Source organism: Microbacterium natoriense (assembly GCF_030816295.1).
GTDB classification, from domain to species: Bacteria; Actinomycetota; Actinomycetes; order Actinomycetales; family Microbacteriaceae; genus Microbacterium; species Microbacterium natoriense_A.
Map to the genome: position 1 here is coordinate 960,498 of NZ_JAUSXV010000001.1, position 55,820 is coordinate 1,016,317.

Annotated in this window: 53 protein-coding genes and 1 pseudogene (2 of these 54 cut by a window edge); 30 read left to right on the forward strand and 24 right to left on the reverse strand. The window is 68.5% G+C overall.

Annotated features, from left to right (window positions below):
- Both QFZ53_RS04565 and QFZ53_RS04570 read right to left on the reverse strand, forming a co-directional pair.
- Positions 1–951 carry the 5' portion of a LacI family DNA-binding transcriptional regulator gene (locus QFZ53_RS04565; RefSeq protein WP_307294037.1) on the reverse strand. Its footprint begins 57 nt before the window's first position, so the window shows 951 of its 1,008 coding nt (coding positions 1–951); the start codon lies at positions 949–951; its stop codon lies off the left edge, out of view.
- A gap of 135 nt (positions 952–1,086) precedes the next feature.
- Positions 1,087–2,748, reverse strand: a complete 1,662-nt coding sequence (locus tag QFZ53_RS04570; RefSeq protein WP_307294039.1) for a glycoside hydrolase family 13 protein — start codon at positions 2,746–2,748, stop codon at positions 1,087–1,089.
- Between the two features lie 194 nt (positions 2,749–2,942).
- On the opposite strand from QFZ53_RS04570, the gene QFZ53_RS04575 reads away from it, so the two are divergent.
- The gene (locus QFZ53_RS04575; RefSeq protein ID WP_292910717.1) at positions 2,943–3,371 is read left to right on the forward strand and encodes a DUF1761 domain-containing protein; all 429 of its coding nucleotides are present in this window, start codon (positions 2,943–2,945) and stop codon (positions 3,369–3,371) included.
- Here the strand turns inward: QFZ53_RS04575 and QFZ53_RS04580 are convergent.
- The 4 genes from QFZ53_RS04580 to QFZ53_RS04595 all read right to left on the reverse strand — a co-directional run bounded on the left by QFZ53_RS04580 (position 3,368) and on the right by QFZ53_RS04595 (position 5,650).
- Positions 3,368–3,814 carry a VOC family protein gene (locus QFZ53_RS04580; protein ID WP_307294042.1) on the reverse strand — a complete coding sequence of 149 codons (447 nt, stop codon included), beginning with the start codon at positions 3,812–3,814 and terminating at the stop codon, positions 3,368–3,370. The two genes, QFZ53_RS04575 and QFZ53_RS04580, sit on opposite strands and share 4 nt — an antisense overlap.
- Positions 3,815–3,983: 169 nt before the next feature.
- On the reverse strand, positions 3,984–4,691 hold the full coding sequence (gene purQ / locus QFZ53_RS04585; protein ID WP_292910721.1) for a phosphoribosylformylglycinamidine synthase subunit PurQ: 708 nt from the start codon (positions 4,689–4,691) through the stop codon (positions 3,984–3,986).
- Positions 4,688–4,936, reverse strand: a complete 249-nt coding sequence (purS, locus tag QFZ53_RS04590) for a phosphoribosylformylglycinamidine synthase subunit PurS (protein WP_292910723.1) — start codon at positions 4,934–4,936, stop codon at positions 4,688–4,690. Before purS ends, purQ begins: the two co-directional genes overlap by 4 nt.
- Before the next feature lie 180 nt (positions 4,937–5,116).
- Complete coding sequence (locus tag QFZ53_RS04595) at positions 5,117–5,650, reverse strand: adenine phosphoribosyltransferase (protein WP_292910725.1); 534 nt, start codon at positions 5,648–5,650, stop codon at positions 5,117–5,119.
- A 136-nt stretch (positions 5,651–5,786) separates the two neighbouring features.
- Between QFZ53_RS04595 and QFZ53_RS04600 the strand changes: the two genes are divergently transcribed.
- The 6 genes from QFZ53_RS04600 to QFZ53_RS04625 all read left to right on the forward strand — a co-directional run bounded on the left by QFZ53_RS04600 (position 5,787) and on the right by QFZ53_RS04625 (position 13,393).
- Positions 5,787–7,400, forward strand: a complete 1,614-nt coding sequence (locus QFZ53_RS04600; RefSeq protein WP_307294046.1) for a glycoside hydrolase family 6 protein — start codon at positions 5,787–5,789, stop codon at positions 7,398–7,400.
- A 147-nt stretch (positions 7,401–7,547) separates the two neighbouring features.
- Positions 7,548–8,864, forward strand: a complete 1,317-nt coding sequence (locus QFZ53_RS04605) for an ABC transporter substrate-binding protein (RefSeq protein WP_307294049.1) — start codon at positions 7,548–7,550, stop codon at positions 8,862–8,864.
- Positions 8,865–8,982: 118 nt separating this feature from the next.
- Complete coding sequence (locus QFZ53_RS04610) at positions 8,983–10,002, forward strand: carbohydrate ABC transporter permease (RefSeq protein ID WP_307294052.1); 1,020 nt, start codon at positions 8,983–8,985, stop codon at positions 10,000–10,002.
- The gene (locus QFZ53_RS04615) at positions 9,999–10,883 is read left to right on the forward strand and encodes a carbohydrate ABC transporter permease (protein ID WP_307294055.1); all 885 of its coding nucleotides are present in this window, start codon (positions 9,999–10,001) and stop codon (positions 10,881–10,883) included. The genes QFZ53_RS04610 and QFZ53_RS04615 overlap by 4 nt, the downstream gene beginning before the upstream one ends.
- Positions 10,884–10,888: 5 nt before the next feature.
- The gene (locus tag QFZ53_RS04620; RefSeq protein ID WP_307294058.1) at positions 10,889–12,310 is read left to right on the forward strand and encodes a glycoside hydrolase family 1 protein; all 1,422 of its coding nucleotides are present in this window, start codon (positions 10,889–10,891) and stop codon (positions 12,308–12,310) included.
- A gap of 90 nt (positions 12,311–12,400) precedes the next feature.
- Positions 12,401–13,393 carry a LacI family DNA-binding transcriptional regulator gene (locus QFZ53_RS04625; RefSeq protein WP_307294060.1) on the forward strand — a complete coding sequence of 331 codons (993 nt, stop codon included), beginning with the start codon at positions 12,401–12,403 and terminating at the stop codon, positions 13,391–13,393.
- A gap of 166 nt (positions 13,394–13,559) precedes the next feature.
- Here the strand turns inward: QFZ53_RS04625 and QFZ53_RS04630 are convergent, their stop codons facing one another.
- A complete protein-coding gene (locus tag QFZ53_RS04630; protein WP_292904279.1) occupies positions 13,560–14,375 on the reverse strand; it encodes a M57 family metalloprotease in 816 nt (271 codons plus the stop codon).
- A 347-nt stretch (positions 14,376–14,722) separates the two neighbouring features.
- Here QFZ53_RS04630 and QFZ53_RS04635 point away from each other — a divergent pair, with 347 nt between their 5' ends.
- From QFZ53_RS04635 to QFZ53_RS04645, 3 genes are all read left to right on the forward strand, one after another.
- Positions 14,723–15,448, forward strand: coding sequence for a DUF2510 domain-containing protein (locus QFZ53_RS04635; RefSeq protein ID WP_307294062.1), 726 nt, complete (start codon positions 14,723–14,725; stop codon positions 15,446–15,448).
- Between the two features lie 193 nt (positions 15,449–15,641).
- Positions 15,642–16,034, forward strand: a complete 393-nt coding sequence (locus tag QFZ53_RS04640) for a hypothetical protein (protein WP_307294064.1) — start codon at positions 15,642–15,644, stop codon at positions 16,032–16,034.
- Between the two features lie 11 nt (positions 16,035–16,045).
- Entirely contained in the window at positions 16,046–17,350 is a 1,305-nt protein-coding gene (locus tag QFZ53_RS04645) for a hypothetical protein (protein ID WP_307294065.1), read from the forward strand.
- 74 nt (positions 17,351–17,424) lie between these two features.
- Here QFZ53_RS04645 and QFZ53_RS04650 read toward each other — a convergent pair whose 3' ends face one another.
- Together QFZ53_RS04650 and QFZ53_RS04655 are read right to left on the reverse strand one after the other, a co-directional pair.
- A complete protein-coding gene (locus QFZ53_RS04650; RefSeq protein ID WP_307294067.1) occupies positions 17,425–18,474 on the reverse strand; it encodes a hypothetical protein in 1,050 nt (349 codons plus the stop codon).
- Complete coding sequence (locus QFZ53_RS04655) at positions 18,462–19,334, reverse strand: DUF1266 domain-containing protein (RefSeq protein WP_307294068.1); 873 nt, start codon at positions 19,332–19,334, stop codon at positions 18,462–18,464. Before QFZ53_RS04655 ends, QFZ53_RS04650 begins: the two co-directional genes overlap by 13 nt.
- 125 nt (positions 19,335–19,459) lie before the next feature.
- Between QFZ53_RS04655 and QFZ53_RS04660 the strand changes: the two genes are divergently transcribed.
- Positions 19,460–20,128, forward strand: coding sequence for a TetR/AcrR family transcriptional regulator (locus QFZ53_RS04660; protein ID WP_307294069.1), 669 nt, complete (start codon positions 19,460–19,462; stop codon positions 20,126–20,128).
- Between the two features lie 166 nt (positions 20,129–20,294).
- On the opposite strand, the gene QFZ53_RS04665 is transcribed toward QFZ53_RS04660, so the two are convergent.
- The 3 genes from QFZ53_RS04665 to QFZ53_RS04675 form a co-directional block, all read right to left on the reverse strand.
- The gene (locus tag QFZ53_RS04665; RefSeq protein ID WP_307294071.1) at positions 20,295–21,635 is read right to left on the reverse strand and encodes a uracil-xanthine permease family protein; all 1,341 of its coding nucleotides are present in this window, start codon (positions 21,633–21,635) and stop codon (positions 20,295–20,297) included.
- A 118-nt stretch (positions 21,636–21,753) separates the two neighbouring features.
- On the reverse strand, positions 21,754–22,617 hold the full coding sequence (locus QFZ53_RS04670; protein WP_292907448.1) for a phosphoribosylaminoimidazolesuccinocarboxamide synthase: 864 nt from the start codon (positions 22,615–22,617) through the stop codon (positions 21,754–21,756).
- A gap of 7 nt (positions 22,618–22,624) precedes the next feature.
- On the reverse strand, positions 22,625–24,016 hold the full coding sequence (locus QFZ53_RS04675; protein ID WP_307294073.1) for a hypothetical protein: 1,392 nt from the start codon (positions 24,014–24,016) through the stop codon (positions 22,625–22,627).
- Between the two features lie 100 nt (positions 24,017–24,116).
- On the opposite strand from QFZ53_RS04675, the gene QFZ53_RS04680 reads away from it, so the two are divergent.
- From QFZ53_RS04680 to QFZ53_RS04700, 5 genes and pseudogenes are all read left to right on the forward strand, one after another.
- Entirely contained in the window at positions 24,117–24,740 is a 624-nt protein-coding gene (locus QFZ53_RS04680; protein WP_307294075.1) for a PadR family transcriptional regulator, read from the forward strand.
- Positions 24,737–26,279, forward strand: a pseudogene (locus tag QFZ53_RS04685) (DHA2 family efflux MFS transporter permease subunit). Before QFZ53_RS04680 ends, QFZ53_RS04685 begins: the two are co-directional and overlap by 4 nt.
- Before the next feature lie 159 nt (positions 26,280–26,438).
- Entirely contained in the window at positions 26,439–26,969 is a 531-nt protein-coding gene (locus QFZ53_RS04690) for a GNAT family N-acetyltransferase (protein WP_307294077.1), read from the forward strand.
- A 129-nt stretch (positions 26,970–27,098) separates the two neighbouring features.
- Entirely contained in the window at positions 27,099–28,568 is a 1,470-nt protein-coding gene (locus QFZ53_RS04695; RefSeq protein ID WP_307294078.1) for an amino acid ABC transporter substrate-binding protein/permease, read from the forward strand.
- Positions 28,565–29,293, forward strand: a complete 729-nt coding sequence (locus QFZ53_RS04700) for an amino acid ABC transporter ATP-binding protein (protein WP_307294079.1) — start codon at positions 28,565–28,567, stop codon at positions 29,291–29,293. Before QFZ53_RS04695 ends, QFZ53_RS04700 begins: the two co-directional genes overlap by 4 nt.
- 132 nt (positions 29,294–29,425) lie before the next feature.
- Here the strand turns inward: QFZ53_RS04700 and purD are convergent, their stop codons facing one another.
- The gene (gene purD / locus QFZ53_RS04705; RefSeq protein ID WP_307294080.1) at positions 29,426–30,703 is read right to left on the reverse strand and encodes a phosphoribosylamine--glycine ligase; all 1,278 of its coding nucleotides are present in this window, start codon (positions 30,701–30,703) and stop codon (positions 29,426–29,428) included.
- A gap of 151 nt (positions 30,704–30,854) precedes the next feature.
- On the reverse strand, positions 30,855–31,532 hold the full coding sequence (locus tag QFZ53_RS04710; protein WP_307294082.1) for an NUDIX hydrolase: 678 nt from the start codon (positions 31,530–31,532) through the stop codon (positions 30,855–30,857).
- A 55-nt stretch (positions 31,533–31,587) separates the two neighbouring features.
- On the opposite strand from QFZ53_RS04710, the gene QFZ53_RS04715 reads away from it, so the two are divergent.
- Positions 31,588–31,959, forward strand: coding sequence for a sterol carrier family protein (locus QFZ53_RS04715; protein ID WP_307294084.1), 372 nt, complete (start codon positions 31,588–31,590; stop codon positions 31,957–31,959).
- Between the two features lie 33 nt (positions 31,960–31,992).
- Here QFZ53_RS04715 and QFZ53_RS04720 read toward each other — a convergent pair whose 3' ends face one another.
- The 3 genes from QFZ53_RS04720 to QFZ53_RS04730 are packed head-to-tail and all read right to left on the reverse strand — an operon-like array spanning position 31,993 to position 34,942.
- Positions 31,993–32,778 carry a heme ABC transporter ATP-binding protein gene (locus QFZ53_RS04720; RefSeq protein ID WP_373426233.1) on the reverse strand — a complete coding sequence of 262 codons (786 nt, stop codon included), beginning with the start codon at positions 32,776–32,778 and terminating at the stop codon, positions 31,993–31,995.
- Positions 32,769–33,842, reverse strand: coding sequence for a FecCD family ABC transporter permease (locus QFZ53_RS04725; protein WP_307294088.1), 1,074 nt, complete (start codon positions 33,840–33,842; stop codon positions 32,769–32,771). The genes QFZ53_RS04720 and QFZ53_RS04725 overlap by 10 nt, the downstream gene beginning before the upstream one ends.
- Positions 33,839–34,942, reverse strand: a complete 1,104-nt coding sequence (locus QFZ53_RS04730) for a heme/hemin ABC transporter substrate-binding protein (RefSeq protein ID WP_307294090.1) — start codon at positions 34,940–34,942, stop codon at positions 33,839–33,841. Before QFZ53_RS04730 ends, QFZ53_RS04725 begins: the two co-directional genes overlap by 4 nt.
- A gap of 162 nt (positions 34,943–35,104) precedes the next feature.
- On the opposite strand from QFZ53_RS04730, the gene QFZ53_RS04735 reads away from it, so the two are divergent.
- Complete coding sequence (locus QFZ53_RS04735) at positions 35,105–38,425, forward strand: HtaA domain-containing protein (protein ID WP_307294092.1); 3,321 nt, start codon at positions 35,105–35,107, stop codon at positions 38,423–38,425.
- Positions 38,426–38,549: 124 nt separating this feature from the next.
- Positions 38,550–38,864 (forward strand): potassium transporter Trk, encoded by a 315-nt coding sequence (locus QFZ53_RS04740; protein WP_292907477.1) that lies wholly within the window; start codon positions 38,550–38,552, stop codon positions 38,862–38,864.
- Positions 38,865–38,870: 6 nt separating this feature from the next.
- On the opposite strand, the gene QFZ53_RS04745 is transcribed toward QFZ53_RS04740, so the two are convergent.
- Positions 38,871–39,476, reverse strand: coding sequence for a zinc-binding alcohol dehydrogenase (locus tag QFZ53_RS04745; RefSeq protein ID WP_307294093.1), 606 nt, complete (start codon positions 39,474–39,476; stop codon positions 38,871–38,873).
- 154 nt (positions 39,477–39,630) lie between these two features.
- On the opposite strand from QFZ53_RS04745, the gene QFZ53_RS04750 reads away from it, so the two are divergent.
- The 4 genes from QFZ53_RS04750 to QFZ53_RS04765 are packed head-to-tail and all read left to right on the forward strand — an operon-like array spanning position 39,631 to position 43,826.
- On the forward strand, positions 39,631–39,873 hold the full coding sequence (locus QFZ53_RS04750) for a hypothetical protein (RefSeq protein WP_307294095.1): 243 nt from the start codon (positions 39,631–39,633) through the stop codon (positions 39,871–39,873).
- Positions 39,874–39,882: 9 nt separating this feature from the next.
- Positions 39,883–41,016: a phosphoribosylformylglycinamidine cyclo-ligase gene (gene purM / locus QFZ53_RS04755; protein WP_307294097.1), complete on the forward strand. Its 1,134-nt coding sequence runs from the start codon at positions 39,883–39,885 to the stop codon at positions 41,014–41,016.
- 24 nt (positions 41,017–41,040) lie between these two features.
- A complete protein-coding gene (gene purF / locus QFZ53_RS04760; RefSeq protein WP_307294098.1) occupies positions 41,041–42,507 on the forward strand; it encodes an amidophosphoribosyltransferase in 1,467 nt (488 codons plus the stop codon).
- Positions 42,507–43,826 (forward strand): MFS transporter, encoded by a 1,320-nt coding sequence (locus QFZ53_RS04765; protein ID WP_307294099.1) that lies wholly within the window; start codon positions 42,507–42,509, stop codon positions 43,824–43,826. The genes purF and QFZ53_RS04765 overlap by 1 nt, the downstream gene beginning before the upstream one ends.
- Before the next feature lie 135 nt (positions 43,827–43,961).
- Here the strand turns inward: QFZ53_RS04765 and erm are convergent, their stop codons facing one another.
- A complete protein-coding gene (gene erm / locus QFZ53_RS04770; protein ID WP_307294101.1) occupies positions 43,962–44,723 on the reverse strand; it encodes a 23S ribosomal RNA methyltransferase Erm in 762 nt (253 codons plus the stop codon).
- Between the two features lie 388 nt (positions 44,724–45,111).
- Positions 45,112–45,303, reverse strand: coding sequence for a DUF3073 domain-containing protein (locus QFZ53_RS04775; protein ID WP_045256918.1), 192 nt, complete (start codon positions 45,301–45,303; stop codon positions 45,112–45,114).
- Between the two features lie 148 nt (positions 45,304–45,451).
- Between QFZ53_RS04775 and QFZ53_RS04780 the strand changes: the two genes are divergently transcribed.
- Positions 45,452–45,994 carry a universal stress protein gene (locus QFZ53_RS04780; protein WP_307294102.1) on the forward strand — a complete coding sequence of 181 codons (543 nt, stop codon included), beginning with the start codon at positions 45,452–45,454 and terminating at the stop codon, positions 45,992–45,994.
- Positions 45,995–46,114: 120 nt separating this feature from the next.
- Here the strand turns inward: QFZ53_RS04780 and QFZ53_RS04785 are convergent, their stop codons facing one another.
- From QFZ53_RS04785 to QFZ53_RS04795, 3 genes are all read right to left on the reverse strand, one after another.
- A complete protein-coding gene (locus QFZ53_RS04785; protein WP_307294103.1) occupies positions 46,115–46,750 on the reverse strand; it encodes a PadR family transcriptional regulator in 636 nt (211 codons plus the stop codon).
- Entirely contained in the window at positions 46,747–47,586 is an 840-nt protein-coding gene (locus tag QFZ53_RS04790; RefSeq protein ID WP_307294105.1) for a DUF4097 family beta strand repeat-containing protein, read from the reverse strand. Before QFZ53_RS04790 ends, QFZ53_RS04785 begins: the two co-directional genes overlap by 4 nt.
- 216 nt (positions 47,587–47,802) lie before the next feature.
- Complete coding sequence (locus QFZ53_RS04795) at positions 47,803–50,280, reverse strand: glycogen/starch/alpha-glucan phosphorylase (protein ID WP_307294107.1); 2,478 nt, start codon at positions 50,278–50,280, stop codon at positions 47,803–47,805.
- A gap of 117 nt (positions 50,281–50,397) precedes the next feature.
- Between QFZ53_RS04795 and QFZ53_RS04800 the strand changes: the two genes are divergently transcribed.
- The 3 genes from QFZ53_RS04800 (at position 50,398) to QFZ53_RS04810 (ending at position 52,495) form a co-directional block, all read left to right on the forward strand.
- A complete protein-coding gene (locus QFZ53_RS04800) occupies positions 50,398–51,177 on the forward strand; it encodes a MerR family transcriptional regulator (protein WP_307294109.1) in 780 nt (259 codons plus the stop codon).
- A gap of 147 nt (positions 51,178–51,324) precedes the next feature.
- A complete protein-coding gene (locus QFZ53_RS04805; protein WP_292907515.1) occupies positions 51,325–51,690 on the forward strand; it encodes a hypothetical protein in 366 nt (121 codons plus the stop codon).
- Positions 51,691–51,694: 4 nt separating this feature from the next.
- A complete protein-coding gene (locus tag QFZ53_RS04810; protein ID WP_292907517.1) occupies positions 51,695–52,495 on the forward strand; it encodes a nitroreductase family protein in 801 nt (266 codons plus the stop codon).
- A 6-nt stretch (positions 52,496–52,501) separates the two neighbouring features.
- Here the strand turns inward: QFZ53_RS04810 and QFZ53_RS04815 are convergent, their stop codons facing one another.
- Positions 52,502–54,028: an FAD-dependent oxidoreductase gene (locus QFZ53_RS04815; protein ID WP_307294113.1), complete on the reverse strand. Its 1,527-nt coding sequence runs from the start codon at positions 54,026–54,028 to the stop codon at positions 52,502–52,504.
- 104 nt (positions 54,029–54,132) lie between these two features.
- Here QFZ53_RS04815 and QFZ53_RS04820 point away from each other — a divergent pair, with 104 nt between their 5' ends.
- The 3 genes from QFZ53_RS04820 to QFZ53_RS04830 form a co-directional block, all read left to right on the forward strand.
- A complete protein-coding gene (locus tag QFZ53_RS04820; RefSeq protein WP_307294115.1) occupies positions 54,133–54,534 on the forward strand; it encodes a CrcB family protein in 402 nt (133 codons plus the stop codon).
- Positions 54,531–54,890 (forward strand): fluoride efflux transporter FluC, encoded by a 360-nt coding sequence (locus QFZ53_RS04825; RefSeq protein ID WP_292907523.1) that lies wholly within the window; start codon positions 54,531–54,533, stop codon positions 54,888–54,890. The genes QFZ53_RS04820 and QFZ53_RS04825 overlap by 4 nt, the downstream gene beginning before the upstream one ends.
- 128 nt (positions 54,891–55,018) lie before the next feature.
- Positions 55,019–55,820, forward strand: the 5' portion of a protein-coding gene (locus QFZ53_RS04830; protein ID WP_307294118.1) for an ABC transporter substrate-binding protein. It continues 476 nt past the right edge of the window; 802 of the gene's 1,278 nt are visible here — the first part of the coding sequence; it begins with the start codon at positions 55,019–55,021; its stop codon lies off the right edge, out of view.

A 55,820-nucleotide genomic window follows, 5' to 3' on the forward strand; every position in this document is an offset into this window, starting at 1 on the left:
CGCCCGGCTGGTGCCGTCGTCCGCGAGCTTCGCGAGCACGGCATCCGCGGCCCTCTCGCCCTGCCCGAGCGGGAACTGATCGACCGTCGTCAGCTTGAAGAACTCTCCGAGCTCGTGGCCGTCGATGCCGACGATCGAGAGGTCCTCCGGCACTCCGAATCCCAGGTCGCGCGCGGCGAGGATCGCGCCGATAGCCATCTCGTCGGATGCCGCGAACACGGCGGTCGGACGGGGTCCTGGCCGCCCGAGAAGCTGCTTCGCGGCACGATAGCCGCCCTCGACCGTGAAGTCGGCCGGCTCGAGGAACGCCGGATTCAGTGGGATGCCGGCCTTGGCGAGCGCCTTCTCGAAGCCGAGGCGGCGGTTCGTCGGGATGTGGAAGTCGAGGTCGAACTCGGGGTTGGCGCCGATGTGCGCGATGTCGTGGTGGCCGAGGCCGATCAGATGCTCGGTCGCGAGCTGGGCCACGGCGACGTCGTCGACCGTGAGCGTGTCGAGCTTCGGGTTCGGTCCGCCGATCGCGATCACGGGCAGCCCCAGATCGAGCAGGTACTGCGTCTCGTCCTCGTCGAGTTCGATCGACACGGCGATCACGGCGTCCACGCGCTGGCGGCGCAGGAACGTGTCGAACACGTGCCGGCGCACGTCCTTGTCGGCGGTGATGTTGTAGAGGGTGATGTCGTAGCCCTCGCGCATCAGCGCGGCGGAGACCCCCGAGAGCACGGTGCTGAAGAACCAGCGGTCCAGGAACGGCACGATCACGCCGATGTTGCGCGTGCGGCCGGAGGCGAGGCTCGACGCGCGCGAAGAGACGACGTAGCCCAGCGACTTCGCGGCCGCCTGAACGCGCTCGCGGGCGGACTCGGACACGTGGCCCCGCCCGCTCAGCGCGCGCGAGACCGTCGCGGTCGAGACTCCGGCGAGCCGGGCGACTTCATCGATGCTCGCCATGTCTGTTCCTTCGATCGTGGGTGCTCCGGGTGTGCGTGAGATCCCCGGGTGTGCGTGAGATCCGGATTTTCTGCGCGAGACCCGCGTGCAGAACGGGGGTCTCGCGCAGAAACGAGGATCTCGCGGTCAGGAAGCTCAGGCCTTGGTGTACCAGACCGTCGTGTCGACCGGCACCGAAGCACCTTCGAAGGGCTGGCTCTTGAGCACGACGCTCGCACCGGCCGGCAGCGCCAGCGGTTTCGTGCCGAGGTTCGCGAGCACGTGGACGTCCCCGCGTCGGAACGCCACGGCATCCTTCCCCGCGTCCTCCCACACCAGGGAACCTGCGCCGAAGCCGTGCTCGCGGCGGGCGGCCAGCAGCTCCTTGTACAGCGAGAGCGTCGAGAGGGGGTCGCCCTCTTCGGTGTCGCGTGAGTACGCGGCCCAGTCGGCAGGCTGCGGCAGCCACGACAGGCCGGTCTCGTTGAAGCCGAAGGCCGGAGCATCCGCCTCCCACGGCAGCGGCACGCGGCATCCGTCGCGTCCGTAGCGCTCGCCGTTCGTGCGGAACCAGGTCGGGTCCTGACGGAACTCGTCGGGGATCTCCATCGCCTCGGGCAGTCCGAGCTCCTCGCCCTGGTACAGGTAGGCGGAGCCGGGGAGGGCGAGCATGAGCGTCGTCGCCGCACGGGCGCGCGCCAGACCGATCTTCGTGTCGGGCTTGTTCGGCGTGTTCGGGCCGATGCCCTCGCCCTGCGGGTTCTCGTCGGTGAGGGCGAGGCGGGTCGCGTGACGGACGACGTCGTGGTTCGACAGCACCCAGGTGCTGGGCGCGCCGACCGCACCGAACTCGTCGAGGGATTCGCGGATGACGTCGCCGAGAGCCTTCGCGTCCCACGGGGTCATCAGATACGGGAAGTTGAAGGTCTGGTGCATCTCGTCAGGGCGCACCCACAGAGCCGTCTTCTTGAGCGTGGGCAGCCAGGCCTCGCCGCACAGGGCGCGGTCTCCGTCGTACTCGGCGAGCACCTTGTGCCAGTCGCGGTAGATGTCGTGCACGGCGTCCTGTCCCCAGTACGGGACGTTCTCCTCGCCGCCGCCCATGGAATCGGCATCGGCCACGGGGGCGTAGTCGGGGAGACCGGCCTCCTTGACCATCCCGTGCGCCACATCGACGCGGAAGCCGTCGACGCCGCGGTCGAGCCAGAAGCGCAGGATGCTGCGGAACTCCTCCTTGACCTCTTCGTTGGTCCAGTCGAAGTCGGGCTGGGTGGCGTCGAAGATGTGCAGGTACCACTGGCCCGGGGTGCCGTCGGCTTCGGTGACGCGCTCCCACATGCCGCCGCCGAACACGGACTCCCAGTTGTTCGGGGGGAGCTCGCCGTTCTTGCCGCGGCCGTCGCGGAACACGTAGCGGGCGCGCTCGGGGCTGCCGGGCGCCGCCTTGAGCGCCTCCTGGAACCAGACGTGCTGGTCGGAGGAGTGGTTCGGGACGAGGTCGACGATGACGCGGATGCCGCGCGCGTGCGACTCTTCGAGCATGCGGTCGAAGTCCGCCAGCGTGCCGAACAGCGGGTCGACGTCGCGGTAGTCCGCCACGTCGTAGCCGGCGTCGCGCTGCGGCGAGGTCATGAACGGGCTCAGCCAGATCGCGTCGACGCCGAGCTCTTTGAGGGAATCGAGGCGGCTCGTGATGCCGGGCAGGTCGCCGATGCCGTCACCCGACGCGTCGGCGAAGGACCGGGGGTAGATCTGGTAGATGACCGCGCTGCGCCACCACTCGGAACCGGGGGCTGCGATCTGCTCAAGCTGTGCCATGCGATCAGATTAGTGCAAACGCTTACACTCGCGCCAGGGAGGGAATCGAATCGGTTCGGAATCGGTGCGGACAGTGTCGGTTGCGGGAGTTGTTGCATGGCCCTGCGCCACCATTTCGGGGATGTGCCGGTGCGGTCCCCGGCGCCGCCGTGCCGGGGAGTAGTGTGGCGGCATCCGATCCGATGGAGGCTGTCATGGTTCCCGAGATCAACTACTGGGCTGTTCTGCTCGCAACCGCGTCGAGCATGATCGTCGGTTCGATCTGGTACGCGCCGAAGGTTTTCGGCACGCGCTGGTCGAAGCTCGCGAACGTCGACATGGATCGCCCCGGTGCCAGCGCGACCATGGCGATCATCACGACGGTGATCGTGAGCTTCATCACGGCATGGGTGCTCGCCGGAGCATCCGCCATCGCCTGGCACTTCTACGGCGGGGGATTCTTCTGGAGCGCGGTCGTCACGGCCGTGACGCTGTGGGCGGGCTTCACCGCGGCCCGCTTCATCACCCACGATGCCTTCGAAGGGCGATCCACGAGGCTCACGACGCTGAACATCGCGCATGAACTCGTGACCGTCGTCGTGATGGCCGTGATCATCGGGGTCTGGCCCCCGGCGCTCGGCTAGGCGCTCGCGCCCTTTCTGAGATCCTGCGCGAGCATCACCAGGATGCCGCTGGGCCCGCGCAGGTAGGTGAGCTTGTAGACGTCCTCGTAGGTGGCGACTCCGCGAAGCGGGTGGAACCCGTGCCGGGCGGCGATCGCGAGCGACTCGTCGATGTCGTCGACCGAGAAAGCGACGCGGTGCATGCCGATCTCGTTCGGGAGCGTGGGCTCCGTCTCGATCGCCTCGGGGTGGATGTACTCGAAGAACTCGAGCTGCCCGCGACCGTCCGGCGTCTGCAGCACGGCGATCTTCGCGTGGTTGCCGTCGAGCCCGACCGCCGTGTCGGCCCATTCGCCGCTGATGGTGTCGCGACCGAGAACCGTGAGGCCCAGATCGGTGAAGAAGGCGATGGTCTCGTCGAGATCGCGCACGGCGATGCCGACATTCTCCAGTGTGATGGGCATGCACGGCATGCTACTCGTCGGTCCGCTTCCACGGTGGGTGTTCGCCTGGTACGTCTGCAGGAACGGGGCACGAATGCGGGACGAGAAGTCGGCGGATGCTCCTGCGGACGTGCCTGGGTCCTGCAGACGTCCCGAGGGTGAGGCGACCGGCGCGGACGCGGCGCGGTGTTTACGCCGCGACGCGTGCGACGGCGGCGATCGCGCTCGCGAAGAAGCCGAGGCCGTCGACACCCGAGCGCATGGCGGCCGATGTGTCAGGCCCGAAGCCGGGCTCGGTGGCGTGCTCGGGGTGCGGCATGAGTCCGACCACGTTGCCCGCCTCGTTCGTGAGGCCGGCGATGTCGCGCAGCGACCCGTTCGGGTTCACGCCCGCGTAGCGGAAGGCGACGAGTCCTTCGCCCTCGAGGCGGTCGAGCGTGTCCTCGTCGGCGATGTAGCCGCCGTCGGCGTTCTTCAGCGGGATGACGATCTCCTGGCCGCGGCGGAACGTGTTCGTCCAGGCGGTGTCGGAGTTCTCGACCGTGAGCCTCTGGTCACGGCGCACGAAGTGCTGGTGATCGTTGCGGATCAGTCCGCCTGGCAGCAGGTGCGCCTCGACGAGCATCTGGAATCCGTTGCAGATGCCGAGGATCGGCATGCCCTTGGCGGCCGCGTCCTTGACCTCGCTCATGATCGGCGAGAGCGCGGCGATCGCACCGGCGCGCAGGTAGTCGCCGTAGCTGAAGCCGCCGGGCAGGACGAGAGCGTCGACACCCTCGAGGTCGTGCGAACCGTGCCAGAGTGCGACGGGTTCGGCGCCGGCGATGCGCACCGCGCGCTGCGCGTCGCGATCGTCGAGCGAGCCCGGGAAGGTGATGACCCCGATGCGAGTGGTCACTCGGCGACCTCGATGCCGACGACGTCTTCGATCACGGAGTTGGAGAGCACCTCGTCTGCGATGCGACGGGCCTCGGCGAGGATCTCGTCGGTGACCTCGCCCTCGACGGTGAGCTCGAAGCGCTTGCCGATGCGGACATCGGTGAAGCCCTCGACGCCCAGACGCGCGAATGCGCCGGACACGGCCTTCCCCTGCGGGTCGAGCAGTTCGGGCTTGGGCATGACGTCGACGACGATGGTGGGCATGAACGCTCCAGGACTCACAGGCAGACGGGCGGCACCAGTCTACCGGCTTGCGCAAGTCGACTTACGCGAGCTCCACGGCCGCCGACCGCACGGCTTGTCGACGAGTGCACGGCGCTTTACCGGGCGGATGCCGTGCACTCGTCGAGTGCACGTGAACTCGACGAGCCCCGATGTGCGGCGTCAGGAGGCGTGGAAGACCGTGTGGAGGTCGCCGACGGCCTCGCGTCCGCCGAGGCCGTCGATCTCGAACAGCACGGAGATTCCGATCACGTGGCTGCCCAGTCGCTCGACGAGTTCGCGCCCTGCGGCGAGGGTGCCGCCGGTCGCGAGCACGTCGTCGATGAGCAGGACGCGGGAGCCCGCCGGCAGGTCGTCGTGCATCTCGATGGTGGCGGTGCCGTACTCGAGGGCGTAGTCGACGGATGCCGCCGGCCGCGGCAGCTTGCCCGCCTTGCGGATCGGGATGAGCCCCACGCCGGCAGCGATCGCGGCGGCTCCGGCGAGGATGAACCCGCGTGCTTCGATGCCGGCGACCACGTCGAACTGACCGGCGAACGGCGCGATGATCGCGTCGGTGGTCACCTTCAGCGCCTCGGCGTCCGCCAGCAGAGGCGTGATGTCGCGGAAGACGATGCCGGGCTCCGGGTAGTCCGGGATCGAGCGGATCAGCGATGCGGCGCGGACGAGGGCGGGGGACAGCTCAGTTTCGGGCACTGGTCAAGGCTACGCCCGCCGAGAGGCTTGACAGTCGGTGGACGGCTCCATATGGTTACTGACCAGTAAGTGAGAGCGCTCCCACGACCCGGGAGCGACTCTTGCTGCACAGGATGACATCGCACAAAGGAGTGACATGATCCACAGACGACCGCGCGCGGGCCTCATGGCCGTCGTCGCACTCATCGGAAGCGCGGCGGTACTCGCGCCATCGGCGGCGCACGCATCCGCAGCGCCCGTTCCGGCCGCCGAGCCGGACGCGATCGAGGGCCTCGAGCTGTACGTCGATCCGTTGAGCACGACGCTCGAGTCGGCGCAGGCGCTCACCGGGCAGGCTCGGGCGGATGCCCAGTTGCTCGCCAGCATCCCCTCCGCGACCTGGTTCACCGGGGGCACTCCCGAAGAGGTGCACGACGCCGTCGACCGGGTCGTGAGCGATGCCTCCGCAGAAGGAACGCTGCCGGTCCTGGTGGCCTACAACGTGCCCTACCGCGACTGCTCCCTGTACTCCGCGGGAGGCGCAGCCGACACCGAGGCGTACAACGCATGGATCGACGCCTTCGCGGACGCGATCGGCGATCGCAAAGCCGTCGTGATGATCGAACCAGACGGCCTCGGCGTGATCCCGCACTACACGACCCTCGACGGCAGCCTCGACTCGTGTCGGCCTGCAGAGGCCGATCCCGCGACGGCAGCGCCTGCGCGCTTCGCGCAGCTCAACCACGCGGTCGACGCCTTCGCTGCGCATCCCGGGGTGCGAAGCTACCTCGACGGCACCAACGCCGCGTGGCTGAACGTCGGCGAGGTCTCCTCACGGCTCGTGTCCGCCGGCGTCGAACGCGCGACGGGCTTCTTCCTCAACGTCTCCAACTACCTGTACACGGCGAACAATACGGCCTACGGCACCTGGATCTCATCGTGCATCGCGTATGCCACCCAGGTGGCGGAAGGCGCGTTCGGAGACTGCGGCAACCAGTACTGGAACGGCGGGCCGGCCAACGATTGGCAGGGCGTGACGATGTCGCAATACGGCGAATGGGCCTCGGATGCTTCGGACCCCGCCTTGAGCACAGCGGGTCTCGACTCCCGCTACGCCGAGCAGCTGGGATCGATCGAACCGAGCGCCCGCTTCATCGTCGACACGAGCCGCAACGGAATCGGCCCGTGGGGGTACCCGGCGAACACCTACCCCCAGCATGAAGACTGGTGCAACCCTCCTGGGCGCGGAGCCGGTGCCCGGCCGACGACCACCACAGGAGTTCCTCTCGCCGACGCATTCCTGTGGGTCAAGGTGCCAGGCGAGTCCGACGGCAAGTGCTATCGCGGAACGGGCGGGCCGCTCGATCCGGCACGCGGAATCGAAGACCCTGCGGCGGGTCAATGGTTCCCGGAGCAGGCGCGCGAACTCGTCTCCTTCGCCTCGCCTCTGATCGAGCCGCTCTCGTGCGACGTCACGATCTCGACCATCCAGCTCGGACGCGTGTTCATGTCGACGGTGTCGGTCACCAACGCCACTGCCCAGAAGATCGAACCCTGGTCGCTGACCTGGCGCTACGACCAGGGCCAGAAGGTGGTCACGGCCTTGGGTGGGCGATTCACGCAGCAGGGGACAGAAATCGCGGTGAGCGGCACGAAGCGCTCACCCGGCCTCGACACAGGTGAGACGGCCGGTGTGGTCGTGGTCGGCAAGGGCGAGGCGGCAGTGCCCTGGCAGTTCCGGCTCAATGGGCGGGTGTGCGCCTCGCGGTGACATCGCCGCTCCTCCGCCGAGCGGGCGGTGGGTGAGGGCTTGACATTCGTGGGAGCGCTCCCATAGAGTGCTCTGCAGTTCGTGGGAGCGCTCCCACGATGTCCCGAAAGCACCACCCACCGCACGACCTGCACAAAGGAGTGACCTGTGAACACACGTGCCCGCCGACGCCTCTTGGCGACTGCAGCCGCAGCATCCGTCTCCGCCATCGCCCTCGCCGGATGCGCCTCGCCCGGCGCCGACGACGGTGCCGACGGCGCCGACGAGAAGATCACGCTGACCGTGACCACCTTCGGCACGTTCGGCTACGACGACCTCTACGAGGAGTACGAGAAGCTCCACCCGAACGTGACCATCGAGGCCACGAACATCGACACCGGTGGCAACGCCCGCACCGACGCGTTCACGAAGATCGCCGCGGGATCCGGCCTCAGCGACGTCGTCGCGATCGAGGAGGGCTGGCTCGGCGCCATCATGGACGTGTCCGACACGTTCGTCGACCTGCGTGACTACGGCATCGAGGACCGCAAGAGCGACTGGCTCGACTGGAAGTACGACCAGGCGACCGATCCCGACGGCCGTGTGATCGGCTACGGCACGGATGTCGGCCCGTCCGGCATCTGCTACAACACCAAGGCGTTCGAGGCCGCAGGGCTCCCCAGCGACCGCGAGTCGGTCGCGACGCTGCTCGACGGCGACTGGGACAACTACTTCGCGGTCGGCGCCGACTACACCGCCAAGACCGGCAAGGCGTGGTTCGACCAGTCCGGCTTCGTGTGGAACTCGATGGTGAACCAGCTCGACGAGGGCTACTACACCGCCGACGGCGAGCTGAACGTGGAAGGCAACGCCGAGCTCAAGAAGCGGTTCGAACAGCTGGGCGCCGCAGCCGAGGGCGGATTGTCGGCCGCCGAGACGCAGTGGGACTGGAACGGCGGCAAGTCGTTCGTCGACGGCACCTTCGCCACGATGGTCTGCCCCGGATGGATGCTGGGAGTCGTGCAGGGCAAGCTGGAATCGGGTGGCGGCGACGCTGCGACCGGCTGGGACTTCGCCGACGCGTTCCCCGGTGGCCCCGTGAACTGGGGCGGCGCCTGGCTGTCCATCCCCGAGACCTCCGAGCACAAGAAGGCGGCGGCAGAGCTCGCCGACTGGCTGACCCAGCCCGAGCAGCAGGTGAAGCAGTCGGCTGCCGCAGGCAACTTCCCGTCGACGGTCAAGGCGCAGGAGACCCTCGCCGAGGAGGCGACCCCGAACGAGATCTTCAACGGAGCCCCCACCGGCGCAATCCTCGCCGAGCGGGCAAAGGGCGTGGTCGCGCAGTACAAGGGCGCTGACGACTCCGTGATCCAGGAGAACGTGTTCGGCCCGGCGATCACGGCGCTCGATCGCGGCGAGACCGACACCAAGGGCGCCTGGGAGCAGGCGATCGGGCTGCTGCACGAGCTCGTTCCCAACGACTGAGCAGTATCTCTTCTCTGCGTTTCGTCTCGCTTCGCTCGCTCAACGGCCGGGTCTCGTGCCTGGCCGTTGAGCGAGGAGCGCAGCGACGAGACGAAACGCCGCACACGAAGGACAGAACATGACTCTCACCGAAGAGCAGCAGGCGACGGCATCCGCTCTGCCGAAGAGCAGGAGCACGGATGCCGCCCCGAAGCCGTCCTGGCGGCATCGCCTCTCGCGCGTCGATCAGAAGGGGTCGCCCTACCTCTACATCTCACCCTTCTTCCTGCTGTTCGGGCTGATCGGGCTGTTCCCGCTGCTGTACACGGTGTGGGTGGCGCTGCACGACTGGGATCTGCTGAAGGGCGAAGGAGGCTTCGTCGGCTTCGCGAACTTCACCGAGATCCTCGGCGACGGCATGTTCTGGAACTCCATCGGCAACACGCTGAGCATCTTTCTGCTGTCGGCGATTCCGCAGCTGGCCGTCGCCCTGGTGATCGCCTACCTGCTCGACCAGGGGCTGCGCGCCCCCTCGTTCTGGCGCATGAGCGTGCTGATCCCATTCGTGGTGACGCCGGTGGCCACGGCGATCATCTTCTCCAGCATCTTCAACGAGGCCGACGGCCTCGCGAACAACCTGCTGAACCTCATCGGCATCGTCGACCAGGAGTGGAAGCACAACACCTTCCTGTCGCACTTCGCGATCGCGACGATGGTGAACTTCCGCTGGACCGGCTACAACGCCCTCATCCTGCTCGCCGCGATGCAGGCGGTTCCGCGCGACCTGTACGAGTCGGCGGCGATCGACGGGGCGGGAGCTGCGCGCCGGTTCTTCTCGATCACGATCCCCAGCATCCGTCCCACCCTCATCTTCGTGATCATCACGGCGACGATCGGCGGTCTGCAGATCTTCGCCGAGCCGCGGCTGTTCGACGTGTCGACGGCCGGCGGGATCGGCGGCAGCGAACGCCAGTTCCAGACGACCGTGCTGTTCCTGTGGGAGCTCGCGTTCTTCCGCCGCAACCTCGGCGAGGCCTCGGCCGTCGCGATCCTCCTGTTCGTGCTCATCGTGGGCATCGGACTCGTCAACTTCCTCATCTCGCGGAGCATCTCCACAGGAGATGCTCCGAAACGTCGCCGGAAGGAGCGCGTCCGATGACCGCCACCCAGGCCCTCAGCGTCCCCGAGCGCATCCGCCGCAACCGCCAGAGCGGCACGGCGGGCATCGGCAGTCGCCCCGGCTTCCTCACCTACGGCCTGCTCGCGGCCTTCCTGATCGGCAGCGCGTATCCGCTGTGGTGGTCGTTCGTGGTCGCGAGCGGAACGAACTCGACCCGGGGCGAGACGCTGCCCCTGATCCCGGGCGGCAACTTCTTCGCGAACGCGGTCAAGGTGCTCGATGCGATCCCGTTCTGGAAGGCGCTCGGCAACTCGGTCCTCATCTCCGCCATCATCACGATCTCGGTCGTGACCTTCTCGACCCTCGCCGGCTACGCGTTCGCGAAGCTGCGTTTCAAAGGGCGCGACGGGCTCATGGTGTTCGTGATCGTGACCATGGCGATCCCGACCCAGCTCGGCATCATCCCGCTGTTTATGCTGATGCGTCAGCTCGGCTGGACAGGCTCGATCGGAGCGGTGATCGTTCCGACCCTGGTCACGGCGTTCGGCGTTTTCTTCATGCGTCAGTACCTTGTCGACGTGATCCCCGACGAGCTCATCGAGGCGGCGCGAATGGACGGTGCGAACCAGTTCCGCACTTTCCTCACCGTCGGCGTCCCCGCAGCGCGCCCGGCGATGGCGATCCTCGGCCTGTTCACGTTCATGACGGCCTGGACCGACTACCTGTGGCCGCTCATCGTGCTCTCCCCGCAGAACCCCACACTGCAGACCGCGCTCAGCCAGCTGCAATCGGGCTTCTACGTGGACTACTCGATCGTGCTCGCAGGAGCCGTGCTCGCCACGCTTCCGCTGCTCGTGCTGTTCGTCGTCGCCGGCAAGCAGCTCGTCAGTGGAATCATGGCCGGTGCGGTGAAAGGATGACCCCTATGACCCGCCCCTTCCCGAAGGACTTCCTGTTCGGCGCCGCGACCGCGGCGTACCAGATCGAAGGTGCGGCCTTCGAAGACGGGCGCACGGCATCCATCTGGGACGCGTTCTCCCGTGTGCCGGGCGCCGTGATCGGCGGCGACAACGGCGACGTGGCGTGCGACCACTATCACCGGTACCCGCAGGACGTGGCGCTGATGAAGGAGCTGGGTCTCCAGACCTACCGCTTCTCGACCTCGTGGTCGCGGGTGCGCCCCGATGGCGGGGCCGTGAACAAGCAGGGCGTCGACTTCTACAAGCGGCTGGTCGACGAGCTGCTCGGCGCCGGCATCCTGCCCTGGCTGACCCTGTACCACTGGGACATGCCGCAGGCTCTGCAGGAGGTCGGCGGCTGGACCAACCGCGACACGGTCGAGCGCTTCCTCGAGTACGCGGGCACCATGCACGATGCCCTCGGCGACCGGGTGAACGTGTGGACGACGTTGAACGAGCCCTGGTGCGCATCCTTCCTCTCTTATACGGGCGGCGAGCACGCTCCCGGGCACACGAGCGTCGCCGAAGGACTGCTCGCATCGCATCACCTGCTGCTCGCGCACGGCGCGACGGTGCGTGAGCTGCGTTCGCGCGACTCGTCACTGAACCTCGGCATCACGCTGAATCACACGGTGGCCGACCCGGCCGACCCGCAGAACCCGGCCGACGTCGATGCTGCCCGCCGGGTCGACGGGCAGTTCAACCGCTGGTTCCTCGACCCGATCTACCGGGCCGAGTATCCGGCCGACATCGTCGAGGACGTCAGGGCGGTGGATGCCGCGGCGGTGCGCCGCTTCGAAGAGGCCGTGCACGACGGCGACCTCGCCACGATCGCGCAGCCCATCGACACACAGGGCGTGAACTACTACCACGGCGATCTCGTGGCGGGGGAGGCTCCCGCGTCGTCGCCGCCCTCCGGCGGACCGGCGACGACCCGACCAGGGCGCAGCCCCTACCCTTCGGATGCCGGAATCCACGCGGTCGAGCGGGGTCTGCCCCGCACCGCGCAGAACTGGGAGGTGCAGCCCGAGGGGCTCACCCGCCTGCTGCACCGGGTGTGGGACGAGTACGCGCAGCCGGCGGGCACCGTGCTGTACATGACCGAGAACGGCGCCGCCTACGACGATGTCGTGTCGGTCGACGGGCGGGTGCACGACGCCGATCGTGCCGAGTTCCTCCGGCTGCATCTCGGCGCGGTGCTCGACGCCGCAGAGGCGGGCGTCGACGTGCGCGGATACTTCTACTGGTCACTGTTCGACAACTACGAATGGGCCTGGGGCTACGACAAGCGCTTCGGCATCGTCCGGGTCGACTACGACACCCAGGAGCGCACGGTGAAGGATTCGGGCCGAGAGTACGCCCGCATCATCGCAGCACGCGCCCTCTGAGCATCCCGGTGTCTTTCGAATCGCGCGGATGACCGTATCCTGAGCCTGGATGCAGTCATTCACGCGATTCGAAAGACGACGGGAGACCCGATGAGCAGGCCGACCATCGAAGAGGTGGCAGCAGCCGCCGGGGTGTCGCGGTCGACCGTGTCCCGTGTCGTGAACGGCTCGACGGCCGTGAGTCCTGCGGCGCTCGCCGCCGTGCAGAAGACGATCGCCGAGATGAACTACGTGCCCAACCGTGCGGCGCGTTCGCTCGCGTCGAGGCAGACGCACGCGATCGCGCTGGTCGTGCCCGAGGACACGACGCGGTTCTTCGGCGACCCCTTCTTCGCGGCGATCGTCGCGGGCATCACGGGCGCGCTCGGGGCATCCGACTACCTGCTCAACCTGCTCATCGCGAGCGACGACCCCGGCGACAAGGTCTCGGGGTTCATGCGCAACGGCGGCGTCGACGGCGCGCTGATCGTGTCGCACCACACCAGCGACGCCTTCATCGAGAGGATCGCGGATGCCGTGCCGGTCGTGTACGGCGGCCGCCCCGTGCGGCGACGCGACGGGGACTACGTCGTCGACGTCGACAACGTCGCTGCTGCCCGCGTCGCCACCCGCCGGCTGATCGGCATCGGACGCACGCGCATCGCGACCATCTCGGGCCCGCTGACGATGGTCGCCTCGAACGATCGCGTGCAGGGGTATCGAGACGAGCTGGCCGATGCTGGACTCACCCCGTTCGCCGAGGAGGCGGGCGACTACTCCGAGGCCTCCGGCGCTGAGGCGGTGCGCCGCATCCTCGCCGCCGGGCGACCCGACGCGATCTTCGTCGCGAGCGACCTGATGGCGCGCGGCGCGATCATGGCGTTGCGCACCGCCGGCATCCGCGTTCCGGAGGACGTCGCGATCGTCGGCTTCGACGATTCCGCCGTCGCCCTCACGACCGAACCTCCGCTGACGACCATCCGCCAGCCCATGTACGCGCAGGGTGAGGCGATGGCCGGGGTGCTGCTCTCGCGGCTCGCGGGGAAGAGCCCCGAGCGGACCACGATCCTGCCGACCGAGCTCGTCGTGCGCGCCTCGGCCTGAGCGGACCCCGGGGCGCCGTGCCGTCCGTCGGCCGAGATCCCGTCTGCATGCCGAGAATGCCGATCTGCCCCTGCGGACGGAATCCGACCCTGCAGACGGGACTGGCCGGCCGCACGGACAGCAGGCCCGGTCGTGGTCGACCGGGCCTGCTGCCTTCTGGGGAACGTCAGTTGCCGTAGAGGGAGACGACACCCGCGACGTCGGTGCTCGTCATCGACAGGTCGTCGGACGAGCCGTTGCACTGCGGGTAGTGCATGATCGACGAGGAGTCGTAGGGCGTCAGGGGGCGCCAGTTGGTGTCTTCGAAGCAGGTGCCCGACTCGGGGCGGGTGTGCTCGTGACGGAATCCGAGGACGTGACCGAGCTCGTGGCCCAGGATGTTCGTCGGCGTCCAGGAGCCCGAGCTCCAGATCGAGTCGTCGATCAGCACGTTCTGCTGGCGATCCGGTGTGCTCGGGAAGAACGCCCGGGCGATGTACTGAGAGGTCTGTACGGGCTCGACCGAGAACAGGACCGACTTGTTGCGGGTCGTGCAGTTGCCGTCAGCGCTGCTGACGTACTGGAAGTCGATCTTCGACGACGCGGCCTCCCACAGCGCGGCGCCGCTGGCCATCGCGTTCACGACGTCGGCGTGACGAGCGCCGAACTTCGTGCTGACGCAGTAGGTGAGGTTGCTCACCTGCGCGTCGGACCACTTGTCGTCGATGCCGCTGACCGTGTTGACGATGAGTCCGTCGTTGCGCGTCTCGGGGCCGATGAGCACGTCGTAGAAGGCGCGCAGGTCGCTCCGGTTCGAGATCACCTCGTCACCGTTGACGATGTAGCTTCCGTCGACGTCCCGGTAGGTCGACGCCGCGAACTCCTGGAAGGAGGGAGCGGAGCCGTCGTCCACCGAGGTCGCAGCGGATGCGGGGATGACCGCGCCGATGCTGAGCGCCGCGGCCGCGGTGGCGGCGAACGCGAGGGTTCTGATGAGTCGCATGCAATGATCCTTTTCGATCTGAGCGATTCCGCCCGCCTGGTCGGCGAGCGGGCCACGGGCCGGCGAGGTGGGCGTCTTTGCTCCACCGATCGAGCCGAAGCCCGCTCACGGTAACCGCGGCGATTCGCGCCGGTCAAGAGATGCAACGGCGCGCCGGAGGATTTCTGTACTCAGGTGAGAAACTCGCGAGGGCTCGCCTGGACGAAGGTCTTTGCTCACCCTCGCCAGACGTCGAGGGTGAGCAGGGTGCCTCTCCTCGGGCGCTCGGGCAGCAGCGGTCGCGTGGGACTGTCACCGTAGGCTGGTGTTCGCGCGGTGTGAGCTGTGTCGATGAGGAGGGTGTGGTTATGCAGGCTGGGTGGTATGACGATGGTTCGGGTCGGCAGCGGTGGTGGGATGGGGAGCGGTGGACGGATGACTTCGCTCCCGCTCAGGGCGGTGCCCCTGCGTCGGCGGCTCCGGTGACGTCTGCGCCTGCTGCGAGCGGTTCTGTGTCGCCGGTTCTGGGGTTCGTGGGTCTGGGCCTGGCGGTGCTGGGTACGGTGCTGGCGTGCGTTCCTGCGGTGTTCGGCGTCGGGGTGGTCGTGCTGCTGGCCGGGTTCGTGGTGTCGTTGGTCGGGTTGTTCCGCAAGGGCGCGGTGAAGTGGCCGTCGATCGTCGGGATGATCGTCGCGGTCGTCGGCGGAGCCATCGGCACGGTCGTGCTCGTGGTCTCGCTGCTCGCGAACCTCGCCGGTCCGGTCGATCCGACCATCCCCACAGACACGCCATCCACGACCTCCACCGAGTCGCCTACGACGGGAACGAGCGAGGAGCGGCAGTTCACAGCGGAAGAGCTCGGCGAGCGATTCGCGGCCACGTTGCGTTCCGCGGGAAACACGAGCTACGACGACATGCCTGACTTCTATCCGTGTGTGGGGCAGTTCCTATACGACTCCGAGTTGTCCGACGAGACTCTTCGCCTGATCACATCCGCCCAGGATCCACTCGAGTCCGAGCGCGACGCCGCTGAGCAGGTGATCACAGACGCAACACTGACCTGTGACCCGAATGGCGAGGGTGCAGGGGGCTGACTCGAAGCGGTTCATGCGTCGGCCGAACGAGCGACGCATGACCGTGAGGAAGCTGATGCCGCCTCGAACTGATGTCTGACGGCGAGCGGTTGCTCGGTGTACGTACGGCCCACATGGGGAGTGCTACCCATGTGAGCTGTGCTACTGCGATGGGTAGGATCGCGGTGCGTAGGTTTGTCGGAGGGGGAACGCGATGATCATCATGCCGGTACCGGATGGATCGGTGGCGAAGCGGATGTTCCGGATGGATCGGGACATGGCCGAGCGTCAGGTGAAGCTGGTGGTGGACGCGTACAAGTCGTTGGCTGCGTCCAAGACCACGTTGCAAGCTGTCGCCGAGGGGCAGACCACGTCGGTCTGGACCGCGGACGGCAAGTCGGTGGAGCTGGCCTCGATGCTGACGGCCCGCTACAACGCGACGTTGGCGTGGAGGCAGGCACTGGAGTCCCAATTGGATCGCGCACGGGAGATCCTGCGCCTCGCGATCGACTCGACGACGCAGTTCGACGAAGAGACCCAGCAGCGTTACATCGCCATGCTCGACGGCGCCGACAAAGTGACAACCGACGGCGCGACCGCAGTCTGAAGGGGACGATCATGGGGCAGAACAAGGAACGTCTTGACCGTCTGAAGGTCAACCGGGGCAACTTCGCCAACACTGTCAACCGTGCAGCACAGTCGACGCAGCGCACTGTGGCGGCGGCTTCCGCGGATGAGGCCTCGGCGAGCGCGCTGAAGGCGGCTCGTACCGAGGGTTTCGAGGGTGACTACGGCGATGAGGCGGCATCCGCGCTGACCGAGCTGCACAAGCAGATCGACAAGTTCGCGGCGCATCAGGCGGCGTTGAGCAAGGCGATCGAGGCCGCGAATCAGGCGCTGCAGGCGGCGGCAGACGGCACGGGCGATCTTCCGGACTCCGGGCTGTCGTCGCAGCAGCAGAACACGATCGACATGGCCGCGCAGACGAACAGCCCGGTGCAGGTGTCACCCGGTGTGACGATGACCTCGGCCGAGGCGAAGCAGTACTACCTCGATCAGGCGGCGGCAGCGCAGGAGGAGGCGGCCGCGAAGGTGACGGCCGCCCTCGACGCGACGCTGCAGGACATCATGGACACGATCCCGGTATCGGACTACGACGAGCCCGAGCCCACGCCCGACCCCTCGGGGGACGACGGCACGGGCGGCAACCCGGGGGTCGACGACCCCGGGGTGAACGGCGGCGGCTCCGGCGGCGGCGTCACAGGCGGCGGCTCAGGATCGGGTGGTACGGGCGGCACCGGTGGCGGTGGCGGTGGCGGCGGTGGCACGATCGTGGGTCCGCCGCTCGTCCACTATCCGCCTCACGTCGACCCGCCCTATGTCGACCCGCCTTACGTGAAGGACCCCTGGTTCCCCGACACCGACGGCACCGACGACCCGCGCGTCGACGGCGGCACCGATGGCGTGGTTCCCGGCGGCGGCACTGGCGGTACGGTCGGCGTTCCCGGTGGCGGCACCGGTGGCGGAACCACAGGATCGGTCGGCGGCGGCCTGAGCGGCGTGCTCGGCGGAGCGTCTGGCGCCGCGGGGCTGGCCAACCGCCTCGGCGGCGGGGGCGGCCTGCTCGCCGGTGGCGGAGGCATGGTCGGCGGTGCTGGCGGAGTCGGATCGGCATCGGGCGCCGGAGCTTCCGGTGTCGTCGCCCAGCCCGGGGCGGCGAACGGCGGTCGTGGCGGAGCCATGGCGGGCGGCGGTATGGCCGGAGGCGGAGCCGGTGGACGCGGCGACAAGCGCAACCGTCGTCGCGGGCAGGATCTGATGGCGATCGAGCTCGAACCCGATGACGAGACCGAGCCCGACATCGGCGCTGCGGGCGCGGCCGGGCGCTCGGCATCCGAGGGCCGCGAAGAACTCTCCTGGTAACCGCTCGCGATCGGGTCTTCGAGGAACACGGGCACGGACCTGACGCCCCTCCAGGAAGGTCCGCACCCGTGAGTCTATGAGCCGCCGAAACCGCTGAGGATCTCGCCGCCGAACAGCGAGAGCGCGGTGACGCCGGCCGAGAGCAGCAGCACTCCTGCTGTCGCGGCGATAGCCATGATCGAGACGCCGCTGCCGCCGAGGCGCTGTCCGCGCAGGCCCACTGCGACGCCCGCACGCGCAGCGAGAGCGCCTGCGCTGTCGTCGCGGTACAGCTCGGTCCGCACCGAGAAGCGGCGGTGGAACTCCTCGGCGAGCACGACCGCTGCCGCCATCGTCGCCGGCCGGTCGAAGCGCGTTCCTCCGGGGAGATATACGTACAGGCGGTCGGAGACGAGCTCGATCTCGGCACCCGATCCGAGATCGAGCACGCGCGCCATGAGGTCGGGCGTGAAGATGTACAGCGCATCCTGCTGGTAGCCCTCTGGCACGATCAGCCGGAACACGGTCGCGAACTCGCCTTCGAGTTCCATGCGGGCCGCGCCGCGTCCGAGGCCGAGCGTCGGGATGATGCTGCGACGACGATTCGCCAGCACGATGTGCGGCACGGACGAGGGCAGCGGCAGCTCGATGAACGCGAACGGACGCTGGATCGTGGCACCCTCCTGTCCGCGCGCGACCGAGCGATGAACGCCCAGCTCGAACGGCATCCGCTCGTCGTCGCAGGCGACGACTGCGCGCTCCTGCCCACGGGCCACGCGGGCGAACGGCGCACCGGGCCGCCGTGTGTTCTCGAGAAGGTCGGCGTAGGCCCAGCCGTTCCGCCAGGCGAACGCGGCCACCTTCACCCGGCGCGCGAGACCCACCGCGTACCAGACGAAGCTCACGGCGGCGAGCACCGTGTAACCGACCACGAACACCCCGAGGATCGGCGCCACGGCCAGGATGTCGCTGCGCCCGAGGAACCACAGACCCGCCAGCATGGCGGCGGCGAACAGCAGGACGGCGATGAGGATGACGAGGAAGCGTCGGTGCGGCGGAGTTCGGCAGATCCGCTCGTACGCGAGGATGTCGCCGAAGCCCGCTGCATGCCGCAGCGGCTCGAGATCTACCTTCACAGGCTCCATGACAGCGTCGCCCACGGGCCGTTGCGCTTCGCGGTGGCCGCGGCCTGGAAGTCGACGCATCCGTCGCCGAACTTCTCGAACGACTTCTCATCGACGTTGCCGTCGCTCCAGTGCATCACGCGGCCCGTGACGTAGCTGAGGCCGAAGTCCGCCCACGACGAGAAGGCGGGGCGGCCCTCGACGTTGATGCGGTGGATGATCTGGCGGGCCTCGGCCACGTCGCCGTGGCCGAGCGCGACGCCCCAGGTCGTCATGCCGACGGCCTGTCCGAGCGCGTATCCGTCGAGAGTCTTCACGAAGAGGTCGGGCGTCACGATGTCCTTGCCGACCCGCTTGCGGATCAGGCCCTCGGTGTACTCGATCGAGGTGACGAACGTGCGGGCGTCGCGCTTGTCGCCGCCCTCGGCGACGATCGCGTTCAGCCATTCCTTGGCTTTGGGAACGCGGCCGAGCTGCTCCGCGAGCTGCGCGCGGACGGCGAGGTAGAGCGACCACATCTCGCGGCGGCGGCGCACGGTGAGCAGGCGCTCGATGTTGTCGAGCCAGTCCTGGCGCGTGTGAACGCCCCACTGGTCGATGAGGACCTTCTTCTGACGGTCGCCGAGGAGCGACGCAGTCGGGTCGTTCCAGTGTCCCGACGGCAGGTTCACGATCTGGAGGAAGCCGAGAGCGATCTCGTTCGCCTCGGTGTCGGCGGTCGAGTGCCTCTCATCGGCCTTCACCTTCGCCGCGGGCATGATCCAGACGACGAGGAAGAACACCACCACGACGCCCACGATGACCCACACCCACCATTGCGAGAGGAGCCACTCGATGATGGAGAAGACGTTGTTGAAGTCGACGCGAGCGGCGGGGCGCATGAGGGCTCCTGGAACTGGGGGACCCGGCGGATCCTCTTAGCTTGAATGGATGTTCAGTGAGTAATCTATACGGACGAAGCCCGTTCCGAGAAGACCGTCGTCCGCATCGCAGAGGAGGATGCCGCATGGCACGCTCCGATGAGCAGAACCGTCACGCGCGGGAGAAGGCACGCGAGAACATCCTTCAGGCGGCGATCGTCCTGTTCAGCGAGCGCGGTGTGGCCGGCGCCAGCATCGCAGAGATCACGAGCCGGGCCGGCGTCGCTCAGGGCCTGGTGAACTACCACTTCGGCGGCAAGGATCAGCTCGTCTCCGCCGTGATCGACCGCTGGTTCGAGACGGTGCTCTCGTTCGCGCGCGTCGACGGCGCACCCGACGAGGCTCTCGCCGCAGTGATCGACGGCGCGCTCATGGCCACCGCCTTCGCCGTGCCGCTGCAGCGCGCCGTGCTCGCCATGCAGCAGCAACCCGCGACGCATCGCCTGTTCGCCGAGTCCGAGCAGAGGCACGCCGCGGGCGTGACCGCCGCGGAGGACGCGGTCCGCGACCTGTTCCGCGCGCGGGGCGCTGCCGACCCGGCGCTCGAGGAGGTCATGCTCCGCAGCGTCCTCGAGGGCGTGTTCGTGAAGTTCGCCGTGTTCGGGGACACCTATCCGATCGAAGACGCCCGGCTCTGGGTGCATCGGCTGTACGGACTGCCTGAGCCGCAGCATCCGCTGCCGCTGCCCCTGCCGGCGCGCGAGGGCGAGCCGCGCCCACGGGCGTCGGGCACCGTCGTGTGTGCCCAGCCCTAGTCCCTCTCTTCTCCTTGCGGCTTCGTGTGGCACCCGGGGAAGGTTCGCGCGCGTGAAAGCGGCGCGGGGTGCCACATGAAGAGAGAGAAGGGGAAGAAGGCCAGGGGTCCGCAGACGCCGAGATCCCGGATGCTGCGGCTGCGGCATCCGGGATCTCCGTCGTGACTCAGGCGGGGTCGCCGCCCAGCGGTCCGACCGCGGGGATGGGGCCGCCGTCGTCTGCACCGGTCTTGCGCCAGCGCGCGATGGCGTTGCCCAGGTGGTAGATCAGCAGCGCGGCGACCGTTCCCACCACGATCGCTCCGAGCTGGAAGTCGCCCCAGCCCATCGCGAAGCCGGCGATCGCGATCACGAACGACACCGCGACCGTGTACTGGTTCACCGGGCGCGAGAAGTCGACGCGGTTGTCGACCCAGATCTTGATGCCGATCACGCCGATGAGGCCGTAGAGCGCGGTCGTGACCCCGCCGAGGACGCCGGCGGGGATCGTGTTGAACACGAAGCCGACCTTGGGCGAGAAGGCGAGGAGGATCGCCACGATTCCGGCCACCCAGTAGGCCGCGGTCGAGTACACGCGGGTCGCCGCCATGACGCCGATGTTCTCGCCGTACGTCGTGGTGCCCGAACCGCCGAAGGCGCCGGCGATCGTCGTCGCGACGCCGTCGGCGACGAGCGCGCGACCGGTGCTCTTGTTGATCGCCGGGTCGTTGGTCATGGTGGCGACGCCGCGCACGTGCCCCACGTTCTCGGCGATCAGCACGAGTACGACGGGCAGGAACATCGGCACGAGCTTCCACGCCGCAGGGTCGGTCACGGCCGCGAGGTGGAACTGCGGCAGGCCGATCCACGCGACGTCTTCGATGCCGTCGAACGCCAGCTGTCCTGTGAGCGCTGCCACGATGTAGCCGACGATCACGCCGAGGAAGATCGAGATGCGGCCGAGGAAGCCGCGGAACAGCACGCTGAACAGGATGACGGCGATCAGGGTGACCGTCGCGAGCTGGGGCTGCAGCTTGAAGTTGTTCCACGCGGCGGGTGCGAGGTTGAAGCCGATCAGCGCGACGATGGAGCCCGCGACGACCGGCGGCATCAGGCGGTCGATCCAGCCCGTGCCGACCGCCTGCACGAGGAAGCCGATCGCGGCGAGCAGCACGCCCACCGCGGCGACGCCGACGAGAGCCTGCGTGATCTGCTCGGGAGTCTCCAGGGTGTTGCCGCCGTTGAGCGCCGTGATCGGCGCGAGGAAGGCGAACGACGAGCCCAGGTAGCTGGGCAGGCGGTTGCGGGTCAGCAGCAGGAACAGCAGCGTGCCGACGCCCGAGAAGAGCAGCGTCGTCGTCACGGGGAATCCGGTGATGATCGGAACGAGGAACGTCGCACCGAACATGGCGACGACGTGCTGCGCGCCGATCGCGATGGTCGCCGGCCAGCTCAGACGTTCTTCGGGGCGCACGACGGCGCCGGGTTCGACGGTGCGGCCGTCTCCGTGGATCTTCCACAGGGGCATGCGGGCTCCTCAGGATCGGGGGTGGGGGAGTGCTTCCGCCACACTACCGATTCCTGAGTGTTGCCTGGGTGCTCTTCTGCCTCCGCCGTGCGTCACTCGGAGAGCGCAGGCCGTCGGCTCAGGCTCCGAGTCGCTCGATCAGCTCGCGGTAGCGGGCGGAGGTGCGCTCCACGATGTCCTTCGGGAGGGCGGGCGGTTCGCCCTGCTTGTCCCAGTTCGCCGCGAGCCAGTCGCGCACGATCTGCTTGTCGAAGCTCGCCATCCGCTGGCTCGGGGTGGTCCCGGTCTCCCAGGCCGCGGCATCCCAGTAGCGCGAGGAGTCGCTCGTGAGCACCTCGTCAGCCAGTCGCAGCACGCCCTCGGCATCCGTCCCGAACTCGAACTTGGTGTCCGCGAGGATCAACCCGTTCGCCTCGGCGACCTCGGCGGCGCGTGCGTAGAGGGCCAGAGAGGCGTCGCGCAATTCGGCGGCGCGCTCGGCGCCGACCAGCTCGGCGGTCTTCTCGAACGTGATGTTCTCGTCGTGCTCGCCCATCGGCGCCTTGTACGCAGGGGTGAACAGCGGCTCGGGAAGGCGATCGCCGTTGTTCAGGCCGGCGGGCAGCGGGATGCCGCAGACGGTTCCGCTCTCCTGGTACTCGATCCAGCCGGAGCCGGTGATGTAGCCGCGCACGACGCACTCGATCGGAAGCATCTCGAGGGACTGTGCGAGCATGGCGCGATCGGCGACGGATGCCGGCAGCTCACCTTCCGCGAGGTGGTTCGGCACGTCGGAGAGCTGAGCGAACCACCATCGGCTCAGTCGCGTCAGCAGGGCTCCTTTGTCGGGGATGCCGGGGGAGAGCACGACGTCGAACGCGCTCACCCGATCGGACGCCACCACGAGGATGCGCGTGTCCTCCGCGTCCTCGGAGGCGTACAGGTCGCGGACCTTGCCGGAGTAGACGTGCCGCCAGCCGGGGATGCTCAGTGCTTCGCTCACGGGATCATTATCCCGCGGCCGCGTCCCACAGTCGTACCAGCATGTCGGCGAACTCCTGCTCCTCGGCGTCGCGCTTCCCGCTGACTCTGTCGTCGAGGACGAGCGGGTCCGCCGCGGTGAACCACTCCACCGATCCGGCGGCGTTGATCCAGGTGTGCCAGCCGCGTTCGAGAAGCAGCGGCTTCATCGTGGTCGCGAAGGCGGAGATGGTGGCTTCATCGGAGTCGGCGAACTCGAACCGTGCCGTCGGTTCCTGGTCGTCTGCATCGGGTCGACTGATCTCGATCTTGTCGACGCCGGGCAGCGCGAGTGCGGCCCGGGCGATCGCGAGCGAATCCGCGAAGTCGGCGGGGCGATCGAAGACTCTGAAGTTCTGCGTCTCGGTGCGGATGCCGAACCCGCTCACGTCAGCGAACTCGGGGAGGTCGCCGACCGCGGCCAGCACGGTGTCGGCGTCTGCGGCCGTGGGGACGGTGACGTTGACGTAGTTCTCCGAGGCCTGGATCTCGGCGGACACCCCGAGATCGGCGATGGCCTCTGCGACGGCGCGCGCCGCCTGCGTGGCTCCATCGATCGTGGTCGCTCCGCCCTGGACGTCGACCACGAGATCGGCCGGGAGCGGAATTCCGGCGAGGAACGCCTCAACGGCCGGGACATCGTCTTCGCCGGCTGTCCGCACGGAGAGTTCAGCAGGGGTGACCTCGGCGCCGATCAACGCGAAGCGCTCGAGGAGCAGCTGGAAGAGAGTGAGCGCGGGCGTGATCCGTGTCGCCTCGCCGTCCCAGGACTCGTCGTCGATCTCGAAACCGGCGGGAGTGCTGATGGCGTGAGCATTGGAGCGGCCGTCGGTGATGCCCAGTCTCTGCACTGCTGCGGCGGCCGCACCGTAGCCGTCGGCCAGTGCGTCCGGGCTGTCGACAGCGACCAGAACCTTCTCGTCGCTGTAGATCAGGCCGACCTCGACGAGCTGGACATGCGGCGTGGCGATGAGCTCGCGGGCGACCTCGATGTTCAGCACGCCGAAGTCGTCATCCTCGCCGACACCCACTGTCATGCCGCCGATCGTGACCGACGCGTTCCACGAGACGTTGGCGGAGTGCGTGCGCATGTACTCGGAGAAGGTCGCGGCCAGTCGGTCGACCTGCACGTCGGAGAGATCCGGGTCGGCGGTCACATGCGCGTCCACGCTTCCTGAGAAGGGCAGGTTGTTGTGTCCGCCCGCGTCGACCGAAGCGACCCCGTCGACGTCGGCGAAATCGCGTTCGAAGGCTTCAGCCGCGCTTGTGCCCGCGTCGACCGGTCCGCATCCGGTGAGCGCGAGCATGAGAGCGACCGCGACGGAGAGTGCGCCGGCGCGCATCGTGTGGCGGCGTCCGTCGCTGTTCACGTCGTTCGTCATCGTCGTCCCCCCGGATCCGCCGTCGTGCATCCGACCATACCCGGAGATGCGCCGCCGCCCGGTGATATAGTCCATCTGGACTAACCGGAATGGACTGCCGATGAAGGACGCCGTCGATCAGCTCACCCCGATGGGGGTGATGGTGCTCGCGTTGCTGCGCGAGGGCGACATGCACCCCTATGAGATGGTGCGGCTCATGCGCGCACGACGCGACGATCGGCTGCTGACGATCACGAACGGGACGCTCTATCACACTGTCGCGCGACTCCAGCGGGCCGGACTGCTCGACGAGGTCGGCGTCGACCGCGAGGGCAACCGTCCCGAGCGCACCACCTACACGCTGACCGACGCAGGGGTCGATGCCCTCGTCGGCTGGCTGCGGCGCGAACTGTCCCGCATCGACCATCCGTCCGACTTCCGCATCGCGCTCGCAGAGGCGCACAACCTCGAACGCGACGACGTGATCGAAAGCCTTCGCCTCCGTCGCAACGCCCTCGTTGACGCGCACGCGTCCCATCGCGACGGACTCGCAGGAGCGCGCACGAAGAAGGTGCCGGAACAGGTCCTCGTCGAGTTCGAGCGCCAGGAGGTGCTGCTCGAGGCCGAGCTGCGCTGGCTTGACTCGCTCCTCACCCGCCTCGAAGCCGCCGCCTTCCCCTGGGGTCCGCGCGCGTTCGAGAACACCGACCGCTATCTCGCTCAGCGAAAGGCCGCCCAGCAATGACCGAATCCTCTTCCGCCGCGGAGCCGACGCGCGCCCCTTCGGGACCGTCGACCGGCACATACTCCGTCGGGCACAAGCCTCGCAGCCCCTGGCCCGCCCTCTGGGCGCTGGTCATCGGCTTCTTCATGATCCTCGTCGACACCACGATCGTCTCGGTCGCGAATCCAGCCATCAAGGCCGCCCTCGACCCGTCGACGAACAACCTCGACAACGTCGTGTGGGTCACGAGCGCCTACCTGCTCGCGTATGCCGTACCGCTGCTCATCACCGGACGTCTCGGCGACCGGTTCGGCCCGAAGAACATCTACCTGATCGGGCTTGCGGTCTTCACTCTCGCCTCGCTGTGGTGTGGTCTGTCGACGACGCTCGAAGGCTTGATCGTCGCTCGTGCGGTGCAGGGTCTCGGCGCAGCCTTCATGACTCCGCAGACGATGGCCGTCATCACCCGCACGTTCCCCGCCGAGCGGCGCGGGGCCGCGATGGGGCTGTGGGGCGCGACCGCCGGCATGGCGACTCTCGTCGGTCCCCTCGTCGGCGGGCTGCTCGTCGACGGGCTCGGCTGGCAGTGGATCTTCTTCGTCAACCTTCCGGTCGGCGTCATCGGATTCGTCCTGGCGTGGATCTACGTGCCGAAGCTCGCGACGCACCCGCATCGTTTCGACGTGCTCGGCGTCGTGCTCAGCGCTGTCGCCCTGTTCCTTCTCGTCTTCGGACTGCAGGAGGGCGAGAAGTTCGATTGGGGCGTCATCTGGGGCCCGATCTCGGTGTGGGGCCTCATTATCGCGGGTCTCGTCGTGCTCGCGCTGTTCATCGTGCAGCAGGCGCGCACGCGCAGTGAGGCCCTCGTGCCGCTCGGCCTGTTCCGCGACCGCAACTTCTCGGGCGCCAACGTCGCGATCGCCGCCGTCGGCTTCACTGTGACGAGCATGTCGCTGCCGCTGATGTTCTTCCTGCAGATCGCGCGCGGTCTCACCCCGACCGAAGCCGCCTTGCTCATGATCCCGATGGCGGTGCTCTCCGGCGCGCTCGCTCCGTTCGCGGGAAAGCTGCTCGACCGCATCGATCCGCGGATCATCCTGGTCCCCGGCCTGCTCAGCGTGGCGGGAGCGCTGGTCTGGTACTCGGCTCTGATCAACATGGACACGCCGATCTGGATGTTCCTGCTGCCGTCGGCCCTGATGGGCGTAGGGAACGCCGGCATGTGGGGTCCGCTCGCCACCACCGCGACCCGCAAGCTGCCGCCGCGTCAGGCCGGCGCCGGCGCGGGCATCTACAAACACCACCCGCACGATCGGCTCGGTCATCGGCTCGGCGTCGATCGCCGCGTTCATGCAGGCGCGTCTCGAGGCGAACCTGCCCGGCCCGTCGGACGCCCCTGCCGGCATCGGCACGGGCGGCGCGCTGCCCCCGCAGGTCGCCGACGGGTTCTCCGCGGGCATGGCGCAGGCGATCGTGCTGCCGGCGTGCGTCATGGCCGTCGCACTCGTGGCCTCGCTGTTCCTCGGTCGGTACGATCCGGCCGACGCGCCGAAGGGCTGAACCCGCCGGCCGGGCGGCCGCGCGGCCGCCTGTCGCCGAGTGCACGGGATGCTGTCGACCGCACGGCTCGTCGCCGCAATTCGCCCGTGCACTCGGCGACAGGCCGTGCGCTCGGCGGTCGTTTTGGCAGGACAAGAGGTCGTGTGATGTGCTCGGGTGATGACGATCGCGCTCATCCGTCCCACCGCCGACCTCTATGACAGCTGGGCCGCTGCTGTGGCCGAGTTCGGTGGCGGGCACATCGACGGTTCTGGTCTGCAGGCGCCGGTCATCCCCGGTCGGGTCACCCTCGACGAGCTCATCGAGAACGCGGCCCGGCTCGCCGACACGTCCGTGGCGCCGCCCGAAGACCGCGTGCACAACGACCTGTACTGGATCGTGGACGGCCGAGAGGTCGTGGGCTTCCTGTCGTTCCGGCACACGCTCAACGACTGGCTGCGCGAGGCAGGCGGCCACATCGGCTACGCCGTGCGCGCGTCGCGTCGTCGCCGCGGATACGCGTCGGCGGCCCTCGCGCTCGCGCTCGACCGTGCACGCGAGATCGGACTCGACCGTGTGTTCATCACCTGCGACGACGACAACATCGCTTCGGCGCGCACGATCGAGCGAGCGGGTGGTGTGCTGCAGGACGTCAGCGACCAGTCGGAGCGCGGCCACGCCCTGCTGCGCCGGTACTGGGTCACGTTGTAACGGCATCCGTCGCCCGGCATCTTCGCGTTCCGACGTCCGCTCGTCCTGCGGGTGAGCGGACGAGCGGCGGATAAGGTGGGTGGTCGACGGTCAAACGGTCGTCTGATCCGACCCCGAGGAGCATCCGTCGTGATCCGAAACCCCTCTTCCGCGATCGCGCATCTGCGCAGACTGGGCCGTGTCGCCGGCGCCGCGACCATCACCGCCTTCCTCGCTGCAGGCGCGATTCTCGGCGTCTCGTCGACCGCGACCGCCGCCGATGAGAAGTACATCATCGGCACCGACACGACCTTCGCCCCGTTCGAGTTCACGAACTCCGACGGCGAGCTGGTCGGCATCGACATGGACCTGCTCCACGCGATCGCCGAAGACCAGGGCTTCGAGGTCGAGATCCGCCAGCTCGGATTCGACGCGGCCGTGCAGGCGTTGCAGTCCAACCAAGTCGACGCCGTCATGGCGGGGATGTCGATCACCGACGAGCGCAAGAAGACCTTCGACTTCAGCGATCCGTACTTCACCAGCGGCATCCAGCTCGGCGTGCTCGATGCGAGCGACATCCAGTCGCTGGACGACCTCGACGGCAAGACCGTCGCGGTCAAGACGGGTACGCAGGGACAGACCTTCGCCGAGGAGAACCAGGAGAAGTACGGCTTCAAGGTCACCCCCTATCAGGACACGACCGACATGGTGGATGCCGTCAAAGCCGGCCAGGCCGTCGGCTACTTCGAGGACTTCCCGGTGCTGGCGTACGGCATTCAGCAGGGTTCGGGCTTCCGCCTCGTGGGCGACCCCGAGCTCGGCGGAGAGTACGGCTTCGCAGTCAACAAGGGCCAGAACCCCGAGCTCGTCGAGATGTTCAACGAGGGCCTCGCGAACCTGAAGGCCTCGGGCGACTACGACAAGATCGTCGACACCTACCTGAGCGGCGAGGCATCCGATCAGCCCACCGACATCATCTCGGTCGCGGTGAAGTACTGGCCGGCTCTCATGAACGGCCTGTGGCTGACGATCCTCGCGACGCTCGTCGCCCTCGTCGCCGCATTCGTGCTCGGCATCGTGTTCGGGTTCGGCCGGATCTCGGGCTTCTTCCTGTTCCGCTGGCTCGCCACCGCCTACGTCTACGTGTTCCGCGGCACGCCGATCCTGGTGCAGGCGTTCTTCGTGTTCTTCGCCATCCCGCAGCTGTTCCCCGGGCTCACGTTCAACCCCTTCGTCGCCGGCGCGATCACGCTGTCGCTCAACACCGGCGCCTACATGACCGAGATCATCCGCGGCGGCATCCAGGCGGTCGACCCCGGTCAGAACGAGGCGTCGCGCTCGCTCGGTCTCGGCCACTGGAAGACCATGCAGAAGGTCGTTCTCCCGCAGGCGTTCCGCATCATGATCCCGTCGTTCGTGAACCAGGGCATCATCACCCTGAAGGACACCTCGCTGATCAGCGTGATCGGACTAGCCGAGCTGACCTTCCAGTCGCGGCAGATCATCGCCTCGACCTACCTGTCGGCCCAGGTGCTGACGATCGTCGCCGTGATCTACTTCGTCGTGATCACGCTGCTGACGCTGCTCGCCAACCGTCTGGAGAGGAAGTTCAACGCATGAGCAAGATCGTCGTGAAGGACCTGCACAAGGCCTTCGGAGACAACGAGGTGCTCAAGGGCATCGATCTCGAGGTGAGCGACGGCGAGGTCGTGGCCGTGATCGGGCCCTCCGGTTCGGGAAAGTCCACGCTGCTGCGCTGCCTCAACAAGCTCGAAGAGCCCACGGCGGGTCACGTGATCGTCGACGGCGTGGACCTCACGGACAAGAGCGTCAAGCTCGACGAGGTGCGTCAGCGCATCGGCATGGTGTTCCAGCACTTCAACCTGTTCCCGCACATGACCGTGCTGGAGAACATCACGCTCGCCCCGATCGAGCTCGGACGGATGTCGAAAGCCGAGGCTCGCGAGCGCGCGATCTCGCTGCTCGACCGCGTCGGCCTGGCGGAGAAGGCGGATGCCAGGCCCGCATCCCTCTCCGGTGGCCAGAAGCAGCGTGTGGCGATCGCCCGTGCGCTCGCGATGGACCCCGAGATCATGCTCTTCGACGAGGCCACCAGCGCCCTCGACCCCGAGATGGTGGGCGAGGTGCTGCAGGTGATCCGCGATCTCGCGTCCGGCGGGATGACGATGGTGCTCGTGACGCACGAGATGGGCTTCGCCCGCGAGGTCTCCGGCCGCACCGTGTTCATGGACGGCGGCGTGGTCGTCGAGGAGGCGCCGCCTGCCGAGCTGTTCGGAGCTCCGAAGAACGAGCGCCTGAAGGACTTCCTCTCCAAGGTGCTCTGAGCGCGGCATCCGCTTCTCTGCGCATCCCGCGTCGACTTCCCGTGCACTCGCCGAGCGCACGGGAAGTTCGCGTCGAGGGGCCGTGCACTCGACGACTTCGCGTGATCTCGACGCGCGCCGCGAGGCGGGCCGCTACTCCGCGACGCGGGCGGCGATGTCGGTGCGGTAGTGGGATCCGTCGAGGGAGATCTGCGCGATCGCCTCGTACGCGCGGTCGCGGGCGGTGCGGAAGTCGGATGCCACGGCCACGACGTTCAAGACGCGGCCTCCCGTCGCGATGAGCGAGCCGCCGGGAGCGTCGGGTGAGGCCGTCGCCGCGTGCACGAGACGCACGCCCTCGACAGCAGCGGCGTCGGCGAGGCCCTGGATCGGGCGACCGGTCTGCGGAGCCTCGGGGTATCCCTCGCTCGCGAGCACCACGGTGATCGCGACCTCGTCGCTGAAGACGGGCTCCGGCTGGTCCTCGAGGGTGCCGGATGCCGCGGCGAACAGCAGCTCCGACAGCGGGGTCACCAGGCGCGGCAGCACGATCTGCGTCTCGGGGTCGCCGAAGCGGGCGTTGAACTCGATCACCCGCACACCGGCGGGGGTGAGGATGAGGCCCGCGTAGAGCAGGCCGATGAACGGCGTGCCCTCGGCATCCAGCTGGCGGATGACGGGGAGCGCGACGTCGCGCGTGACCTCCTCGACGAAGGCCTTCTCGCTGCCGAACTGCTCGTCGAGCCAGGGCAGCGGAGAGTACGCGCCCATCCCGCCCGTGTTGGGGCCCTCGTCGCCGTTCAGTGCGCGCTTGAAGTCCTGCGCGGGGCTCAGGGCGCGCACGGTGTCGCCGTCGCTGAGGAAGAACAGCGAGACCTCGGGGCCGGAGAGGAACTCCTCGATCAGCACGGGGCCGGCAGGCAGATAGTGCTCTGCGTGGGCGAGGGCCTCGGCGCGGTCTGAGGTGACGATCACGCCCTTGCCCGCGGCCAGACCGTCGGCCTTGACCACGTAGGGAGCGCCGAGCTCATCGAAAGCCTTCTCGACGTCGGCGATGCGGGCCGCGCGGACCGCGCGTCCGGTCGGCACGCCCGCGGCATCCATGATCCGCTTCGCGAACGACTTCGACCCTTCGAGCTGCGCCGCCGCTCTGCCCGGACCGAAGACCGGGATGCCGTGCGCGCGGAGCACATCGGCGACCCCGGCGACCAGCGGCGCCTCGGGACCTACGACCACGAGATCGATCGCGTGCTCATTGGCGAAGGCGGTCACCGCCGCGCCGTCGAGCGGGTCGACCGAGACGGGCGTGGCATCCTGCGCGATGCCGGCGTTGCCGGGAGCGACGAAGATCTCGTGCGCCGTCTGCTCGGCCCGGAGGGCGAGGATGATGGCGTGCTCGCGGGCACCGGAACCGAGGACCAGGATCTTCACTCGTCCAGACTACCGAGGTCGCCGGGCGAGGTTTCGGCTGCCTCGCTTCGCGGCCCCCTGCCCGAAACAGGTCAACCGCACGAATGGAGGAAGGATGCGGAGGATCTCTCCTCTTTTGGCGCGGTTGACCTATTTTCGTGTCGGAGAGTAGTCAGACCGTGACGGGGCGCTCGACAGACCGGTCCCACGACCGCGTCCAGCCGGCCGCGTCGAAGATGCCGTCGAGCACCATCGCCGTGAAGCCCCACACGATCGTGCCGTCGACATCGAACGCGGGGCCCTTCCACGTGCGTCCCATGCGACTGATGGTCGAGGTGAAGCGGATGCTCGGATCGAGCAGCTGCGCGACGGGAACACGGAACACCTCGACGGTCTCGGCGTGATCGACCGCGACGACGCGCGAGGGCGACCGCCACCAGCCGAGCACGGGCGTCACCCGGTGGTTGCTGGCGGCCAGGGGCAACTCGGACAGGGTCGCGAGCACCTCGACTCCGGCCGGGTCGAGCCCGGTCTCCTCCTGAGCCTCGCGCAGCGCGGTGGCGACGGCATCCGAGTCCTGCTCCTCCCGTCGTCCGCCGGGGAACGACACCTGGCCAGGATGCGAGGAGAGCGTGGCCGCCCTGCGCTGCAGGAGCACGTCGAGATCGCCCGCGACGGTGAGCTCGTCGGTGCGCGCGGGGATGCTGTCGAGCTTGCCGAACAGCACGAGGACCGACGCCTCGTGCGCGCTGCCGACGACCGGCGGGAAGGGCGCGGCCCACCCGGAACTGCGCCGGGCTGCGGCGATCAGCTCGGCGCGGGCGCCGTGCAGGGTCTCTTTCGAAGTCATCGGCTCGAGCCTATGCCCGCTGCGGCCGGATCGGGCGGGTGCGTACGCTGGGATCATGCCTCCGAAGAAGATCGACATCATCGACGGGCGCACGGCTCTCGACGCGGTGCGCGCCGCGGATGCCGCGGGCGAGAAACCGCAGCGCACGTCACTGGCCACCGCCGTGCGGTACCTGCTGCAGCTGCTCGATGAGAAGGCGCCGGGAGGCACCGTCGAGGTGCGCGTGCCGCCGTTCGGAGCGGTGCAGGTCATCCAGGGGCCGCGCCACACCCGCGGCACCCCGCCGAACGTGGTCGAGATGGACGCGGCGACCTGGATCGCGGTCGCGACCGGGGTCGAGGATTGGGCGGATGCCGCGGCATCCGGCCGGGTCCACGCCTCCGGGACCCGCGCCGATCTCTCGGGAGTCCTGCCGCTGCGCCCCTGACGCCTGCGCCTCCGTGCGCGCGGACGCACCGCTTCAGCGCCGGGCGACCACGAGCGGCACCCCCGTGCCCGGGTGTGGGAACAAATCGACCGCCTGCCCGTAGACCTCTTCGATCCTTGCGGCGGTGAGCACTTCGGCCGGTGCTCCGGTCGCGGCGACTCGGCCATCGGCGAGGAGCGTCACCCGGTCGGCGTGAGCGAGCGCGGCATTCAGATCGTGCAGCACGATCGCCACCGCGGTGCCGGCGCCGGCCTGTGTGCGGATGAGGCGCATGACGTCTTCGTGATGCTTGAGATCGAGGGCGGCGCTCGGTTCGTCGAGCAGCAGGATGCCGGTGCGCTGTGCGAGCACGCGGGCGAGCGCCACCCGCGCCCGCTCCCCGCCGGACAGCGACGTCACCGCGCGATCGGCCAGCGGCAGCACCTCTGTCGCCGTCATCGCGGAGAACACGATCTCGTCGTCGTCGTCATCATCGCCCGCGGCGGTGTGCGCCCACGGCGCGCGTCCCATGCGCACGACCTGCGCGGCCGTGAACGGGAAGGTCACGGTGTTCTCCTGCAGCAGTACGGCTCTCCGTCGCGCGAGCTCCCGGGGGCGGATGCCGCCGATGGGAGCGCCGTCGAGTTCCACGACTCCCTCGGCGGGGGAGACATCGCCCGCCAGAACCCCGAACAGCGTCGACTTGCCGGCGCCGTTCGGGCCGACGAGCGCGTGGACTTCGCCCGCGCGGACCTCGATCGACACCCCGGCGAGGATCTCGCGGCTTTCGCCGACGCGCACGGTCACGCCTCGACCCGACAGGCGCACGCTCACGCCCATCCCCCCGAGCGCCGCCGCGTCCTGACGAGGAGCCAGAGGAAGAAAGGGCCCCCGACCAGGGCTGTGATCATGCCGATGGGCAGGTCGGCCAGCGGCACCGCGGTGCGGGCGAACAGGTCGGCGAGCGAGATCAGCAGAGCCCCGCCGAGCGCCGACGCGATCACGAGCGGAAGGTGGGCCGGGCCGATGATCATGCGCATGAGATGGGGGACGACGAGACCGGCGAAGCCGATGATGCCGGCGAACGACACGGCGGCGCACACGAGCACCGCGACGGTCACGATCACGACGATCCGGAGCGCCTCCACGTCGAGTCCGAGATGTCGGGCCGTGCGCTCGCCCAGAGCGAAGAGGTCGAGTCTCCGCGCGACGAGGAGCGCGACGAGCACACCGACCGCGACGAGCGGTGCGACCAGGGCGGCATGCGACCACAGCGCTCCGTTCAGCGAACCCAGTTGCCAGAACACGATCTGCTCGCGGGTCGAGGTGGTGCCGAGGAACGTGAGGAACGCCATGCCCGCTCCGGCTATCGCGTTGATCGCGATGCCGGTCAGCAGCAGCGTGACGACTTCGGTCCGGCCGCCCGAGCGGCTGATGAAGTACACCGCGAGCACCGCCGCGAGGCCGCCGAGGAACGCGAACACCGGCGTGGTCCACATGCCGAACGCGGCGAGCCCGAGCGTGATGCTGGCTGCGGCGCCGAGGGCTGCGCCGGACGAGACGCCGACGACGCCGGCATCCGCCAAGGGGTTGCCGAATATCGCCTGCATGAGAACGCCGGACACGGCGAGAGCCGCCCCGACGAGCAGGCCGAGCACGATCCGCGGCAGACGGATGCTGTAGATCACGCCGTAGTCCGCGGCGACATCCGGCGCCCAGGCGGTGTCGATCCCGATGCCGCGCAGGAGCACGCCGACGAGGCCTGTGGGTGAGAGCTGGTACTGGCCGTTCGTGATCGAGGCCGCGCAGGTGATCGCGAGCGCGACCACGAGTCCGACCGCGACCAGCGCGAACCGCAGCCCGCGGTGCGTCGCGGGGGTCGAGGTGACGACCTCGCCGGTCACTTCGACGGCTCGGGGGCGTAGAGAGCGCGGGCGAGTGCGAGCACGATGTCGGCCGAGCGCGGGCCGAAGCTGAGTACGGCCGTGTCCGCCATGTCGATCACTCGGCGGTTCGCGCCGGCCGGCGTCTCGGCCACGGCGGGTATCCGATCGATGAGGCCGTCGATACCGCCGACCGACTCCAGGCCGTCGGTCATCATGACGAGCACGTCCGGCTGCGCTGCGACGAGGGCTTCGGCGGTCATCGGCTTCATGCCCTCCCATCCGATCTCGCCGGCGACGTCGACCCCTCCGACGGCGTCGATCAGGGAGTCCGCCCCGGAGTCCTCGCCGAAGATGTAGTAGACGTTCGCGCTGCCGCGCACATAGAGGAACAGCATGCGCGCCCGGTCGTGCTCGTCGGAGGGGACGACCTCGGCGATCTCGGCGAGGGCCTGGTCGAGTCGAGCGTCGAGTCGCTCGATCAGTGCGCGTCCGCGGCTCGGGACGCCGAGAGCTGCTGCGATCTGCGCGACGAGCTGGTCGGTCGTGTCGAGTCGACGATCGCTGGAGATCACGACCACGGCGATTCCCGCGTCGCGCAGCTGCTGACGGACCTCTTTCGGCCCGATGGTCGTGTCGGTGAGGACCACGGTCGGAGCCAGCTCGATGATCGCCTCGGCGTTCAGGGTGTGGCCGGTCTTGGTGACGACGGGAAGTTCTTCCGTGCCTGCGAAGTCGGTGGACGAATCGCGTCCGACGACCTGGTCGCCGAGGCCCAGAGCGAACACCGTCGATGAGATGGTGCCCGAGATGTCGATCGGCAGGATGCGGTCGACATCGGTGACCTCGACCTCGCGCCCCTCGTCGTCGGTCACGGTCACGGGCAGCGTCGGCGCGGTGCTGTCATCGACCGGCTCGATCGCACTGCTCGGCAGGCAGGCCGTCGACTGCCCGGTGACAGCGCGCACGTCGCTCACCAGATCGAGGGAGCGGAGAGGGACGGATGCTGCCGCGCAGGCCTCGGGGACGTTCTGCGGCGCGGCCACCGGACCGGCGGTGCTGCAAGAGGTGAGGCCCGCCGCCAGAGCGACGGCGACGAAGACGACGAGAAGGCGACGCATTAGGCAAGGCTAACCTAAAAGTTGACGGAATCCGATGCGCCGGTCTACTGTCGGAAACGGTAGGACTTAGCTAAGCCTAACCAAACACTCCCCTTCGTCCGACTGTACAGCGGCACCGACGGCATGCGCTCACGTGCGCCCCGCGGGGTCCGGAGAGAATCCGTGAACGACACAGCCACAGCATCCTCGGCTAGCACGCGCACCCGTGCGATCCTCGCCACCCTGATAACGCTCTTTCTCCTCGTGACCGGGCTCTCGGTTGCCGTTCCCGCGCACGCGGCTGACGGCTCGGTATCCTCCTCTGTGACGTCGGCGGACGCATCGGGGCTCACAGTTCAAGTGCAGGCATCCGGGCTTCCGGCCGACGCGACCGGCGCTTACGCGGCGCTGATCGTCAAGGGCACAGAAGCCGGGCTCTCCGGCGGCGGTGGATACGCGGCGTTCGCGATCCCGTTCCCGACGGTGTCGGGCGGAGCGAGCTCGTTCACTCTGACCGCGCCGGTCGACAAGCTCGACCGCGCACAGGTGTACGAGGTCTTGATCTGGAAGCAGCACTCGAACCCCGACGCCACGACGATCTACGGGCGAGGCGACGTCGCGATCAGCGGCGGGCAGTGGGACTCCGTGTTCGGCACGGCGCCGGGAACCGATCCAGGGACCGACCCTGGAACTGATCCCGGGACTGATCCCGGGACCGACCCTGGCACCGACCCTGGCACGACGCCTCCCGCATCCGCATCGCTCTCGGTCTTCCTCTCCGACGGTGTCACGCCTGCGGCAGGGGCCGTGCTCACGGCCGGCGACCGGATCGTCGTGAAGGGCGCCGGTTACGACCCGACTGCGAACGTCGGCGGGCGCGGCGTTCCGATCCCGTCGACCCTGCCTCAGGGCACCTACGTCGTCTTCGGCAACTTCGCGGAGAACTGGCAGCCGTCCGTCGGCGCCGCGTCCTCCACCCGCGCGGTCGGAACGCAGGTCTGGGCGCTCGCCGAAGGCGTGCTGGATCAGGTGCCGCCGCAGTACCAGTCGGCGATCCGCGCGCAGTGGGTCGACATCGCCGCCGACGGCACGTTCCAGGCGACGCTGACCCTGAAGGACGCACCGGCGAAGCCGGGCTCATACGGCGTCTACACCTACGGCGCGGGCGGTGTCGTGAACGCCGACCAGGAGCGCAGCGTCGCGGTGAGCTACTCGACAGCACCGACGATCTCGGTCGCATCGGCCGTGTCTGCGGGCTCGGCCGGCATCACGGCGACCGTGACGGCCAAGAACTTCGGCGCGACCACCGGGGTCTATGCGGCGGTCATCGAGACCGGAACCGAGGCCCAGGTCACCGCGGGCGGCGGATTCGCCGCGATGCAGTACGTCCGCGGCATCACCGGCGGCGCGTTCACAGTCGCCCTCGACGCGCCCGCCGCAGCACTGGACCGCACGAAGACCTACGAGGTCATCGTGTGGAAGCAGCACACCATGCCGGGCGCCGACACGATCCTCGCCCGGGCCGCCGTCGCGATCAGCGAGGCGGACTGGGACCTTGTCGCACCTCGACCTGACGCGCCCTCCGTCGCAGCCACCGTGAAGTCCGCGACGGCGAAGGACGGTCTCACGATCTCTGCCGCCGGCGCGCAGCTCGGAACGATCACGGGCGCCTATGTCGCCCTGATCGAGGCGGGCACCGAGGCCGAGGTCACCGCGGGCGGCGGATTCGCCGCCATGCAGTACGTCCGTGGCATCACCGGCGGCGCGTTCACGATCGACCTGACCGCGGCGGCCGAGACGCTCGACCGCACGAAGACCTACGAGGTCATCGTGTGGAAGCAGCACACCATGCCGGGCGCCGACACGATCCTCGCCCGGGCCGCCGTGACCATCACGCCGCAGCAGTGGGACATCCTGAAGCCCGGACCGGAGGTCCCCGTCGATCCGGGCACGCCGACGTCCCCCGTCGCCACGGTCCCCGGCGGTTCTCTGCGCTGGGCGGTGTCGACCTCGTTCGTCGACTACATCACCGGCCCGATCGCGCAGGGCGCCATCGACGTGTCAGGCGGCGCGACACGATCGAACGGCCAGTTCCAGTTCGGTCAGGCCGCGGGCAGCACGTTCGATGCCGCAACCGGCCTCGGCACGGTGTCCTACGTCGGCGCTGTGCGCTTCACCGGACACCACGGGGTGCTGGACGTCACGATCTCGAGCCCGCAGATCCGCATCGGCACTGCCGACACCGCCACGCTGTTCGTGACGAACGGCGGCAGCCAGGTCGCCTTCGCGACTCTCGACCTGTCGCGGGCCGCGAAGATCACGGCGAACGGAGCGGTCACGTACTCACAGGCGCCCGCAACGCTCACGAGTGCCGGGCGCGATCAGGTGCTGCAGGGCTACTCCACCGCGCTGAGTCCGGTGAGCTTCACCGTCGGCGCCGCGGCAGCCGCGCCTGCAGGCTCCACGGGCACGGTGGCGGCGGCATCCGTCGTCAAGAAGAAGCCGATCCCGACATCCGCTCCCTCCTCGTCGGGCATCGAGATCGACGAGGCGGCGCTCGCCGCTCTCCAGGCCGGCGGCACAGCGACGATCACGGCGTCCGGATTCCAGCCCAACGAGAAGGACATCGCAGTCGTCGTGTACTCCACGCCCGTTCTGCTCGGCACGGTGACCGCGGATGCCGCAGGCGCCGCCAGCTGGACAGGCTCTCTGCCGGCGACCCTCGAGAACGGCGAGCACACGCTGACGCTGCAGGGCTCGGTCGATCGCGGACTCGCGTTCACACTCACCCGCGGGCAGACCGCGATCGGAGCGTGTTCGATCGAAGGCGCCACTCTGAGCTGGGGCTTCAAGGAGTCGTTCCGCACCTACATCGAGGGCATCGCGCACGGCGGTTGGACGCTGACCGACGTCGCGTACGAATACCCCGATTTCGTCTGGAGCGGCGGCAGCGGCTCGCTCGACGATGAGACCCGTGCGGGTCTGGTGACCTACGGCGGCGCCATCGCGTTCACGGGTCACGACGGAGCTCTCGACACGACCGTGTCGAACTTCCGCATCGAGCTGGCGGGCGAGACGGGCTACATCGTGGTCGACGTCAGCGGCACGACGCAGGCGGGCGAGAGCATCGATCAGAAGGACGTCCGCTTCGCAGAGTTCGCGCTGCCCGAGGCGGCCGACGGTGCGATCACGGTCGACGCGGCTGCGGCCACGCTGACCGATGCCGGAGCGGCAGCCTTCGGAACCTACGCCGCGGGCGAGCAGCTCGACCCGGTGAGCGCGGTGATCCCGGTCGGGGCGGAGTGCGGCGTGGCCGCCGCCTCGGACGAAGAGGAAACGGACGCTGCGACGGCACTCAGCGCGGTCACCGAGATCGCGTCTCACGAGGGTGCGCCGGTGTGGCCGTGGATCGGCGGCGGGGTCGTGCTCGTGCTGCTCCTCGTCGGCGGCGGCGTGCTGATCGCACGTCGGAGGGTCGAGGTCGCCGAGGTCGCGGAGGGCTGAGCTCGACCGCCTCACCCGGAGGGGCGCTGCAGGGCCGGATCGGGGGGATTCGGCCCTGCAGGTGTGCGCCCGCGGCGACCTGCAGGGCGGTGCGCCCCACAGGCAACGGTGGGAGAATGGACGCATGGCCCCCTCAGACTCCGCTCAGATCGCCTCCGCGACAGTGCGCAAGGTTCCGCGTTACGGCGTCTTCATGGGCATCGGCGTCGTGGTCGGCGTGATCGTCGCAGGCGTCCTCACGTTCGCTGGCAGCTTCGAGCCCTCAGAGGCGCTGAACGTCGTCTACCCCGCAGGCCAGGTCTTCGGATTCCTCCTGCTGTGGACGGCGCCGATCGGCCTCGCCCTCGGCGGTGTCGCCGGACTCATCGCCGAGCGCATCGCGCGGCGCAAGGACCACGTCGTGCGGGTTCAGCGCGAGACGATCATCGAGAGCGACTGACCGCTCTCACGCCAGCTCGCCGATGATGGGGCGGATCGCCCCGTCGAACGCGACGATGTCGCGGCGCAGCCCGTCGGTCACTGCGACGGTGAGCGCTCCGATCCACCAGATCCCCCGCTGCGAGAACGGCAGCACCTGCACGTTCAGCTCGAAGGAATGCGCGCGGCGGCCGACTTCGCGTTCGAACTCGGCGATCGCACTGGCGTACGCGCGGTAGGAGTCGCCGCCGGTGTGGCTCTTGACCGAGGACACGTAGCGATCGTGAGCGGCCCGCGCGTACTGCAGAGAGGATGCCGCATGCGGCGCGATCGCGGCGGTGAGCTCCGCTGCGCCCGACGCCGGCAGCGCGACGAGGGTGTCGAAGCCGTCGACGAGTTCGAGCGGCACACCGGAGGGGTGGGCGCGCGGTTCCACCGTCATGTCCCAGTAGTCGAGCCACTGGCTCTCGATCTCCGGGGTCGCTTCGATCGCGTCATGCGCTCTGACCGGCAGATCGCGCAGGCTCGGAAGGTCTGCGGGCACGCGGATGCCGAGGGCCTGCCGCAGCGCGAGCGCGACGAGCACCGGAACGCCCGCGTCTTCGCGGATCAGCCACTGCGGCTTCTCAGACATGTGCCCATCGTATTTCGCGCGGCGGTCGCCGCGCCCCTCCGCGGAGAATCCCGCCGCGTTCTTCCCGTCGTATCCGCCTCGTTCCGGTCGCACTTCGTGCCGTCTCGTCGCCCGTCCCGGCGGTTCCGGTCGCGATTCGTGCCGCCTCATTCGGATGGAAGCGGCACGAACTGCGACCGGAACCGAGCGGCGGATGCTGCCAGCGGCACCAACTGCGACCGGAGTGATCTGGTTCCCGCAGAGCGGATCCGACGGCCTGGCGACGATCGGCCGAGGCTGCGGATCGGGCGGGCGGCGGGATCAGCGACTCACCGGCGTGCCGGACCTTCCGCTCGGCGGGGTGCCCCGGCATCCGCTCTCCGCCTTCTCGGAGATCGGGCAGGCGGCGGGACGGTAGGATCGAGGGGTGGCTGCCTCCCCCACCAATCCCTATTCCGAAGCCGGCGTCGACACCGCTGCAGGTGATCTCGCCGTCGAGCTGATGAAGTCTTCCGTGCGCGCGACGCACGGCCTTGAAGTGCTCGGCGGTGTCGGCGGATTCGCCGGCCTCTTCGATGCCAGCGCGCTGCTCGGCTACCGCCGTCCGCTGCTCGCGAGCAGCACCGACGGCGTCGGCACGAAGGTGGCGATCGCCCAGGCGATCGACAAGCACGACACGATCGGCCAGGACCTGGTCGGCATGGTCGTCGACGACATCGTCGTGGTGGGCGCCAAGCCGCTGTTCATGACCGACTACATCGCGTGCGGCAAGGTCGTCCCGCAGCGCATCGCCGACATCGTGCGCGGCATCGCCGAGGCGTGCTCGGCCACGGGCACGGCGCTCGTCGGCGGCGAGACGGCAGAGCACCCCGGCCTCCTCGGTCCGCGCGACTACGACGTGGCGGGAGCTGCGACAGGTGTCGTCGAGGCCGACGCGATCCTCGGCGCCGAGCGCGTGCAGGACGGCGACGTCGTGCTCGCCGTGCAGTCGAGCGGTCTGCACTCGAACGGCTACTCGCTCGTGCGCCACATCATCACGAACGCGGGCATCGCATACGCCGACCAGGCCGCCGACTTCGGCACAACCTGGGGCGAGGCGCTGCTCGAGCCGACGCGGCTCTACACGCTTCCTCTGCTGCGCCTGATCGACGCGCTCGGCTCTTCGACAGGCGGCTCAGGGGCCCCAGCCGTGCACGCGCTCAGCCACGTGACCGGCGGCGGCATCGCGGCGAACCTCGCACGTGTGCTCCCGCAGGGGAGCTGGGCCGAAGTCGACCGCAGCACCTGGTCGCCCAGCCCGGTCTTCCGCGTGCTCAGCGACATCGCCGGCTCCTCTCTCGAGTCTGCGGAGGGCACCTGGAACCTCGGCATCGGCTTCCTCGCGGTGATCGCGCAGGACAAGAAGGATGCCGCGATCGCGGCGCTCGCCGCAGAGGGCATGCCCGCGTGGCAGGTCGCGACGGTGGGCTTCGGCGCACGTCCGGCCGGAGAGTTCGAACAGGGCGCCAAGGGCGTCGACGGCGGAGCGGTGCGCCTCGTCGGCGCATACGCCTCTCACTGAAGAAACGGATGAAGTAGACACTCCATGTGCGGCATCGTCGGAATGGTCGGAACGGCCCCGGTCAACCAGGACATCTACGACGCTCTGCTCCTGCTGCAGCACCGCGGGCAGGACGCGACGGGCATCGCCACCGCCGAGTCGAACGGCGTCATGCACAACGCGAAGGCGCAGGGCATGGTCCGCGAGGCCTTCCGCACCCGCGACATGCGCGCGCTTCTCGGCAATGTCGGCCTCGGACACGTGCGCTACGCGACCAAGGGCACCGCCTCGAACGAAGAGGAGATGCAGCCGTTCTACGTGAACGCGCCGTACGGCATCATCCTCATCCACAACGGCAACCTCACCAACACGCGCGAGCTCACCGCCGACATGGCCAAGCGCGACCGCCGCCACCTGAACTCCTCGAGCGACACCGAGCTGCTGCTGAACGTGCTCGCGGGCGAGCTGCAGAACACCACCTCGACCGTCGATCTCGACCCCGAGCGCGTGTTCGAGGCCGTCGCCCGCACGCATCAGCGCATCGAGGGCGCATACGCCGTCATCGCGGTGATCGCCGGATACGGTCTGCTCGCGTTCCGCGATCCCTTCGGCATCCGTCCGCTCATCCTCGGCCGTCGACCCTCGGCCGCCGTCGAGGGAAAGAGCGAGTGGGTCGTCGCGAGCGAATCGCTGGTGCTCGAGAACGGCGACTACGAGGTCGTCCGCGAGGTCGAACCCGGCGAGGCCGTGTTCATCACGAACGACGGCGAGCTGCACTCGCAGCAGTGTTCCGAGAACACGACTCTCGCGCCGTGCGCGTTCGAATACGTCTACCTCGCACGCCCGGACTCGGTCATGAACGGCATCTCGGTCTACGAGTCGCGCCTGCGCATGGGCGACCGCCTCGCCGACACGATCGCCAAGCACGTGCCGATGGACGAGATCGACGTCGTGATGCCGATCCCCGACTCCTCGCGCCCCGCCGCGATGGAGGTCGCCCGCAAGCTCGGCATCGAATACCGCGAGGGCTTCTACAAGAACCGCTACGTGGGCCGCACCTTCATCATGCCGGGCCAGGCGGTGCGCAAGAAGAGCGTGCGTCAGAAGCTGAACGCGATGTCCACCGAGTTCAAGGGCAAGCACGTGCTGCTCATCGACGACTCGATCGTCCGCGGCACCACCTCGAAGCAGATCATCCAGATGGCTCGGGATGCCGGTGCGAAATCCGTCACGTTCGCCTCTGCCGCGCCTCCGGTGCGGCATCCGCACGTCTACGGCATCAACATGCCTTCTCGGCACGAGCTCATCGCCCACGGCCGCACGATCCCCGAGATCGCCACGGAGCTCGGCGTCGACCACCTCGTCTACCAGGAGGTCGACGACCTCAAGGCCGCGATCACCGAGGGGTCGGGCGTGACCGAACTCGACATGAGCTGCTTCGACGGTCGTTACGTCACCGGCACGGTGAGCGACGAGTACCTGAGCTGGGTCGAGGAGTCGCAGACCTCTTGATGTCCGGGTCCCTGAGCCTGCCGAAGGGCCGGCCTCTCTGGGAGGGCCGGGCTCTTGCGTTGCTCGGCATCGTCCTCGTCGCGTTCTCGCTGCGCTCGGCGGTCGCGTCGCTGTCGCCGGTGATCGACCACGTCGCCGAGGAGTTCCCGATCTCCTCGGTCGTGGCCGGGCTCATCGGTGCAGCGCCGCCCGTCTGCTTCGCCGTGTTCGGGCTGCTCACGCCGCTGTTCGAACGACGGTTCGGTCTCGAACGCGTCGCCGTCGCGGCGATCGGCCTCATCGCCGCGGGTCTCGTGCTGCGCAGCCTTTCCGGGGACTCGACGTCGCTGCTGGCGGCGACCACGGTGGTGTTCGCCGGTGTCGGCTCGGGCAACATCCTGATGCCGCCGCTCGTCAAGAAGTACTTCCCCGATCGCCTCGGCCTCATGATGACCGTGTACTCGACGACCATGGCCGTGTCGACCTTCGTGCCGCCGCTCGTGGCCGTGCCGATCGCGGATTCCGCGGGGTGGCGTGTCTCGCTCGGGCTGTGGGGAGTCTTCGCCGCTCTCGCGCTGATCCCGTGGGTGACGATGCTGCTGACCGACCGCACTGGTGCGAGCGGGGCGGCGGGCGCGCTGGTCAAGCCGCCTTTCGTCGAGAATCCCGACGACCGCGACGCGGCCGAGGTGGCGACCGGTCCGATCGTCACGAGTCCCGCGAACCCCAAGGTGTTCGGTCGGCTGTGGCGGCTGCCGATGGCCTGGTCGATCGCCCTGGTGTTCGGAGCCTCGTCGACGCTCGCCTACGTATCGTTCGCATGGCTACCCGCGATCCTGATCGACGTCGGAGGAGTGTCGGCCGCCGACGCGGGGCTGCTGCTCTCCCTGTTCGGTCTGATGGGCATGCCCTGCTCGCTCCTCGTGCCGATCCTGATCGTGCGTTTCCACGCGACCCGTCCCGTCTTCTTCTTCGGGATCGCCTGCGGACTGATCGGTCTCGCCGGGCTGCTGTTCGTGCCGACGGTGGGTCTTCCGCTCTGGGTCGCGATGTTCGGCCTCGCGCCGATGCTGTTCCCGCTGAGCCTGGTGCTGCTCAGCATCCGCTCTCGCACGCCCGAGAGCGCCGTCGCGCTCAGCGGGTTCGCGCAGAGCATCGGCTACGCAGTGGCTGCGCTGTTCCCGCTTCTCATCGGGGTGCTGCACGAGGCGACCGGCAGCTGGCAGGTACCGCTGCTGCTGCTCGTCGGCGTCCTGATCGCGGTGATCCCGGCAGGATGGATCGCCGGGCGACGTCGCACCATCGAAGAGGACTGGGAGCGCCGGTACGGCCGTTGGTGACCGGGCGATCGGGAGAGCGGCCTCGTCAGGCTGTTCCTCGGGTCGGACGATGTGCTGGTCGCCTGTCGAGCCGCTCGTCAGCCGCTGGATCGAACTGGTTGGCGCCGGCCGAGGCCGCCTCGCGCGCTGACCCGGTCAGCCTCGGGCCGCCCGCCACAGAGCCGCCCATTGCTCCGCATCGAGATCACGAGGCAGCGCCCTGGGCGTCACGCCGGCCTCGGACAGGGCTCGCGCGGCCGAAGCGGATGTGAGAGTGGACGCCCGCCGGACGATGCTGTCGAGCCTGCCGCCGCGGCCCGTGAAGACGTCACGGACGAATCTCTCGTACCGCTGTCGTTCTCGGAGGGGTATCAGAGGTGAAGCGCGTCGGGTGATCGTGAGGATGCCGCCGTCGACGCCCGCACGAGGGACGAACCCCCAGGCGGGTACCCTGCCGCGCAGAGCGAACTCGAACCACGGCGCACTCTGCGCGGTCATCATTGTGCGGGCGCCCACGCCTGCACGCTTGCGGGCGACCTCCCATTGCGTGACGAGGACGGCGTGCTTCCACGAGTGCGTCGACAGGAGTCGTCGAAGGATGGGCGTCGTCAGATGGAACGGGATGTTCCCGATGATGACCGGCGCGTCGAGCGGGTGGTGCAACGCGTCGGCGTGCACCACGTGCACGTGCGGGAGAACGCGCGCGAGCCGTCGTGCCCGGTGCTCATCGATCTCAATCGCGGTGACGTGCCTTCCGGTCGTCGCCAGCCGCCGGGTGATGGCACCGTCGCCGGCGCCGAGCTCGAGGATCGGTCCGGTCGTCGAGCTGGCGAGCGCGGCGAGGATGTCGAGGCTCGAGCGGTGGACGAGGAAGTTCTGGCCGAGTTCGTGGCGGCCGCCGAAGGTGGAACGAGGCATGGAAATGCTCCAAGGGGAAGGATCTGGAGCACCGAGGAAGGGCCGGGCCGAGGGCGCGCGAAAGTGCCTTCCGAGGTGCGTAGTGACATCTCGGAGAACGGCGCGCTCAATCGAGCCGGTGCGAGCGCGCCGTCAGTCGCGGCGGTCGCGGAAGGTGAAGAAGCGCCCCGTCACGGGCGCGAAGCATATTGTTCCCACAGACCGACCCTAACAGGAGGTTGCGCTGCATCGGAATACTCGGACGCGCTCATCGACGGTCGCGTCGCCGATGGCACGAGTGGCTGGAACGGTGGGAGAAACGTCGAGCCGCCGGCTGATGGCGCAGACCTCCGGGTACGACGAAACCCCCGCGCAACGCGCGGGGGGAGACGACGAGCAGAAGAGGCGGTCAGGCCTTCTCTAGTTCGTCCTCGTCTTCGTCGGCGTACTCATCGGCCCACTTGTCGACGTACTCGGGTTCCGAGTCGTCGCTCGGGTGCCCGAGCTCTCGTTCCAGCGCCGAATAGTTCACAGACGGACTGAACGACTTGAGTTCGCGGGCGATTTTGGTGTGCTTCGCCTTTTGACGGCCACGGCCCATGCGCGAGACCCCCTCACGAGTCAGCAGCCGGGCGGTGGGGCCCGGCGCGTTTCAGGACACCGGCTCGAGGCCGGTAAGAGTAGCATTCAGAATAGCACGCGGGTAAGGCCCTCTCGCTGTGGCCCGCCTGGTGAAGGGAGCGATTCTCATGACCGACAACCCCTCTGCGCCGAGCGAGGAAGCCGCACAGAACGCGGCTCTGCAGAAAGCGGTGATCGTCGGGCTGCAGCCCGACCAGTCGCAGCACGTGCTGGACGAAGCCATGAAGTACGCGCGCCTCCTCGGCGCGCCCCTGGTCGTCGTGCACGTCGACGTCACTCGGTTCGTCACCTACGAAGACCCCGACGGCTACGTGCACTCCGCTCCGATCGACATCAACTTCGAAGCCGGAGCTGCGGAGTTCGAAGCCGTGCAGGCCACCGCATCCGCTGTGCTCGACAGCACCGGACTCACCTGGACCGCTCGCCAGCTCGTCGGCGACCCCGCCATCGCGATCAAGCAGCTCGCAAACAAGCTCGACGCGCAGCTGATCGTCGTCGGCACGCGCAAGCGCGGCATCGGCGAGTCGATCCGCGAGTTCTTCACCGGATCGGTCGCCGCGCGCCTGGCACACCGTCAGCATCGTTCGGTGCTCGTGGTGCCCCTGGAAGAGCCTGTTCCGGACACCCAGAAGGACATCTGGGTCGAGTAGCTCTCCGGTCGTTGGGCGAGGAGCTCAGCGACGAGAAGAAACGCGGAATCGGTCCTACGACTGATTCCGCGTTTCGTCTCGCTTCGCTCGCTCAACGACCGGCGTGGAGAGGTCGCTCCCTCAACGACCGGGTGCCTGCAGCGCGGCCAGCGCCGCGGTGACGCCCTTGGACGCCGCCTCCAGGCCGTCTTCGAGCTCGGAGACGATGGATGCCGGCAGCACGCCGCCGCGCGCGACATGCGTGCGCAGATCGGTGCGCACCCTGGCGCGAAACGCGTTGATGACGGCATCCGCCCGATGGATCTCTTCGCGGCTGACGATCCGCTCGTCGTCTGCGGGAGTGCGCGGGCGGGTCTTCGACGACGCGCGATCGTCGCGCGCCGCGCTGGCGAGATCGGCGCGGAGGCTTTTCATCGCCTCCTGCACGCTCTGGCGGACTTCGTTCGCGATCAGCCGTACCGAATCGGTGAGCCCGGCCTCGATGCCCGCGAGTTCGCCCTCGCGCGCCGTGACCTCGGCCCGTCCGGCGTCGGTGATCGTGTAGATCGTGGTGCGGCCGTCGACGGTCTTCGTGACGAGGCCCTCCTCTTCGAGCTTCGCCAGTCGCGGGTAGATCGTGCCGGCGCTGGGCGTGTATGTGCCGCCCGTCCGGTCGGTGAGGGCCTGGATGATGCCGTAGCCGTGCTGCGGGGACTCCGCGATCAGCGCGAGCAGGTACAGGCGCAGGTCGCCGTGGGAGAAGACTGCCGGGCTCATGCTTCCCACTCCGGGTCGTTCACGATCGACTCGGTCGCGCGGCGCAGCACGGTCACCCCGCCCGAGACGGAGTTCGCGCGCAGGTCGACGAAGCGTCCGGCGAGTTCACCGGTCGAACCGGTGAAGTTGCTGGGACCGCTCGATCCTCGCTCGACTCCGTCGACGAGGATGCGTCCGCTCATCGAGCGGATCACGTAGTTGGCCGCGAGGGACTCGTCGAGCCGCACGGTCGTGCCGCCGGAGACTGAGTTCACGTTTATGGCGTTCACGTCTCCTGCTGCATCGATCATGGTCGTCCCCGACACGATGTCGACGGTCGCCTTGCGGATCGTTCCCGTGGCGGCGACATCACCCGAGACGCTGTTGGCGTTGATCGACCCGGTCAGGCCACGCACCTGCACGTCGCCCGAGACGGTGTTGATCGAGAGGTCGCCGATCAGCGTGTCGACGATGATGTCGCCCGAGACGGTGCTCAGCCGGGCATCGTTGCGGATGCCGGAGACGAGCGCACCGGCGCTGACCACGCCCAGGTTCAGGGCGATCGAGCGGGGGACGGCGACGCTGACCTCGGCCTTGGGGCCGCCAGCGCCGAAGTTGCGGAACACCTCGAGGAAGTTGTCCCAGCCCAGCTGCGGGTGATCGATCTCGACCTGGCCGTCGATCGACTCGATGCGAAGGTCCTTGGTGGTGACGCCGTGCACCTCGATGCGGATGCCGGGCTCGTCATGGGCGATCACGTCGACCTGCCCGCCGACGAGCCCGATCTTCAGACGGGTCACGTTCTCGATGTCGATCACGCGTTCCTCGCCCGGGGCGATGAGCCACTTCTCGGTCATGTTGCTTCTCCTTGTTCGGAATCGCGCTATATCGCGTTTGAACAGCGTAACACGATATAGCTCGATTTGGTCAAGACGCATCGCGATTTCTCGGAACGTCTGCAGGATCGGCGCACGAATGCAGGACACGAACGGGTGGGATGCTCCTGCAGACGTGCCCGGCCCCTGCAGACGTCCCGAGTGCGAAGTGGATGCGCGGGAGGCCGGCGGGGCGGGTCAGGCCAGCGGCGGGGTGTGCCAGATGCGGTCGATGTAGTCGCGGATCGATCGGTCCGAGGAGAAGAATCCGGTGCGGGCGACGTTGAGGACGGCCGAGCGGGTCCACGCCTCCTGATCGGCGTACGCGGCATCCACCCGCTCCTGGGCCGCGATGTACGAGGCGTAGTCGGCGAGCACCATGAACCGATCTTCGTAGAGAAGATTCGACACGACCGGCTCGAAGACCGAGCGATCGCCGCGTGAGAACGCCCCTGAGGCGATCAGATCGATCGCGGCCCGGAGCCCGGCATCGGCCTGGTAGAACTCGCTGGGCCGATATCCGCGTGCGCTGAGCGCCTCGACCTCGGGTTCGCTCATGCCGAAGAGGAAGAAGTGGTCGTCGCCGACGAGTTCGCGGATCTCGACGTTGGCGCCGTCATCGGTGCCGATCGTCAGGGCGCCGTTGAGGGCGAACTTCATGTTGCCGGTGCCCGAGGCCTCTTTTCCGGCGAGCGAGATCTGTTCGGAGAGGTCGGCGGCGGGGATGACCCGTTCGGCGAGGGTCACGTTGTAGTTCGGCGGGAAGATGACCTTCAGGCGCCCATCGAGCCGGGGGTCGCTGTTCACGACCGATCCCACCGCGTTGATCAGATGGATGATCCGCTTGGCCATCGTGTATCCCGGCGCGGCCTTCGCCCCGAAGATCACGGTGCGCGGCTGGACATCGGATGCCGCGACCCGCCCAGACACCACGCCCTCGTAGGTCGAGACCACATGCAGCACCTTCAGAAGCTGCCGCTTGTACTCGTGCAGGCGCTTCACCATCACGTCGAGCATGTGACCGTCGCTCACCTCGAATCCGTCTCGTTCACGGAGCACGTCGTTCAGCCGACGCTTGTTCGCGGCTTTGACCTCGGCGAAGGAGGCGCGGAACCCGGCGTCGTCGGCGAACGGCTCCAGCTCGCGCAGGCGCTCGAGATCGGTGAGCCAGCCCTCGCCGATCGCCTCGGTGATGAGCCCCGACAGCCCGGGATTCGCCAGGCGCAGGAACCGACGGGGCGTGACACCGTTGGTCACGTTGGTGAACTTGCCGGGGAAGAAGTCGTCGAAGTCGCTGAGCACCTTGTCGCGCAGCAGTTGCGAGTGCAGTTCGGCGACGCCGTTGACCTTCGCCCCCGCGACCGTCGCGAGGTACGCCATCCGGACCGAACGGACCGGATGCTCCGCGATGATCGACATGTTGCGGATGCGCATCTCGTCGTCGCCGTAGCGGGCGCGCACGGCATCCAGGAACTCCTCGTTGATCCGGTAGATGATCTCGAGGTGTCGTGGGAGCAGACGGCCGAGCAGCTCGACGGGCCAGACCTCGAGGGCCTCGGGCAGCAGCGTGTGGCACGTGTAGGCGAAGCACTGCCGCGTGATCGCCCACGCGGCATCCCAGTCCATCTTCTTCTCGTCGACGAGAACGCGCATGAACTCGGGAACCGCGATCACCGGGTGCGTGTCGTTGAGCTGGAAGATCACGCGCTCGGGGAGCTTCGCGAGGTCGTAGTCGCCGGGGAGCATGCTGTCGAGGAAGTCGTGGATGGATGCCGCGACGAAGAAGTACTGCTGCTGCAGGCGCAACTCCTTGCCCTGCGGCGTCGAGTCCTCCGGGTAGAGCACCTTGGAGATGGTCTCGGCGTACGTCTGGGCGCGCACCGCCTCTTCGTAGTCGCCCGAATTGAAGATCCGCAGATCGAAAGCCTTGGTCGCCACCGCGCTCCACAGCCGGAGAGTGTTCACTCGGCCGTTCTGAAAGCCGGGGATCATGTAGTTGTACGGCACCGCCTGCACGTTCCACCCCGGCACCCAGCGCGAGCGCGTGACGCCCTCGTCGTCGTAGGTCTCGGTGTGACCGCCGAAGGCGATCGTCTGCGCGTCCTCCGGGCGGGCGAACTCCCACGGCGAGCCGAGCGACAGCCAGGAATCCGGCTGCTCGACCTGCTGGCCGTCGACGAACGTCTGCCGGAAGATCCCGTACTCGTAGCGGATGCCGTAGCCGATGCTCGGCACGCCGAGCGTCGCGAGCGAGTCGACGAAGCAGGCCGCGAGCCGGCCGAGGCCGCCGTTGCCGAGCCCCGGTTCCACCTCGTGCTGGCGCAGATCGTCGAGCGAGACGCCGCACGATGCGAGCGCCTCCTGCGCGATGTCGGCGAGCCCTCCGGCGAGAAGGTTGTTGTCGAGCTGGCGGCCCAGAAGATACTCGGCCGAGAGATAGCAGACGCCCTTCGCCTGCGACTCCTTCTGGCGGCGCAGATCCTCGAGCCATCGCGCCATCAGGTAGTCGCGGACCGTGTGCGCGAGCGCGAAGTACCGATCGTTCTCGCTCGACGCCGACAGTGCGACACCACGGTCGAAATTGAGGTTGTGCAGGAAGTCGGCGACGAATGCGTCGGCCGACGTCTCCGGAGCGGTCACAGGGGCGAGGGCGAGGGGATGCGTGGCGCGGGTCACGTGTCGACGGTATCGAGCATGCGCGTCGCGCGTGTTACGAACCGGCAAAAGTTCGCGGTTGACATTGACGTAACGTCAACTTCTACCGTGGAGATATCACTACGGAAGGAGGGCGACATGGGAACCAGGGACTGGTCGATCCAGGAGATCGCACGGCTCGCCGGCACCACCAGCAGAACGCTGCGTCACTACGACGACATCGGTCTGCTGCCGCCGTCGCGCATCGCCTACAACGGCTATCGGCACTACGACGAGCAGGCGCTCGTGCGACTGCAGCGGATCCTGCTGCTGCGCGAACTCGGACTCGGGCTGCCGCAGATCGCGGAGGTGCTCCACAGGGAGCGCGCCGAAGCAACGGCACTCAAGACCCACCTCGCGCTCCTCCGCGAGGAGCAGGCCCGGCTGGCGCGGCAGATCGCGTCGGTCGAATCCACCATCGGAGCATTGGAAGGAGGTGAAGAACTCATGGCAGAGAACATGTTCGACGGCTTCGACCACACCCAGTACAAGGAGGAGGTCGAGGAGCGCTGGGGCAAGAAGGCCTACGCCGACAGCAACCGCTGGTGGCAGGGGATGACGGATGCCGAGCGCGCCGACTGGCAGCGCCGCGTGTCCGACCTCGGACGCGACTGGATCGCCGCCGCCGAGAGCGGCGTCGATCCGGCATCCGACGAGGCCCAGGCCATCGCGCGTCGCCACGTCGAGTGGCTCACGGGCATCCCGGGCACGCCCGCGGCTGTGCCCGGCGGAGACGTCAAGGGCTACGTGATCGGGCTCGGCGAGATGTACGTGGCAGATCCGCGCTTCGGTGCGAACTACGCGACGTCCGCCGGCGGCACGAACGGTGCGGAGTTCGTCCGCGACGCGCTCCGCGTGTACGCGGAGGCGAACCTGTAGGCGTTTCGTCTCGTCGCTTCGCTTCTCGCTCAACGACCGGATGCCTCCGGTCGTTGAGCGAGCGGAGCGAGACGAAACGCGTGGTGCCTCCCGGTCGTTGAGCGAGCGGAGCGAGACGAAACGCGTGGCTGGAGTAGGGTCGGGGCCATGGTCGGCCGACGGGATCGTACGGAAGCGACGGCGATCGTCGTCGCAGCCACGGCCGCTTATGCCGCGAACTGTGCGCTCGGCACTGCCGTGGCCGCACGGCTCGTCGACACGAGCCGGTTCCGCTGGGTGCATCACCTGCTGTACGTCGTGACCTGCGCGACCACTGCCGTCGCCCTCGTCTGCGCCTGGCGATCGCGCACCGGCCGCCGCGCGGCGATCGCCCTCGCACCGGCCGCCGTGCCGCTCGCCGTGATCCCGTATGCGGGGACGCGGGGCCGACGGCATCCGCTCATCGCGCTCGCCGCGGCGCCCTTCTATCTCGCGAGCGTCGCCTCATCACTGCTGCCCCTCGACCGGAAGTGACCGCATGGAACTGCTCGACGCCATCCGCCGCCGCAAGACCACGAACGGACCGTTCCTGCCCGACCCCGTGTCCGAGGAGCATCAGCGCCTACTGCTCGAGGCGGCCGGACGCGCCCCGTCGCAGCTGAACAGCCAGCCGTGGCGGTTCGTCGTGATCGAGAACCGCGACACGATCGAGGCGATCGCGCGCATCTCCGGAGAGAGCATGACGGAGGCGATGTCGAACGGCACCTTCTTCGAACGCTACAAGCCGTACTTCCGGTTCAGTCAGGCCGAGATGGACGAAAAGCGCAGCGGGATGCTGTTCGACAAGCTGCCTGCGGCCCTGCGGCCGTTCACCGGACAGGTCTTCACGAAACGCGGCCAGAAGCTCATGAACGCCTTCGGCGTGCCGAAGACGTTGGGCGAGGAGAACCGTCGGCTCGTCGCCGGCTCACCGCTGCTGCTGGGCGTCATGCTCGATCGCAGCGAGTACCGACCAGGGCAGCTCTCGTCGTTCTACTCCGTGTTCAGCATGGGGGCCGCCATGGAGAACATCTGGCTCACCACGGTCGAGCTGGGTATGGGCATCCAGTTCATCTCCTTCCCGATGGAGGTGCCTGGTCGCTGGGACGAGATCGTGCGGATGCTGCGGGTGCCCGACGACCTCGAGCTCATGGCCGTCTACCGGCTGGGCTACGTGCCGCCCGAGCAGCGTCGGCCCGCGATCGACTGGAAGAGCAGCGAGCGCCGGCTCGTGTCGCAGTACGTGTTCCGCGAGACCTGCGAGACGCCGCAGGACGGGTGGGATGCCGCGCGCCCCTGAATCTCGTCAGTCAGCCCGTGTCCGCGGCACGCGGCCGAGATCGTGCACGGCGGGTCCCTCGAGGCGTCGCCCGTCAGGAGCGAAACGCGACGCATGCAACGGGCAGTCCCACGTGCACTCGGCGTCGTTCCAGTCGAGCACACCGCCCAGGTGCGTGCACACGGCATCCACTGCCCGGGTGACCCCGTCGACCGTCGATATGCCCACGGGGCGAGCGGCCCTGTTCGCCACCACGCCTTGGCCCTCCGCGGGCCGCGGAACGGGTACGGCTCGGCGCTCCGCGTCGGCCCAGCCGGATGCGGCCGCGGCAGCGACGCGCGCGCCCTCGGCCGCGCCTCTCGCCAGGTCGGCAGGCACCGTGAGCCGTGTGCCGATCGCGGTCATCCACGAAGCGCGCTCGCGCCGCGGCATGCCGAGGATCTCGGCGGTGAGCCGCTGCGCTGCGGCCGGCGCGTTCGTGAGGCCCCACTTCGCATAGCCCGTGGCGAAGCGGATCCGTCCGAGGCCCCGAGGCATCGCCCCCACGAAGGGGATGAGGTTGTGCGACTCGTAGTCCTGCGCGGACCAGCGGTGCGTCTCCTCGGCATCCGGGAAGTGCCGGCGGGTCCACGCCACGAGATCATCGATGGCCGCTGTTTCGCCGTCGGAGCGTCCGACCGGGTGTCCGCCTCCTCCGACGACCAGCTGAGCCGCGTCCGCAGGACCGTCGGTCTCCGCCACGGCACGGATCGATCGGGTCGAGCCGTCGACCGAGATGAACGTGCCCTCGGGGACGGGGGAAGAGGTGCGGAACGAGACGCAGTAGGAGCGCAGACCGCGGACCTTCATGAAGTACAGTCCGCGGTCGAGAAACGGCGTGCCGGTCGCGAGCACGATGTCGTGAGCGAACAGCGGACCGGCGGTCGTCTCGACGCGCGGCTCGGGGAGGGCATGCGCGCCTGTCGCGCGCACATGCTCGTGCAGAGTGCCGCCCGAGGCGAGCAGCCTGCGGGCCAGCGCCTGGGTGACCCGCACCGGGTCGATCGTCGCCTGATCGTCGAGAGCGACCGCGCCGAGAGCGGGGAAGGGGACGTCGAGGTCTGCGGGCTGGACCATCCGCGCAGCGAGACCCGCTTCGCGCGCCGCGGCGTGCTGGCGACGCAGGACGTCGAGGCCTGCGCGTTCCTGGGCGTAGCTGTGATCGGTGCGACGCGTGCACGGGATGCCGGCGGTCTCTGCGAACTCGAGGAGCCACTGCATGCCGTCGCGGTTCGCGTCGACGTACGCACGCACGAGTGACGCGGGATGATGCCGGCGGATCTCGGCGAGGCGGCTGCCCTGCAGCAGCGAGAGCTTGCCGGTGTTGGCGCCGGTCGCGAGTTCGGCCACGACCCCCGCGTCGATCACCGCCACGTCGAGTCCGGCATCCGACAGCATGACGGCGGTCGAGAGGCCGGTGAGTCCTGCGCCGACGATCACGACGTCGTGGCGCGCGCCCGGCTCGAACGGAGAGCCGAGGGGGACGGTCGGGCCGAGTTTCCAGAGCGGGGTCATGCGAACAGTCAACCCGTCGAGCGCGCCGCTCGCACCGCCTTGACAGCACGACCGGGTGCTGTCAGCACCCGGCGGCGAGTGTCGGCGACGACTACAGTGACAGGGTGAATCTCCGCCGCGTGCTCCTCGTCGTCGCCGGGGGCACGGCGGGGACCGCCGCCAGGATCGCGCTCGGGATGCTGCTCGCCGACGCCGGTGTCCTGCCCGTGCTGATCGCGAACGTCGTCGGCGCCTTCCTGATCGGCCTCCTCATGGCACGGCCTTTCGAGCGGCTCGCGGATCCGGCACGCGCCGACCTGCGGCTCCTGCTCGGAACGGGAGCGCTCGGAGGGTTCACGACATACAGCGCATTCGTGACCGGAACCGTGGGGCTGTGGGCGGATGCTCCGCTCCTCGCCGTCGTGTACGCCGCGGGTTCTCTCGTCCTCGGGCTCGGAGGCGCAGCGCTCGGTCTGCACCTCGGCCGTCCGCGTGCGGAGCGGCCGCCGAGGGGAGTCGTCTCGTGAGTCCGCTGCTGTTCGTGGGCGCAGCGCTCGCCGGGGGAGTCGGCGCGGCGCTGCGCTACCTCGTCGATCTCGGGGTCGCGCGGTTCGCAGGTCGACGCTTCCCCTGGGGCGTCTTCGTCGTCAACCTCAGCGGATCGTTCGCGCTGGGCGTCGTGACCACTGCCCTCCCGGACCAGGCGTTCCTGCTCGGCGCGGGTCTGCTCGGCGGATACACGACCTTCAGCACCGCGATGCTCGACACCGTGGCTCTGTGGCGCGACGGCGAACGCCCGGCATCCGCCTTCAACGCGATCGGCACCCTGCTGCTGGGGGTGCTGGCCGCCGGTCTCGGGCTCGCGCTCGGCTCCGCTCTCTGATCCGCCTGTTGCGCCCATCCGCAACAACGGGTACATTCGTGCTAATCGTTTAACTGCTAATCGTTTAACAAGCGTGTTCCCCAGAGCTGCGCCCGACTCGAAGCCTCAGAACCGTCAAAGGAGACACCATGGCTCGCCTCCCCCGCCGCACCCTCGGCGCCCTTGCCGCCTCAGCGGCCGCCCTGCTCGCCCTGAGCGCCTGCTCGTCGTCCACCGGAGGGGATTCCGGTTCTGCCGATGGCGACGTCACCCTCAGCTACGCGATCTGGGACGAGAACCAGAAACCGGCGATGGAGGAGATCGCGAAGGCGTTCCAGAAGGAGCACCCGAACGTCACGATCGACATCCAGGTCACGCCGTACAAGGAGTACTTCACCAAACTGCAGACCGCGGCGACGGGAGGCTCCGCGGCCGACGTGTTCTGGATGAACGGTCCGAACTTCCAGCTGTACGCGTCCAATGGGCAGCTCGCACCCCTCGACGACTCCGGCATCGAGGCCTCCGACTACCCGCAGGGTCTCATCGACCTCTACACCTACGACGGCAAGCTCTGCGGCGCCCCCAAGGACTTCGACACCGTCGCCGTCTGGTACAACAAGGAGCTCTTCGACGCCGCGGGCGTCGCCTACCCGTCCGAGGGCTGGACGTGGGACGACTTCACCGCCGCCGCCGCGAAGCTGACCGACCCGGCGAAGGGCCAGTACGGCATCGCGGCCAGCCAGTACGGCCAGGAGAACAACTACAACTCGATCGCGCAGGCGGGAGGCGAGGTCATATCCGCGGATGGCACGACGAGCGGATACGGATCGCCTGAGGCGCTCGAGGGCATCGAGCTGTGGACGGACCTCATCGAGAGCGGGTCCTCGCCGACGGCGCAGCAGATGACCGACACCAACCCCGAGGACTTCTTCCTCTCAGGCAAGGTCGCGA

Bases quoted from the DNA above. Each gene is read 5' to 3' on its own strand.
- QFZ53_RS04570 (WP_307294039.1), bottom strand. From the start codon at position 2,748: ATGGCACAGCTTGAGCAGATCGCAGCCCCCGGTTCCGAGTGGTGGCGC.
- QFZ53_RS04575 (WP_292910717.1), top strand. From the start codon at position 2,943: ATGGTTCCCGAGATCAACTACTGGGCTGTTCTGCTCGCAACCGCGTCG.
- QFZ53_RS04580 (WP_307294042.1), bottom strand. From the start codon at position 3,814: ATGCCCATCACACTGGAGAATGTCGGCATCGCCGTGCGCGATCTCGAC.
- purS (WP_292910723.1), bottom strand. From the start codon at position 4,936: ATGCCCACCATCGTCGTCGACGTCATGCCCAAGCCCGAACTGCTCGAC.
- QFZ53_RS04600 (WP_307294046.1), top strand. From the start codon at position 5,787: ATGATCCACAGACGACCGCGCGCGGGCCTCATGGCCGTCGTCGCACTC.
- QFZ53_RS04610 (WP_307294052.1), top strand. From the start codon at position 8,983: ATGACTCTCACCGAAGAGCAGCAGGCGACGGCATCCGCTCTGCCGAAG.
- QFZ53_RS04615 (WP_307294055.1), top strand. From the start codon at position 9,999: ATGACCGCCACCCAGGCCCTCAGCGTCCCCGAGCGCATCCGCCGCAAC.
- QFZ53_RS04620 (WP_307294058.1), top strand. From the start codon at position 10,889: ATGACCCGCCCCTTCCCGAAGGACTTCCTGTTCGGCGCCGCGACCGCG.
- QFZ53_RS04625 (WP_307294060.1), top strand. From the start codon at position 12,401: ATGAGCAGGCCGACCATCGAAGAGGTGGCAGCAGCCGCCGGGGTGTCG.
- QFZ53_RS04630 (WP_292904279.1), bottom strand. From the start codon at position 14,375: ATGCGACTCATCAGAACCCTCGCGTTCGCCGCCACCGCGGCCGCGGCG.
- QFZ53_RS04635 (WP_307294062.1), top strand. From the start codon at position 14,723: ATGCAGGCTGGGTGGTATGACGATGGTTCGGGTCGGCAGCGGTGGTGG.
- QFZ53_RS04640 (WP_307294064.1), top strand. From the start codon at position 15,642: ATGATCATCATGCCGGTACCGGATGGATCGGTGGCGAAGCGGATGTTC.
- QFZ53_RS04645 (WP_307294065.1), top strand. From the start codon at position 16,046: ATGGGGCAGAACAAGGAACGTCTTGACCGTCTGAAGGTCAACCGGGGC.
- QFZ53_RS04650 (WP_307294067.1), bottom strand. From the start codon at position 18,474: ATGGAGCCTGTGAAGGTAGATCTCGAGCCGCTGCGGCATGCAGCGGGC.
- QFZ53_RS04655 (WP_307294068.1), bottom strand. From the start codon at position 19,334: ATGCGCCCCGCCGCTCGCGTCGACTTCAACAACGTCTTCTCCATCATC.
- QFZ53_RS04660 (WP_307294069.1), top strand. From the start codon at position 19,460: ATGGCACGCTCCGATGAGCAGAACCGTCACGCGCGGGAGAAGGCACGC.
- QFZ53_RS04665 (WP_307294071.1), bottom strand. From the start codon at position 21,635: ATGCCCCTGTGGAAGATCCACGGAGACGGCCGCACCGTCGAACCCGGC.
- QFZ53_RS04675 (WP_307294073.1), bottom strand. From the start codon at position 24,016: ATGACGAACGACGTGAACAGCGACGGACGCCGCCACACGATGCGCGCC.
- QFZ53_RS04680 (WP_307294075.1), top strand. From the start codon at position 24,117: ATGAAGGACGCCGTCGATCAGCTCACCCCGATGGGGGTGATGGTGCTC.
- QFZ53_RS04690 (WP_307294077.1), top strand. From the start codon at position 26,439: ATGACGATCGCGCTCATCCGTCCCACCGCCGACCTCTATGACAGCTGG.
- QFZ53_RS04700 (WP_307294079.1), top strand. From the start codon at position 28,565: ATGAGCAAGATCGTCGTGAAGGACCTGCACAAGGCCTTCGGAGACAAC.
- QFZ53_RS04710 (WP_307294082.1), bottom strand. From the start codon at position 31,532: ATGACTTCGAAAGAGACCCTGCACGGCGCCCGCGCCGAGCTGATCGCC.
- QFZ53_RS04715 (WP_307294084.1), top strand. From the start codon at position 31,588: ATGCCTCCGAAGAAGATCGACATCATCGACGGGCGCACGGCTCTCGAC.
- QFZ53_RS04720 (WP_373426233.1), bottom strand. From the start codon at position 32,778: ATGGGCGTGAGCGTGCGCCTGTCGGGTCGAGGCGTGACCGTGCGCGTC.
- QFZ53_RS04730 (WP_307294090.1), bottom strand. From the start codon at position 34,942: ATGCGTCGCCTTCTCGTCGTCTTCGTCGCCGTCGCTCTGGCGGCGGGC.
- QFZ53_RS04740 (WP_292907477.1), top strand. From the start codon at position 38,550: ATGGCCCCCTCAGACTCCGCTCAGATCGCCTCCGCGACAGTGCGCAAG.
- QFZ53_RS04745 (WP_307294093.1), bottom strand. From the start codon at position 39,476: ATGTCTGAGAAGCCGCAGTGGCTGATCCGCGAAGACGCGGGCGTTCCG.
- QFZ53_RS04750 (WP_307294095.1), top strand. From the start codon at position 39,631: ATGGAAGCGGCACGAACTGCGACCGGAACCGAGCGGCGGATGCTGCCA.
- purF (WP_307294098.1), top strand. From the start codon at position 41,041: ATGTGCGGCATCGTCGGAATGGTCGGAACGGCCCCGGTCAACCAGGAC.
- QFZ53_RS04765 (WP_307294099.1), top strand. From the start codon at position 42,507: ATGTCCGGGTCCCTGAGCCTGCCGAAGGGCCGGCCTCTCTGGGAGGGC.
- erm (WP_307294101.1), bottom strand. From the start codon at position 44,723: ATGCCTCGTTCCACCTTCGGCGGCCGCCACGAACTCGGCCAGAACTTC.
- QFZ53_RS04775 (WP_045256918.1), bottom strand. From the start codon at position 45,303: ATGGGCCGTGGCCGTCAAAAGGCGAAGCACACCAAAATCGCCCGCGAA.
- QFZ53_RS04780 (WP_307294102.1), top strand. From the start codon at position 45,452: ATGACCGACAACCCCTCTGCGCCGAGCGAGGAAGCCGCACAGAACGCG.
- QFZ53_RS04785 (WP_307294103.1), bottom strand. From the start codon at position 46,750: ATGAGCCCGGCAGTCTTCTCCCACGGCGACCTGCGCCTGTACCTGCTC.
- QFZ53_RS04790 (WP_307294105.1), bottom strand. From the start codon at position 47,586: ATGACCGAGAAGTGGCTCATCGCCCCGGGCGAGGAACGCGTGATCGAC.
- QFZ53_RS04800 (WP_307294109.1), top strand. From the start codon at position 50,398: ATGGGAACCAGGGACTGGTCGATCCAGGAGATCGCACGGCTCGCCGGC.
- QFZ53_RS04805 (WP_292907515.1), top strand. From the start codon at position 51,325: ATGGTCGGCCGACGGGATCGTACGGAAGCGACGGCGATCGTCGTCGCA.
- QFZ53_RS04810 (WP_292907517.1), top strand. From the start codon at position 51,695: ATGGAACTGCTCGACGCCATCCGCCGCCGCAAGACCACGAACGGACCG.
- QFZ53_RS04815 (WP_307294113.1), bottom strand. From the start codon at position 54,028: ATGACCCCGCTCTGGAAACTCGGCCCGACCGTCCCCCTCGGCTCTCCG.